Origin of the sequence: Paenibacillus brevis, from assembly GCF_018919145.1 — a bacterium.
GTDB classification, from domain to species: domain Bacteria; phylum Bacillota; class Bacilli; order Paenibacillales; family Paenibacillaceae; genus Fontibacillus; species Fontibacillus brevis.
In genome coordinates this window covers 1-57,376 of the sequence record NZ_JAHLQJ010000015.1, presented here as the reverse complement: position 1 = coordinate 57,376, position 57,376 = coordinate 1, and the positions used below count along the sequence as shown (strand labels likewise).

The 57,376-nt window shown below is 50.5% G+C and carries 55 protein-coding genes and 1 riboswitch (1 of these 56 cut by a window edge); of the genes, 18 read left to right on the top strand and 37 right to left on the bottom strand.

The window, feature by feature from the left end:
• The 5 genes from KQJ23_RS17090 to KQJ23_RS17070 form a co-directional block, all read right to left on the bottom strand.
• Positions 1–1,053, bottom strand: the 5' portion of a protein-coding gene (locus KQJ23_RS17090; protein ID WP_216480126.1) for an MDR family MFS transporter. It extends 438 nt beyond the left edge of the window; only the first 1,053 of its 1,491 coding nucleotides appear in the window; the start codon lies at positions 1,051–1,053; its stop codon lies off the left edge, out of view.
• Between the two features lie 87 nt (positions 1,054–1,140).
• Positions 1,141–2,682 carry an ABC transporter ATP-binding protein gene (locus tag KQJ23_RS17085; RefSeq protein ID WP_216480125.1) on the bottom strand — a complete coding sequence of 514 codons (1,542 nt, stop codon included), beginning with the start codon at positions 2,680–2,682 and terminating at the stop codon, positions 1,141–1,143.
• 3 nt (positions 2,683–2,685) lie between these two features.
• Positions 2,686–3,303, bottom strand: coding sequence for an ECF transporter S component (locus KQJ23_RS17080; protein WP_216480124.1), 618 nt, complete (start codon positions 3,301–3,303; stop codon positions 2,686–2,688).
• A gap of 92 nt (positions 3,304–3,395) precedes the next feature.
• Positions 3,396–4,133, bottom strand: a complete 738-nt coding sequence (locus KQJ23_RS17075; RefSeq protein ID WP_216480123.1) for an energy-coupling factor transporter transmembrane component T family protein — start codon at positions 4,131–4,133, stop codon at positions 3,396–3,398.
• Positions 4,134–4,160: 27 nt separating this feature from the next.
• Complete coding sequence (locus KQJ23_RS17070; RefSeq protein WP_216480122.1) at positions 4,161–4,739, bottom strand: GNAT family N-acetyltransferase; 579 nt, start codon at positions 4,737–4,739, stop codon at positions 4,161–4,163.
• Positions 4,740–4,942: 203 nt separating this feature from the next.
• Between KQJ23_RS17070 and KQJ23_RS17065 the strand changes: the two genes are divergently transcribed.
• Positions 4,943–5,653 carry a copper amine oxidase N-terminal domain-containing protein gene (locus tag KQJ23_RS17065; RefSeq protein ID WP_216480121.1) on the top strand — a complete coding sequence of 237 codons (711 nt, stop codon included), beginning with the start codon at positions 4,943–4,945 and terminating at the stop codon, positions 5,651–5,653.
• 240 nt (positions 5,654–5,893) lie between these two features.
• Complete coding sequence (locus tag KQJ23_RS17060) at positions 5,894–6,874, top strand: alpha/beta hydrolase (protein WP_216480120.1); 981 nt, start codon at positions 5,894–5,896, stop codon at positions 6,872–6,874.
• A 1-nt stretch (position 6,875) separates the two neighbouring features.
• On the opposite strand, the gene KQJ23_RS17055 is transcribed toward KQJ23_RS17060, so the two are convergent.
• Positions 6,876–7,091 carry an aspartyl-phosphate phosphatase Spo0E family protein gene (locus KQJ23_RS17055; RefSeq protein ID WP_216480119.1) on the bottom strand — a complete coding sequence of 72 codons (216 nt, stop codon included), beginning with the start codon at positions 7,089–7,091 and terminating at the stop codon, positions 6,876–6,878.
• Positions 7,092–7,256: 165 nt separating this feature from the next.
• Complete coding sequence (locus KQJ23_RS17050; RefSeq protein WP_212940108.1) at positions 7,257–7,544, bottom strand: hypothetical protein; 288 nt, start codon at positions 7,542–7,544, stop codon at positions 7,257–7,259.
• A gap of 141 nt (positions 7,545–7,685) precedes the next feature.
• On the opposite strand from KQJ23_RS17050, the gene KQJ23_RS17045 reads away from it, so the two are divergent.
• Complete coding sequence (locus KQJ23_RS17045) at positions 7,686–8,186, top strand: GAF domain-containing protein (protein ID WP_216480118.1); 501 nt, start codon at positions 7,686–7,688, stop codon at positions 8,184–8,186.
• A gap of 153 nt (positions 8,187–8,339) precedes the next feature.
• Positions 8,340–8,561, top strand: coding sequence for a hypothetical protein (locus KQJ23_RS17040; protein WP_216480117.1), 222 nt, complete (start codon positions 8,340–8,342; stop codon positions 8,559–8,561).
• Between the two features lie 191 nt (positions 8,562–8,752).
• Here KQJ23_RS17040 and KQJ23_RS17035 read toward each other — a convergent pair whose 3' ends face one another.
• Positions 8,753–10,774, bottom strand: coding sequence for an endonuclease MutS2 (locus KQJ23_RS17035; RefSeq protein WP_216480116.1), 2,022 nt, complete (start codon positions 10,772–10,774; stop codon positions 8,753–8,755).
• Positions 10,775–11,327: 553 nt separating this feature from the next.
• On the opposite strand from KQJ23_RS17035, the gene KQJ23_RS17030 reads away from it, so the two are divergent.
• Positions 11,328–13,208: an LTA synthase family protein gene (locus KQJ23_RS17030; RefSeq protein ID WP_346779421.1), complete on the top strand. Its 1,881-nt coding sequence runs from the start codon at positions 11,328–11,330 to the stop codon at positions 13,206–13,208.
• A gap of 101 nt (positions 13,209–13,309) precedes the next feature.
• Here KQJ23_RS17030 and KQJ23_RS17025 read toward each other — a convergent pair whose 3' ends face one another.
• A complete protein-coding gene (locus KQJ23_RS17025) occupies positions 13,310–14,722 on the bottom strand; it encodes an MATE family efflux transporter (RefSeq protein WP_430522312.1) in 1,413 nt (470 codons plus the stop codon).
• A 164-nt stretch (positions 14,723–14,886) separates the two neighbouring features.
• On the opposite strand from KQJ23_RS17025, the gene KQJ23_RS17020 reads away from it, so the two are divergent.
• From KQJ23_RS17020 to KQJ23_RS17005, 4 genes are all read left to right on the top strand, one after another.
• Positions 14,887–15,786, top strand: coding sequence for an AraC family transcriptional regulator (locus KQJ23_RS17020; RefSeq protein WP_249529852.1), 900 nt, complete (start codon positions 14,887–14,889; stop codon positions 15,784–15,786).
• A 116-nt stretch (positions 15,787–15,902) separates the two neighbouring features.
• Positions 15,903–16,772 (top strand): DegV family protein, encoded by an 870-nt coding sequence (locus KQJ23_RS17015; protein WP_216480115.1) that lies wholly within the window; start codon positions 15,903–15,905, stop codon positions 16,770–16,772.
• A gap of 165 nt (positions 16,773–16,937) precedes the next feature.
• Positions 16,938–17,360, top strand: coding sequence for a hypothetical protein (locus KQJ23_RS17010; RefSeq protein WP_216480114.1), 423 nt, complete (start codon positions 16,938–16,940; stop codon positions 17,358–17,360).
• A 58-nt stretch (positions 17,361–17,418) separates the two neighbouring features.
• Positions 17,419–18,126 carry an AIM24 family protein gene (locus KQJ23_RS17005; protein ID WP_216480113.1) on the top strand — a complete coding sequence of 236 codons (708 nt, stop codon included), beginning with the start codon at positions 17,419–17,421 and terminating at the stop codon, positions 18,124–18,126.
• 158 nt (positions 18,127–18,284) lie between these two features.
• Here the strand turns inward: KQJ23_RS17005 and KQJ23_RS17000 are convergent, their stop codons facing one another.
• The 4 genes from KQJ23_RS17000 to KQJ23_RS16985 all read right to left on the bottom strand — a co-directional run bounded on the left by KQJ23_RS17000 (position 18,285) and on the right by KQJ23_RS16985 (position 22,489).
• Positions 18,285–19,442 (bottom strand): phosphodiester glycosidase family protein, encoded by a 1,158-nt coding sequence (locus tag KQJ23_RS17000; RefSeq protein WP_216480112.1) that lies wholly within the window; start codon positions 19,440–19,442, stop codon positions 18,285–18,287.
• A 114-nt stretch (positions 19,443–19,556) separates the two neighbouring features.
• Positions 19,557–19,871 (bottom strand): rhodanese-like domain-containing protein, encoded by a 315-nt coding sequence (locus KQJ23_RS16995; protein ID WP_430522311.1) that lies wholly within the window; start codon positions 19,869–19,871, stop codon positions 19,557–19,559.
• Positions 19,872–19,975: 104 nt separating this feature from the next.
• Positions 19,976–21,154 (bottom strand): glycoside hydrolase family 130 protein, encoded by a 1,179-nt coding sequence (locus KQJ23_RS16990; RefSeq protein WP_216480110.1) that lies wholly within the window; start codon positions 21,152–21,154, stop codon positions 19,976–19,978.
• A gap of 150 nt (positions 21,155–21,304) precedes the next feature.
• A complete protein-coding gene (locus KQJ23_RS16985; protein WP_216480109.1) occupies positions 21,305–22,489 on the bottom strand; it encodes an AGE family epimerase/isomerase in 1,185 nt (394 codons plus the stop codon).
• Between the two features lie 157 nt (positions 22,490–22,646).
• On the opposite strand from KQJ23_RS16985, the gene KQJ23_RS16980 reads away from it, so the two are divergent.
• Complete coding sequence (locus KQJ23_RS16980) at positions 22,647–23,720, top strand: LacI family DNA-binding transcriptional regulator (RefSeq protein WP_216480108.1); 1,074 nt, start codon at positions 22,647–22,649, stop codon at positions 23,718–23,720.
• Between the two features lie 61 nt (positions 23,721–23,781).
• On the opposite strand, the gene KQJ23_RS16975 is transcribed toward KQJ23_RS16980, so the two are convergent.
• The 15 genes from KQJ23_RS16975 to KQJ23_RS16905 form a co-directional block, all read right to left on the bottom strand.
• A complete protein-coding gene (locus KQJ23_RS16975; RefSeq protein ID WP_216480107.1) occupies positions 23,782–24,273 on the bottom strand; it encodes a low molecular weight protein-tyrosine-phosphatase in 492 nt (163 codons plus the stop codon).
• The gene (locus tag KQJ23_RS16970) at positions 24,273–25,499 is read right to left on the bottom strand and encodes a TraB/GumN family protein (RefSeq protein WP_216480106.1); all 1,227 of its coding nucleotides are present in this window, start codon (positions 25,497–25,499) and stop codon (positions 24,273–24,275) included. The genes KQJ23_RS16975 and KQJ23_RS16970 overlap by 1 nt, the downstream gene beginning before the upstream one ends.
• Positions 25,500–25,525: 26 nt before the next feature.
• Entirely contained in the window at positions 25,526–26,815 is a 1,290-nt protein-coding gene (locus KQJ23_RS16965; RefSeq protein ID WP_216480105.1) for an ABC transporter permease, read from the bottom strand.
• The gene (locus KQJ23_RS16960) at positions 26,808–27,716 is read right to left on the bottom strand and encodes an ABC transporter ATP-binding protein (RefSeq protein ID WP_216480104.1); all 909 of its coding nucleotides are present in this window, start codon (positions 27,714–27,716) and stop codon (positions 26,808–26,810) included. The genes KQJ23_RS16965 and KQJ23_RS16960 overlap by 8 nt, the downstream gene beginning before the upstream one ends.
• A 15-nt stretch (positions 27,717–27,731) precedes the next feature.
• Positions 27,732–28,664, bottom strand: coding sequence for an ATP-binding cassette domain-containing protein (locus tag KQJ23_RS16955; RefSeq protein WP_249529851.1), 933 nt, complete (start codon positions 28,662–28,664; stop codon positions 27,732–27,734).
• The gene (locus KQJ23_RS16950; protein WP_216480103.1) at positions 28,661–29,074 is read right to left on the bottom strand and encodes a GntR family transcriptional regulator; all 414 of its coding nucleotides are present in this window, start codon (positions 29,072–29,074) and stop codon (positions 28,661–28,663) included. The genes KQJ23_RS16955 and KQJ23_RS16950 overlap by 4 nt, the downstream gene beginning before the upstream one ends.
• Positions 29,075–29,115: 41 nt before the next feature.
• Positions 29,116–29,829, bottom strand: a complete 714-nt coding sequence (locus KQJ23_RS16945) for a hypothetical protein (protein WP_216480102.1) — start codon at positions 29,827–29,829, stop codon at positions 29,116–29,118.
• Between the two features lie 398 nt (positions 29,830–30,227).
• Positions 30,228–30,701: a DUF420 domain-containing protein gene (locus KQJ23_RS16940; RefSeq protein ID WP_216480101.1), complete on the bottom strand. Its 474-nt coding sequence runs from the start codon at positions 30,699–30,701 to the stop codon at positions 30,228–30,230.
• A gap of 13 nt (positions 30,702–30,714) precedes the next feature.
• Positions 30,715–31,626, bottom strand: a complete 912-nt coding sequence (ctaG, locus tag KQJ23_RS16935; RefSeq protein WP_216480100.1) for a cytochrome c oxidase assembly factor CtaG — start codon at positions 31,624–31,626, stop codon at positions 30,715–30,717.
• 99 nt (positions 31,627–31,725) lie between these two features.
• Entirely contained in the window at positions 31,726–32,046 is a 321-nt protein-coding gene (locus KQJ23_RS16930) for a cytochrome C oxidase subunit IV family protein (RefSeq protein ID WP_216480099.1), read from the bottom strand.
• Positions 32,047–32,051: 5 nt separating this feature from the next.
• Complete coding sequence (locus KQJ23_RS16925) at positions 32,052–32,678, bottom strand: cytochrome (ubi)quinol oxidase subunit III (protein WP_216480098.1); 627 nt, start codon at positions 32,676–32,678, stop codon at positions 32,052–32,054.
• The gene (ctaD, locus tag KQJ23_RS16920; RefSeq protein WP_216480097.1) at positions 32,675–34,585 is read right to left on the bottom strand and encodes a cytochrome c oxidase subunit I; all 1,911 of its coding nucleotides are present in this window, start codon (positions 34,583–34,585) and stop codon (positions 32,675–32,677) included. Before ctaD ends, KQJ23_RS16925 begins: the two co-directional genes overlap by 4 nt.
• Positions 34,586–34,638: 53 nt before the next feature.
• Complete coding sequence (gene coxB / locus KQJ23_RS16915; RefSeq protein ID WP_216480096.1) at positions 34,639–35,697, bottom strand: cytochrome c oxidase subunit II; 1,059 nt, start codon at positions 35,695–35,697, stop codon at positions 34,639–34,641.
• 500 nt (positions 35,698–36,197) lie between these two features.
• Entirely contained in the window at positions 36,198–36,947 is a 750-nt protein-coding gene (map, locus tag KQJ23_RS16910; RefSeq protein ID WP_216480095.1) for a type I methionyl aminopeptidase, read from the bottom strand.
• A 136-nt stretch (positions 36,948–37,083) separates the two neighbouring features.
• On the bottom strand, positions 37,084–37,272 hold the full coding sequence (locus tag KQJ23_RS16905; RefSeq protein ID WP_044480239.1) for a hypothetical protein: 189 nt from the start codon (positions 37,270–37,272) through the stop codon (positions 37,084–37,086).
• Between the two features lie 355 nt (positions 37,273–37,627).
• On the opposite strand from KQJ23_RS16905, the gene KQJ23_RS16900 reads away from it, so the two are divergent.
• Both KQJ23_RS16900 and KQJ23_RS16895 read left to right on the top strand, forming a co-directional pair.
• Positions 37,628–38,581 carry a serine hydrolase domain-containing protein gene (locus KQJ23_RS16900; protein WP_216480094.1) on the top strand — a complete coding sequence of 318 codons (954 nt, stop codon included), beginning with the start codon at positions 37,628–37,630 and terminating at the stop codon, positions 38,579–38,581.
• Positions 38,582–38,942: 361 nt separating this feature from the next.
• Entirely contained in the window at positions 38,943–39,281 is a 339-nt protein-coding gene (locus KQJ23_RS16895) for a DUF4870 domain-containing protein (protein WP_216480093.1), read from the top strand.
• Positions 39,282–39,287: 6 nt separating this feature from the next.
• On the opposite strand, the gene KQJ23_RS16890 is transcribed toward KQJ23_RS16895, so the two are convergent.
• The 4 genes from KQJ23_RS16890 to KQJ23_RS16875 form a co-directional block, all read right to left on the bottom strand.
• Positions 39,288–40,652: a nucleobase:cation symporter-2 family protein gene (locus KQJ23_RS16890; protein WP_216480092.1), complete on the bottom strand. Its 1,365-nt coding sequence runs from the start codon at positions 40,650–40,652 to the stop codon at positions 39,288–39,290.
• A gap of 73 nt (positions 40,653–40,725) precedes the next feature.
• A complete protein-coding gene (locus KQJ23_RS16885) occupies positions 40,726–41,313 on the bottom strand; it encodes a xanthine phosphoribosyltransferase (protein WP_216480091.1) in 588 nt (195 codons plus the stop codon).
• A gap of 162 nt (positions 41,314–41,475) precedes the next feature.
• Positions 41,476–41,575, bottom strand: a riboswitch (purine riboswitch).
• 63 nt (positions 41,576–41,638) lie between these two features.
• The gene (locus KQJ23_RS16880) at positions 41,639–41,944 is read right to left on the bottom strand and encodes a hypothetical protein (protein ID WP_216480090.1); all 306 of its coding nucleotides are present in this window, start codon (positions 41,942–41,944) and stop codon (positions 41,639–41,641) included.
• 136 nt (positions 41,945–42,080) lie between these two features.
• The gene (locus KQJ23_RS16875; RefSeq protein WP_216480089.1) at positions 42,081–42,887 is read right to left on the bottom strand and encodes a zinc ribbon domain-containing protein; all 807 of its coding nucleotides are present in this window, start codon (positions 42,885–42,887) and stop codon (positions 42,081–42,083) included.
• A 167-nt stretch (positions 42,888–43,054) separates the two neighbouring features.
• Here KQJ23_RS16875 and KQJ23_RS16870 point away from each other — a divergent pair, with 167 nt between their 5' ends.
• Positions 43,055–43,429, top strand: coding sequence for a hypothetical protein (locus KQJ23_RS16870; protein ID WP_216480088.1), 375 nt, complete (start codon positions 43,055–43,057; stop codon positions 43,427–43,429).
• Between the two features lie 335 nt (positions 43,430–43,764).
• Here KQJ23_RS16870 and KQJ23_RS16865 read toward each other — a convergent pair whose 3' ends face one another.
• On the bottom strand, positions 43,765–44,283 hold the full coding sequence (locus KQJ23_RS16865; RefSeq protein WP_216480087.1) for a hypothetical protein: 519 nt from the start codon (positions 44,281–44,283) through the stop codon (positions 43,765–43,767).
• Here KQJ23_RS16865 and KQJ23_RS16860 point away from each other — a divergent pair.
• Complete coding sequence (locus KQJ23_RS16860) at positions 44,276–44,674, top strand: hypothetical protein (RefSeq protein ID WP_216480086.1); 399 nt, start codon at positions 44,276–44,278, stop codon at positions 44,672–44,674. The two genes, KQJ23_RS16865 and KQJ23_RS16860, sit on opposite strands and share 8 nt — an antisense overlap.
• On the opposite strand, the gene KQJ23_RS16855 is transcribed toward KQJ23_RS16860, so the two are convergent.
• From KQJ23_RS16855 to KQJ23_RS16840, 4 genes are all read right to left on the bottom strand, one after another.
• Entirely contained in the window at positions 44,631–47,783 is a 3,153-nt protein-coding gene (locus tag KQJ23_RS16855) for a DEAD/DEAH box helicase (protein ID WP_216480085.1), read from the bottom strand. The two genes, KQJ23_RS16860 and KQJ23_RS16855, sit on opposite strands and share 44 nt — an antisense overlap.
• Before the next feature lie 164 nt (positions 47,784–47,947).
• The gene (locus KQJ23_RS16850; RefSeq protein WP_216480084.1) at positions 47,948–48,325 is read right to left on the bottom strand and encodes a RidA family protein; all 378 of its coding nucleotides are present in this window, start codon (positions 48,323–48,325) and stop codon (positions 47,948–47,950) included.
• A 127-nt stretch (positions 48,326–48,452) separates the two neighbouring features.
• On the bottom strand, positions 48,453–49,973 hold the full coding sequence (locus KQJ23_RS16845) for an ATP-binding protein (protein ID WP_346779420.1): 1,521 nt from the start codon (positions 49,971–49,973) through the stop codon (positions 48,453–48,455).
• A gap of 43 nt (positions 49,974–50,016) precedes the next feature.
• Positions 50,017–51,498, bottom strand: coding sequence for an HD-GYP domain-containing protein (locus KQJ23_RS16840; protein WP_249529850.1), 1,482 nt, complete (start codon positions 51,496–51,498; stop codon positions 50,017–50,019).
• A 537-nt stretch (positions 51,499–52,035) separates the two neighbouring features.
• Here KQJ23_RS16840 and KQJ23_RS16835 point away from each other — a divergent pair.
• The 4 genes from KQJ23_RS16835 to KQJ23_RS16820 all read left to right on the top strand — a co-directional run bounded on the left by KQJ23_RS16835 (position 52,036) and on the right by KQJ23_RS16820 (position 56,650).
• The gene (locus KQJ23_RS16835; RefSeq protein WP_216480082.1) at positions 52,036–52,941 is read left to right on the top strand and encodes an FMN-binding protein; all 906 of its coding nucleotides are present in this window, start codon (positions 52,036–52,038) and stop codon (positions 52,939–52,941) included.
• Between the two features lie 62 nt (positions 52,942–53,003).
• Complete coding sequence (locus tag KQJ23_RS16830; RefSeq protein ID WP_216480081.1) at positions 53,004–54,878, top strand: FAD-dependent oxidoreductase; 1,875 nt, start codon at positions 53,004–53,006, stop codon at positions 54,876–54,878.
• A gap of 136 nt (positions 54,879–55,014) precedes the next feature.
• Positions 55,015–55,470 (top strand): hypothetical protein, encoded by a 456-nt coding sequence (locus KQJ23_RS16825; RefSeq protein ID WP_216480080.1) that lies wholly within the window; start codon positions 55,015–55,017, stop codon positions 55,468–55,470.
• 196 nt (positions 55,471–55,666) lie between these two features.
• Positions 55,667–56,650 (top strand): polyprenyl synthetase family protein, encoded by a 984-nt coding sequence (locus KQJ23_RS16820; protein ID WP_216480079.1) that lies wholly within the window; start codon positions 55,667–55,669, stop codon positions 56,648–56,650.
• The last annotated feature ends 726 nt before the right edge of the window (positions 56,651–57,376 follow it).

Sequence of the window (57,376 nt, the reverse complement as noted above, 5' to 3'; positions counted from 1 at the left end):
GTGCTCGTTCATAAACGCCATACCAAGCGCAGCCAAAGCGATTATGGCCATACCGATGAGCGAGGTCAACCGCGAGCCTCGGGAGATAATCCACCGAGCACCCAACACCGATCCCAGCATCCAGCTCAGCGACATCGGTGCGAGTACAAGACCGGATATGGTTGCATTTTTACCGAGAACCCCTTGAACCCATAAGGGTAAATATGAAGTCAGTCCAATCAGCAGTGCACTGGCAAGCAGGCTGGCGAGGTTGGAATAGGCAATGTCTCGAATCCGGAACAATTTCAGGGGAACCATCGGCTCCTCAGCCTTGCGCTCCACGATAAAGAACAGCACCAGCGAAATCAGTGCAACTGCGAATATACCGATCAGCAGCGGCGAATTCCAGGCTAGTTGCTGCCCTCCCATTGCCAGGCCGAAGAGTAGTGCGGTTACACCAACAGTAAAGGTTATAGCACCGGGAATATCGATGTTTACTTTGCGCTTTTCTACACGCTCGGTAAAATGCTTCATTATAAATAGAAGAGACAGCAAACCGAACGGAATATTGAACCCGAACACCCACCGCCAGTTAAGCGAGTCCACGAAATACCCGCCAAGCAAAGGTCCGACGAGCGAGGATATCCCCCATACCGAACTGATCCAGCCCTGGACCTTGGCCCGCTCCTCAATCGAGTAGATATCCCCGATAATCGTGAACGTCACCGGTGTCAGTGCTCCTGCTCCGATCCCCTGCACAGCCCGGAACAAAATCAACTGTTCCATGCCCTGCGACAGACCGGATAACAGCGATCCGGCAAGAAATAATACCGATCCAATGATAAATACCGGCTTCCTTCCAAATAAGTCACTTATCTTCCCAAATATCGGCGTAGCCACAGCCATCGTCAGCAAGTAGGCTGTGAAAACCCAGCTTAACAGCTCCACACCGCCGAGGTCGCCTACAATTCTGGGTCCGGCAGGCCCAATAACCGTGCCTTCAATCGCAGCCAAAAAAGTGGACAATAGTAGGCCGATTAAGATGTATTTTCTTTGCAATCCTGAATATTTCATGCTATTAACTTCCTTTCCGCGCACTCCGGCTCAAAGTAACCATTATAGCGAATGCGGATGGAATTGGGAAGTATAAAGCATGGCGGATTAGGTACGGTTGAGCCGCCCGTTCTCCAGATGCCAGCGGATTGTGTATTCCCCGGCAAAAAATTCAGGCTCATGGGTAATCATCAGGATCGAGGTCCCCTCCTGAACAGCTTTTCTGCATAAGGCTGACAGCCTTCCCGCTCCAAGATAGTCCGCTCCGGCCGTGGGCTCGTCAAGGATGATTAGTTTCTTGCCCGTCATGAAGACAGAGGCCGCACTGAGCAGACGCTTCTTTCCGCCGCTTAGCAGGTAAGGAGAGGCATCCTGTTCCAAAGACAGCCCCAACAGTTGAAGAACCTCCTCCGCCCGCTGTATGACCTGCTTAGGCAGATCATCCTTTGCCCGGAGCCGCAATTGACAGCGCGGTTCATATAGCAATTCCTCCATGACGTTAGCTGTGACAAACTGCTGCTCTGGCTGCTGGAACACATAGCCGATCTCCTCGGCGAGCTTGTACAAGGATATCCCTGCAATATCATGCCCCTGCCAAAAGATGCTGCCCGGCGGCAGCGGGAGCAGGCCCAGCAGCAGGCGGGACAAGGTAGTCTTGCCTGAGCCGTTGTCGCCGGTAAGCAGATGCCACTCCCCGGGCTGGAGCTTCAGCGAGACGTCTTCCAGTACGGCCGGAGCATTACGGCCGTACTGGAAGGTTAAGCCGCTGATCTCCAGCAGCGGCGCCGCAGGCGGCTCCATATTGGGGGAGCCGCCGCCAGTCGCGCGGACTCGCAGCTCCGCAGGGAGCAGGCCGAGCTGCCTTAGCAGCGGCCGCTCTTCGCGCAGCAGCGCGTCGCTTGATCCGTCCTGGACGAGGTGTCCGTCCTCGTCCAGGACGATCAGCCGCGTAGCGGCCAGGGCGAGCTCGTCGAGCCGCCCTGTAACCACAAGCAGCGTCCGGCCCTGCCGGTGCAGACGCTGCAGCAGCTCTTGCAGCCGCTTCCTTCCGGCTGCATCCAGGTTCGACGCCGCCTCGTCCAGGACGAGGATCGGCGTCTCCAGCGCCAGCACGGACGCGATCGCCGTCCGCTGGCGCCCGCCGCCGGACAGCTCTGCGATGCTGTCCCGGCGGCGCTCCTCCAGCCCCGCCGCTTCCAGTGCGGCGGCGACCTGCCGCCGGATCAGCTCCGGCGGCAAGCAAAGATTCTCCGGCCCGAAGGCCACCTCGTCCTCTACTCTTCCCAAGACCAGCTGCGCGTCCGGGTCCTGAAAGACGAGGCCGATGGTCCGGGCCGTATCCGCGATCTTGGCATCGGCAGGATCGATGCCGTTCACCATAACCTCGCCGGTTCTCAATCCGCCGCCGGCCCGGGGCAAGTCCCCAACCAGTATCCTGGCTAATGTAGACTTGCCGCAACCACTTGGCCCCGCAATGGTGACCCATTCTCCTGGCTTCAAAGAAAATGTAATTTCATCAAGCACAGGCTTACTGTCTGCCTTATAGCGATAACCTACCCGCTCAAGCCTGAGCGCTTCCTCTGCCGCAGATTCAGATTCCACCGTATTTAGCTCCTCCTGAAGAAGCTTGTCCTTCGCACCTATTTTCATTGCCTATCCTTCCAACGTAGATTTTGCAGCGGCAAAGCGGCGTAATAAACCGCTCTTGACCAGAGCGTCCCCAACTAGCTTCGAGAGAATCCCGGACAGAACAATTCCGCTTACGATTCGTACAACCAAGGCCAAGGCAAGTATATCTCCGCCCCACTTCACATAGCCGAACATTCTAACAGCGAAGAAGAACCAGATCGGCACCAAGGCCCCGCCTGCCAGCATCATTTGAGCCATTCCCCATTTGCGGTAACGGAATACCGCGAATACAGCTTCCGCAACCACCATATAACAAGCAGCTGCCGCAAAGGCGGATGGAATCCCGTATGCCGAGCCCATAAATGACTGGACTACCGCTCCGATTCCGAAGGTAATAACGGCTGTACCCGGTTTGCGAATCAGGTAGCAGGCAAGCATTCCATAGAGCATGTACAGTCCTGTGATCGTGGATGTAGCAATAGGCCCGCCGAGGCCGTTCAATAATTGATTCACCGGTGAAATGTACATCGTCAGCACTCCGTTGGCCGCAGCCAACATCGCCATCATGACGATCTCCGCCGTAGTAAATGCGGAAAACCGGATTCTGTCTCTTATACTCTTCTTCGTTTCTTCTGCACTCATTATTCTCATCTCTCCCGTTTCTAATTGTCAACCTAATTAAAGAATATAAGTTGACAATTAGAATGCGTCAAGACTTTTCTTTTTTCAATCTGCTAAAACATCATCATCACTGACGCAAATATCAAACTTGTAAGCATAATGACATATCCCGATCGTTCTATCCGAACTTCTCTCAGGTAGGTACGGCTTGAATAAGCGCCAAAGCCCTTGGCCTCCATTGCTCCTGCAGTCTGCTCCACACGGCGGATGGCTCCCGAGAATACAGCAACCAGGCTCTCCCGTCGAAGCATCGCCCGCTCCCGAAGTCCGCGGGGAGCCCGTCCAAACCGAAGCTTTCTAGCCTGGGCTTGAATTCGCCCTTCCTTCTCCAGCAGCGGCAGGAAGGCCAGAGCCATCGATACACCATAGACCAATCGATAGGGAAGCTTCAGCCGATTCGCCATGATAACAACGAAATCCTGCGGATCGGTCGACCAAATATAAATAACTGAAGATAAGAACATGCAAAACATACGGAGCGAAATTGCCGCCGCATACGACACCGCCCCGGCAGAAATTGAAAGTCCGGGAAACAGCTGAGCTCCTTCCCCCGGTACACTGATTGCTGTAATCACAAATAACGGGAGTGCAAAGAGAATAATATACCCCATCCGGCCCAACAGCTTCAGCCAACCAATACCTGCTCCATACCGCGCCAGAACCAGCAGTAGTGTCAGCAGCAACAGCAACGGAGCCGGAGTATCCCAATACATCGCCAGCAAGGCGACAGAAAACAAGGCAACGAGCTTGGAGAGGGGGTCCAGCTTATGTAGATTCAATCCTGTATTCATTTCTCTGCCCGCCTTTCACAGGTAGCTTCAATGTGATTTTTTGGTACTTAATTCATAGTCTCTTTTGAGCAAAGAATACATCAATAAGTCCGTAAAGCCTCTCTCTGTCCTCTGATACTCTCGAAGCAAGCCCTCTTCCTGAAAGCCCAGGGTCCGGAGCAGTGACCGCGAGGGAATATTCTCAGGAACCGCCAAAGCCTCAATTCGATTTAACCCCATCGTATGATAGCCAAAGGACAGCAGCATATGCAGTGCCTCGGTCATATAGCCCTTCCGCCAATATTGCCGGCCGAGATCATATCCGATTTCTCCCCGGTAAGCGCCGGCAAGCTCCCACACATTAAAGCCGCAGCTTCCAATCAGTATCCCGGAGGATTTCAGTTCAATTCCCCAGCGTATCGTATCCTCGCTTTCAGACAGCCCATTTAACAAATGGATCAGCTGCCACACATCCTCTTGACCTTCAAAAGGAGGCAAATTCATGTGTTTGACAACCTCCGGATCGCTCCAGTAGCTGAACAGTACCGGCGCATCCTTCCGTCCCATCCTGCGGAGTCTAAGTCTATGGCTCTCCAGGACAGGAATATGTCCGCCGCATTTGTACATGCTTCTCCCCCCCTTATCAAATGATGGTATCCCAATTATATAAACATACAAGCCTTCTTCTCGTCAAAACAGACGAATACAAAAAATATTTTTTTAAATTTTTATTAAAAATTTGTTGAAATAACTCCTAAAAGCAATTGACACCGCCTCTTTAGTGGTTTAAATGTATAAAGGAATCTATTCCAAATTAAGGAGGGAAATTGATGAAGAAAAAAGTCGTTATAGGATTAATGTTAGGTACACTGACGCTTGGGTTTGGATCAGGAGCGCTTGCGGCAACAGGGTTAGAGCCCATTAAAGCGTATCTGAACAGCAAGATTTCTCTGAGAATGAATGGGGAAACCGTGACCGTTAAAGATGCCAACGGCAAGACTGTGTTGCCTATTACCTATGATGGAACAACCTATTTGCCTATTCGAGGACTTGGCACATTGCTGGGAACAGAGATTACGTATGACCACACAACCTCTTCGGTGATCATTGGCGGAAGCAGTGGTTCCGCACCTTCACCGACAGCGGACAGGTTGACGCTAAGCTCTTTGGCGGAAACCGTACTGGGTACCTCTGCATGGCATACCAAAGACCCCAGGGATACATCCTATGACGGCGAAGATTACAAAGATGTTTACCTGAACACCGACACCGTGAAGCAGGGAAAGAGCTTCCAGATCATGACTTCAAACAAATATTCAACGCTGCATCTTGAACTGGCAACGCTTAATGGTTCGCAGGAAATCACAATTATAGATCATAACAATACAATCTTGAAATCACTTACCGTTGCACCGAGTAATGGACTGGTTTCTGTCGATGTAGATGTAGCCGATACAGACTTTATATTTGTGGAGATCGTTGACGCAGATCCAGGGTCTTCCTTATTTGTCCCTTTGACCACATCGTATTTGGTTAAATAGAAGACATTATAGAATAAACGGCATCAAACGATTTAGTAAAAGAACCCTGTACTTTTCAAAGTACAGGGTTTCTTCGTATGTTCACTGCTGTTCACCGTGCCTCCGCTGCGATTCAGAGTCTGATCCATTTCCGCACTAGACTCCCTTTGAAATGTAAATACACCAAATTCTGATTTTCTTAGACAAAAAACGGGGATACTACATATAGCTACAGCATCAGCAGGAAGGAGTGGATATCCGATGATTTACTTGCTAGCCGCCGGATTATGTGTCTCCGTTATACTAATTATCGGCAGTCATTATGGATTCCGACTGATTACTCAGATGAAGCACCAGAGCAGCGAGGGCATTTTCGACTATCTTGAGCATTGCGGCGTGTACAGCAGAGAGAAATTCAAGAGACTGGAGAAAAAAGAGGTGCAGACCACCTCGGTAGACGGGCTGAAGCTAGGCGGTTATTTGGTTGAACCCTATCAGAAAGGGAAGCGGTGGGTAATCCTTGTCCATGGTTATACCGTTTCGCTCTATGTTTCTACACAGTATATTGAGCTGTTTCAGAGGGAGGGCTTCAATCTCCTTCTGATCGACCAGCGGAGACACGGGAAAAGCGAGGGAAAATACACAACCTACGGATACATGGAGAAGCATGATATCGCTGCTTGGGTAGCGTGGATTGTTGATCACTACGGAGAGGATTGCTCTATCGGGCTGCACGGTCAATCTCTTGGCGGCGGTACAGTACTGGAGTACCTTGCCATGGCTGACCATCATGTGAAGTTTGCTGTTGCAGACTGCCCCTATTCAGACCTGACAAAGCTCCTCCGCCATCAGATGAGCGTCTTGAACAAGCTCCCTGCCTTTCCGCTGCTTGGCTTGATTAATCGCCGGATGCATCGCAGTGCCGGATTCCGGATGGAACAGGTCAGTCCCTTGAAGGCCGTACAGAACAGTTCGCTTCCCGTTCTGTTTATTCATGGAACCGAGGACAATTATGTTCCGACCTATATGAGCGAAGAACTCTATGAAGCCAAGCCCGAGCCAAGAAGCCTGTTGCTTGTAAAAGGAGCGGTGCACGGAAATGCCTATGCTGTAGATCCGGTGCGCTATACTAAAGAGGTTCGGCAGTTGATTCAGCTTGCTCTGGAGCCGGAAGCAGAGGACAGCCCAGAGCTATCCGGCATTTCCGTATCCAATCAGCTTTCTGCCCTTCCGAGCGGATAACTCACTGCCCTACCATTTCATGCTGAGCCATGACGATATACGTATCCAGACGCTGGCTCAGCTCGATCACAATATCGCTGCAGAATCCGTTATGTTCTGCAGCGTGAACAAGCTGTGCACGGAGCTGCTCGATCATATCCGACAGCTCGTTGCTTATTTTGGCTTTGGTGACTGGCGGCTTTCTTTTGCCTGTATTCGTAAAGTACGAGACTGTCATAGGATCACCTTCTCTTAGTCTTACAGTCATTGTATCGCATGATGCAAAAAAACATATTATACAATTTACATGAAATATGGTTTTTTTTGACGATTGGTGTAGAAAAAATGCCTGGTATCCACTTTCAAGTGTTGGCCAGGCATTTTGCGATATAAATCAAACCATTCAGTCTCCTTGAGGCGTCTGGTTAACCGTCTTGCACAAATGATCCAGCACGCCCCGAATTTCCTTCATTTCTTCCATACCGGCCCCGGTGATGGAATAGTTATCCTCGTACGAGGTAAGAAAATTCGCGTCTGTCAGCTGCTCCAGTTCCTGCTTGACCTCCCGTTCTCCTACCTTGTAGCCTTGTGATTCGAGAAGAGCCAATGTACCGCTGACCGTGAGCTTCTCCAGCGTAGCTTGGTTCAGCATATGAATACGAATGAACAAATTTTGCACGTCGGCACGCATGCATGTTCCCCCTTCCCTTTCCGGCTTCAATGCTTCGACCTTACGCTACAAAATTACCCTTGAAAAAGTTTGGGGAAACAGCCAAGAGAGCCCAAATAGCGTTATAATAGGAGTTGTATACAAAGGAGGGTTCATTCGATTATGTTTCACACCGGCACTTATGAAGGTACGCGCGAGGAGCGGGAGCAAGCCGCCTTATCCCAGCTTCACGCATTAATTGAAGGGGAGAGCAGCACGACCGCCAATCTGGCCAATGCTTCCGCTCTCCTCAACTTTTATTTAGAGGATATTAACTGGGTCGGCTTCTATTTGTTCGACGGAACAGAGCTTGTGCTTGGCCCGTTCCAGGGGCTTCCTGCCTGCATCCGGATTCCGCTCGGCAAAGGCGTCTGCGGTACGAGCGCAGCACGCAAGGAGACGCTGCGGATCGAAGATGTCCACGCCTTCCCCGGCCATATAGCCTGCGATGCCGCTTCAAACAGCGAAATCGTCATTCCGCTTGTGAAAGACGGGCAGCTTCTCGGCGTCCTTGATATCGACAGTCCGCTAAAGGGCCGCTTTAGCGCTGAGGATGAAGTCTTCCTGGAGCGGTTTACCGACCGTTTGACGGAGTCTTTGCAATCTCCGCTGACATTGTTCTAGCTCCTAGAAGCAAAGTTTGGGTGCCCCTGTGTCCAGAAGTAAAGTCATGGATGATCAGGGACACCTTCTGGAGTGAGAATTCACCCTGAGAGGTACCTTTCACCTTGAGGTGCAGAAAAAGGCGTGCAATTAGCATTAAATTTGTAAGCACGGGTGCCGTATTCGATTTTAATGCTGAAAGGCATTAAAATTGCTAACGTGGGTGATCGCACGACATTTTTAATGCTGAAAGGCACTAAAATTGCTAACGCGGGTGATCGCACGACATTTTTAATGCTGAAAGGCACTAAAATTGCTAACGTGGGTGATCGCACGACAATTTTAATGCTGAAAGGCACTAAATTCTCCAACGTCGGCATTCATGCAGCAAATTAAGCGCGTTGTATCGGGCAAACAAGACCAAGGAGCTGAGCGAGAATTGACCGCTTAGCTCCTTAGTCTTGTTATAATACTATTCCATTTTGTTTCTATGGGTATTTCAAGTTTTCTTTAGAACATCCCATTCTTTTCTCCATCCCCGAGGAAAACCTGTGATGTAAACCAAACCGCTTATCCCGCTCAGCTCATTACTCTCCCGGCTTGCGGATAATCTCCATCCCTTCGACATGGCGTTTTCCCATAAGATGCCTCTTTTTTCGATTCTCCTTCGTATCGAAAATGATATCCATATCATAATCCTCCGGATACAGTGCCTCCTTCTTCAGATAAGGCTTCAGCCGCTTCCAGTTCATCTTCATGCGCTGCCGCTGAACCATAATCCCCACCATTCCGCGATGATCCTCTGCTTCGGTCACGATTCCGATCTTTCCCAAGGCTGGAATCTGTACCGCATCCCCCACTTCAAAGACCGGTCTGGCGGTTTCATGAACAGAAGGGTGAAACTCCTGATCCGTTTGCTCTTGCTCACGGTCTTGCACAGGCTCTTCCTCTTGCTCCTCCTCTTGCTCCTCCACTCTGTCGTGCTGAAGATTGTTGTTCTCTTCTAAGTTCGCGTCCATGTCCCCGGTATCCGTCTCTGTCTCCATATCCATGAGTATCGTGCTATGCGAAGAATTGCTATGAACGGGCGTTACAACCAGCTCACGGGAACGAGTGATAATTCCCTCCGGAATTCCCAGCTTGCAGGCAATATCGATCGCATAGCTCTGGCCGGCCAGCCCGATTGTCAGCCGGTACAGCGGCCTGAGCGTCTCCGCATCAAATTCCATACGGGCATTCTCAAAGCCTGACGCACGGGATGCAAAGGTCTTCAGCTCATTAAAATGGGTCGTTACCAGAACGGTAGAGCCTTTACGTCTGAACTCTTCAAGAATAGCAACCGATAAGGCAATGCCCTCACCGGGATCGGTTCCCGCGGCGAGCTCATCAATGAGTAACAGGCTGCCCGGTCCTGCCTCCTGAAGCATCGCCGCCAAGCTGTGAATTTGAGCCGAGAAGGTGCTCAGCGATTGCTCGAGATTCTGCCCGTCGCCGATTACCGCCATGACCTCTCGATAAACTGAGAAGCGACTGCCCGGCAGAACCGGGACCAGCAGACCGGATTGCACCATCAGTGCAAGCAATCCCAAAGTCTTCAGAACAACCGTCTTTCCGCCGGTATTCGGTCCGGTGATAATGAGCGCTTTATAGTGCTTCCCAATGGAGAGATCCAGCGGAACCATGACATCGAGAAGCTTTGGATGCCTTGCCCCGCGCAGTACCGCCTCTCCGGAATCATTCAGAATGACCGGCACCGCATCCATGGATGCGGCATACCTCGCTTTAGCAAAGATAAAGTCACACAGGCTTGTAATCTCAATATTACGCTTAATCGTATCTGCCTCCTGCTCTACCAGCTCCGTCAGCATTCCGAGAACCTTTGCTTCCTCTCGCGCTTCCTCTCCAAGCAGAACCTCCAACTCTCCTTGAAGCGCAGCGATTTCATCGGGCTCAATGAATACGGTCTGTCCGCTCGTAGACTGGTCGAGCATCCTTCCCTTTACCTGCTTGTAGAATTCCCGCTTGATCGGAACAACATATCTTCCCCCCCGTTGACTGATAATGTTCTCTTGAAGAATGGAGGCATAGCGCGACATGAAGCCCTGAATCTTCTTGCTGATCTTCTCCTTCGCCATCTCCATTCTGCGTCTTACCTTCTCAAGCTCCCTGCTCGCTTCATTGGTTACCTCTCCATGCCGGATACATCGATTAATCTCTTGTCTAAGGGCAGGCAAATCGCGAAGAGAAGCCGCGTGAATACCGATCTGCCAAGCGGCCTCCCCCTTGGACTCAATATATTTCCTCAAATGTCCGCAGCTCTGAAGAAAAACCTGTACAGCGGTCAGATCCTGTTCTGAAAAAAGGTAGCCTGTGCCGAGGAGCGAAGCAACCACTTCGATGCCTTCGAGCGAGGGAAGTGGAACACTCGAACCCCGCTCCACGAGAAGCAGCGCCTCGGCGGTCTCTTGCATTTCTCGCTCGATCCTCCTTCTGTCGCTCATAGGAGCAAGCTTAGCAATTCTGTCCCGACCGGCGTAAGTGACCGCGAAGGCCATCAAATCCTGCTTCATACTCTCATACTCAAGCATGTGTAACGTAAATTTCTCCATTCGTATTCCCTCCTAAGGGTATAAAAATAGGGCAAAAGACAGCACGAATGCCATCCTTTGCCCTTGTGTCTCCTGTATATGCTTCATTCCGGACGCTTACAGCAACAAAAAAAGCCGTGCTGGAAACAGCACGGCTTCGGATATCGGTCCGATTAAGCATACAGCGATCAAGCGCTATCGATGCTTTGCGTGTGTTCTTAACTAATCACAGAACCGAAATTGGGTAATTCAAAATAAGGCTGCTTGGTTCCTTTTCAAAAAAAGAAGCCATGCCTCGCCATTTGCTCCAAAATCAGCTCGTATGAAATTACTTAGTTAAGAACGCTCACCGTCATCAATAGCTCTCCCTATCACTTAGGATACATTGAATTTACCAAATATTGAGACCACATGTCAATAACCCCGCAGGATCATGGTATAGCATAGTTTTTCTTGGAATAACTTGCTAAATATGTGATTTGGTTTATTTTATTCTTGGTTTGATTTCATGTATTATATGAGAAGTGTTTACTTAGAGTTTACGTAGAGATAAAACGAAAGGAAGGGACATACTGTGATTGCAGCAAATCGAACCTGGCTTGGAAATACGAAGCCCTTTGTCTTTTTCACAATAATTATGATTTTAAAAACCTATCTTACCTGGATCTCCATCTTTGACGGAGTACCGCCATGGGGACCGCTGCTGAGAGAACTGCCCTTCATCTGGGTGCTCTTCTGCCTGATCGAAATGTTCTCGTCCAAGCGTAAGATCGGAATTTATGTGGCTGTTAATTTAACGGTGACCGCCATCTTTTTCGCAGCAATTATGTACCATAAATACTATGGCGTCATTGTCACCTTTCACGCCCTCCAGCAGGTCAACCAGGTAACCGCCGTCAAGAACAGTGTATTTTCTCTGCTGGCTCCTTATTATTTGCTGATCTTTCTGGATATCATTGTTCTCTCCTTCTGGCTGTTCCGTAAGAAACGGGCGGAGAAGCTGAGAGCCTTCTTTAATCTGAAAAAGCTTAATAAAGGCTTTATTGCAGTTGTGTTTGCAGCTTCCCTGGCACTTTGTCTATTTAATGTATGGCCGAACCGGGCTAGCATGAACGAGATCAAGCAGGCCGAACAAATGGGCATTCTGAATTATGAAACCTATGCGATCGTATCCTCAACGAAGCAAGAGGATCTTGTAGACAAGAATCAGATTACTCAGGCGAAAATCGATAAGCTTAAGGCAAGCACACCGGCTATCGATGTGAAGTATGCAGGAGCCGGTCAGGGCAAGAACCTGATCATTATCCAAATGGAGTCCTTTCAAAATTTCCTGATCAACTTGAAAATCGACGGTCAGGAGATTACGCCGGTCATGAATTCACTGGCGAAAGACAATTTGTATTTCAAGCACTTCTACCAGATGGTTGGGCAGGGAAATACATCCGATGCTGAATTCGTGGTGAACACCTCATTCTATATTCCATATAATGAGGCGGCAACCCAGAACTACCCTGACAAGGATCTTCCAAGTTTACCGAAGCTGATGAAATCAGCCGGGTATGATACGGCGACCTTCCATACCAATGTCGTTGATTTCTGGAACCGCGGCGCGCTCTATGAAGCATTGGGATTTGACCGTTATTACGATCAGGAGTTCTTCGGTGATGAAGACACGGTTTTCTTCGGCCCTTCTGACGAGGTCTTGTATAAAAAGACGGCTGAGGAACTGAACAAGATGCAGGATACAGGCACACCGTTCTATTCCCATGTCATTTCCATGACGGCGCATCATCCATTTACGCTGCCGCATGAGAAGGATTTGATTGAAATGCCTGAACGCTACCAGGACAACATGGTCGGTGATTATATTCGTGCCCAGAACTATGCGGATCATGCGCTTGGGGAATTCATTCAAGATTTGAAAGACCGCGGGATTTGGGATAACAGCGTAGTCATTATTTATGGGGATCATCTTGGCCTGCCGATGTACTCCCTTGATAAACACGGTCTGGAGCTGATGAAAGAGATCTACGGTCGGGATTACGGCTATATCGACATGATCAACATCCCGCTTATCGTCTCGATTCCAGGAGCAGAGCCTGCCGAACTGGATCATGTTGGCGGTCAGGTCGACATTCTTCCTACCGTAGCCAACATTTTGGGATTATCGCTGGATCAGCATCTGCATTTCGGCCAGGATATCCTGAATCATGCATATAACCTGCTTCCACAGCGCTATTATTTGCCTTCCGGTTCCTTCCTGAACAATAAAGCACTGTTCATGCCAGGAATCTGGTATGAGGATGGTACGCAATATCCGTTCACCGAGGAGGCTGTCAGTCAGGCTCTCACAACCGAGAACGAATATAACAAAGCGCTTGAACTGCTCCGAATGTCTGACAGCTACGTGCAGCAGCTGCCGGATCGGGTCAAGGAAGAAGATATCACAGAATAAAGTATGAGCGAAAAAGCGGACAAACAACAAAGTTGGACGGAAAACCTTGCGTTTTCTCGTCCAACTTTTTATTTTGGGGACTATAGGTCTGCCCTGTTTTTTTAGATCGCAGGGCTTGGAACACACTCCGATTTACAAGCATCATCACTTTCATATTCCCGCTGCAAATCTGCTTCCTTCAGCCGAAGGCATTTGCGCTGTCTCCAGCGGAAATACGATAATACACCGCGAATATATTCATCACTAATCATACTGAGATAAATCGCCACAATTCCAAATCCGAACCAGACGCCGAACAGATAAGAACATCCGGTCGCGACCACCCACATGAAGATGAGGGAAATATTCATGGTATAGCGGGTATCTCCGACGGCATTCAAGGAGTTCCCGATCGCCATATTCACCATTTTACCCGGTTGAAGCAGCAGATTGAGCCATAAAAGAACCGTGCAAAGGCTTAAAATATCCTGATCCTGGGTAAACAGCTTCATAATATGCTCTCCGAACAATACAAGCAGAAAAGCATTCACGATAACTAAGGGGAGTCCAACCTTAAGCACCCTGAAGACAGCGCTGTATGCCTCCTTGGTCTTTCCCGCTCCGAACAAATGCGCAATCTGGATCTGCACAGCCAAAGCCAGCGAGAAGCCGAGCAGGAAGCAGAAGGATTCTAATGTATTCATGTAGGTCCTCGCTGTCAGTTCGGTCGTCCCGAGAATCGAGAGAAATGAAAAGATCGCCAATTGGGAAAATACCCAGCTAGCCGAGTTAACCCCCAACGGCCAGCCGATCTTGAGTATTTCTTTGAACAGCAGCCGATCGAAGACGGAGAAGTCGCGCGGCAAGATTTTCCGGACAAAGGATCCAAGGAAAATGAACAGCAGCACGAGCGTCGCCAGCAAGCGGCAGACCACAGTCGAAATGGCAACACCTGTCAGTCCCAGCTTGGGCAATCCCAGCTCTCCGAATATAAAACCATAGTTCAGGATGATATGAAGCACGTTCATCCCAATGGCTGTCATCATCGGCCCTTTTGTATTGCCGGTATTCCGAATCGCCGTGCTGAGGACCGCCATCATCGCTGTCAGGATCATGCCTCCGCCAACAATAGAGATATAAACCTCTGCCAATGGAAGCAATTCTGTCGGCAGCTGCAGCATTGCTGCAATTTGACGCGGCGCGACAATTAATATAAGGCTGAGAAAAAGACCGATTGCCGCGGTCACGTTAAAAGCGATGATCGCCACGGTACGCGCTTCCTCTTCCTTGCGGGAACCGATTTTCTGGGCTATAACAATCCCTGCCCCGCTGGCAACCGTAGCAAACAACGTCATAAGCGCATTAAACAGCTGATTGGAGAAGCCGACTACCGCTACTGCGTTATCAGAAATCCGGCTGACCATGAGCGTATCGACGGCCCCCAGCAAAAATTGCAAAAATTGTTCAATAAAAATCGGCCATGCAAGCATCCATAGGGAAAATTTGTTACCCTTTCCTTCTTGATGTTCCATCATAATTTCAACCTCCTGTGAAAACGGTAAGACATTCCCTGCCGTATCTCTCTTATCTTATTAGCATGAATCACATTATAGATTGAAAAATGTTTTTATTGTATCATTGAATCAACTCAATCTTTCAATATTCCAACCTCATCACGGCATGAATGGAGTTGTAAACGTTGTCAAATATTATTGAATTCACCGCCCCCCCGCTGCCTCATTTCATTATGAGCGGTTTGGCTGCTCTTCCCCCGGGAGGCAAGCATCCCAGCCGGAAAAATATCGGGGCGTTCGACCTGCTTGTCGTGCGGAAAGGAACCCTGTTCGTCGGTGAAGAAGGCAAGGATTATGTCATCTCTGAGGGCCATGCGCTCATCCTTCGCCCTGACTGTCATCACTATGCCTATGAAGGCTGTCCGGACGAATCGGCGCATTACTGGCTCCATTTTCAATTGCTCGGAGACTGGAAGGTCCTTAATGAATACCCGGCTGCCGGGCAGGGGATGAATGAGCATGAGTCCAAGGGCTTCATTTCGCTCCATCCCTTCGAGGTTACGCCTTATTCGGTCTTTCTTCCTCAATTCACCAAGCTGATTCAGCCGCAAAAAATGTTCGATACCCTCCATGAGCTGGACTCATTGAACCAAAGCACGCATATGTCCAGTGCCAGGCTAAAGCAGCAGGCCTTGTTCCAGGAAATCATTATGCTTCTATCCGCTTCCCTGGAGGCGAAGAATAGCTCCCCCCAATCCGCTTGCGCCGAGAAGGCCGCAATATATCTAAGAGCGCATTATCGCGAGCCTTTCTCGGCCTCACGGCTTGGGGAGGCCATCAACTTTCATCCGGTGTATATCGCCCGTTGTATGCAGAGCGTGTTCGGATGCTCTCCTTCCGCTTATCTGCTCCGGCTTCGAATTGATCAAGCCAAGCTGCTGCTACTGCAGACGGATTGGCCGGTGGAACGGATTGCGGAGGAGGTCGGCTTCAATCAAGCGGCCTACTTCACATCCAGCTTCACCCGGGTCGAGGGTCTGGCTCCGCGCAAGTATCGGCAGCGCTTCAGTTGGAACAGGGGTTAGCAGGCAGGCAACGGCGTTAAGCAGCCATGCAGACTTTTTTGCGTAAGCCGCCCTCCTTGCACTATAATCAAAGTTACAGGACTTTATATCTAATATTCATTACTGGGGGAGAAGCGTTGACACAAGTCAAAATATTTGCCGACAGCATATCGGATGTTCCGGAAAGCTGGATGGAAGAGTACGATATCGGAATTATTCCGCTCTATGTAGTATTTAGCGGGAAAGCCTATAAGGACAGACATGAGATAACTACGGATGATATTTACCGCCGTGTAGATGAGACCGGGGAGCTACCGCATACAACTGCTCCTTCTCCGGCTGACTTTATCAGCGCTTTTACTCCTTATATCGATAAAGGCGACACCATTGTATTCATTAGCATGTCATCAAAACTATCCTCAACCTATCAGAATGCGCTGATTGCTGCAGACGACTTCCCTGCCGGCAGCATCTTCGTCGTTGACTCCCTGAATGTCTCCGGCGGAATCGCCTTGCTGGCACGTAAAGCTGCCGAGGCAGTACGTGAGGGCAAAACTGCCGAGCAAGTCGTAACCATGCTTGAGGAGCTTCGCGAACGGGTTGAAATCGAAGTGCTTGTCGACAGCCTGGACTATCTTCATCGGGGCGGCAGAGTATCCAATGTCCAGCACATGCTGGGCAGCCTGCTCAAGATTCGTCCGGTACTCCGCATTAAAGAAGGCATGGTTATTTCTGCCGATAAATATCGCGGCAAGAAGGAAAAGGCCGTGGAGCGGATGCTTCATCATTTCACCGAAAATATTCATAAGGTCGACCGCGAGTTGATTATCGTAGCTCAGACACTGGCGGAACGAGCTGCCGATTATATCAAGTCGACCTTGCTCGAGAAGACGGACACAAAGGAAGTTGCCATTATTGAAGGCGGCTGCGCAATCTCTTGTCATTGCGGCCCGCGAACAGTAGCGATTATGTATTTGCGCCGACCAGGCTGCCAAATGTACGCTTGACCAAGCTTTGTCGAAATGCCGTTCTGTCCGATGCCGTTGCATCCCGCAGAGCGGCTTTTTTTCATATGACTTATGTCCGTGTAATGATAGAGTAAGGAAACTTTATGGATGTTCCATTCGTATTGTAGGGTAAAATCATCGAGACATGTGATGGAGGTGGCGGGAATGCAATTTCAACGATGGTGCCGGAGAGCCCTACTGCTGTTTGTCACTGCGGTTGCGGCATGCAGCAGTCTGTACATTCCTGCTGCACCGCATGCCCAGGGCGGTTTTTTTAGCGATATGTATCAAGGAATCAAGGATATTACAGAACTGCCGAGTGAAGTAAATGAACTGAAGGAGAGCTATCGGCAGACACAGGACAAGCTTGAAGAGGCGAACGCCACCCTGGAGGCTTACCGGCAGCAGAACGAGGCTTTGCTTGAGCAAAACCGGGAGCTGACGGAATCCGTCGCTGCGTTAACGATGGCTCAGCAGGTCCGGGAGAATCAGTCGCGCAAGCTGCGGATAATGATCCTTACAGGGGTGCTGCTCATTGCAGGTTATTTTGTGGTGCTGCGATTGATCCGGGTGCTGCTCAGACGCTAGCCCATCCAGCTGTACAGTAAGCCGATCAAGAGCCTGGCATGAAGGGATAGATCCATATATGAATATCGAAAATCAACATCACCCGGGCGGAGGCTATGGCGGACAAGCCATCAGGTTCTTTCTGGACGAAGGTGAGCAGCTTCATATTCTGCACCCTGCCCAGGTGATCGCATACCGCGGCGCTACGGCAAACCGGGTAGACAAGCTGATGAATATCAAGGGGATGTACCGCAAACGGAAGCTGGTTCGGGCGGATTTCACCGGCCCCTGCGAGTTAGCAGCCTCCCTTCCTCCCGGCATTAGTCTAAAAGCTATTTCCCTTAGCGGAGGCAGCGACCTGCTATACGATTTCCGTCATTTATTCTTCTATACAGATCATATATCTATGGAATCACGTATCCTGAGCATCAAAAATATGATGATCACCCGGGATGCTGTAAAAATGAAATTTTCAGGTGAAGGCCAAATCGGCATTCTGACCCAAGGCCAGGTGCTGGAGCTGGAACTGCACCCTGTTGAGCCGCTATATGTAGAGGCAGGCTGCGTGGTTGCCTACCCCGAATCCGCGCGGATGGAACTGGCTGTGTACGGCAATCATCTGGCCAGCCAGCACATGCGCTACCAGTGGAAAATTACGGGTCAAGGCTCTGTGCTCGTACAAGCCACTGGAGGCAGCCGTCTCCAGCAGGAGCTGGAGAGCGGCGATGGAATCGTAAAGCGGTTCCTGCGGGAAGTGATTCCCTTTGGGGGCGTAATTATTAAGTAGCGCAAACTTATTTGCGAGCTGGGGAATGCTCAGGTGAGCCAAACGGGAGAATAGTTGAACAGAAACAGGCACGTTAAAGGGGCAACGTGTGAAGAATTGCCCCCCCCCCCCCCGCACGCAGAATCATTAATCCGGCTTTAAGCATTATTTTGGTATAATCACTTTTTGCCGGCATCGATATCCTGGGGACGCAGTCCCTCCCAAATGTTCGGAATCTCCACCTGGTCCGGATCTTCAAAGACAAGAAAGGCCGTCGGTAAATACCGTTCTCCGTATTCAGATGACGGCTTATTGGCGATCTCTCCGCCTTCCGTGACCAGCACGGTCGAGGAACCGCCATCCAGATTGGCAGCAATCACCGCTCCATGGTCCAGCATGATCTGCTGAACATCGTAAAGACTAGCCCCGATGCTATAGCCGGGCTGGCGTCCATCGATTACGACGAAGAGAATCGCGCCGTCTTCCCGCTGTCCCATTGCCGTTCTTGGAGCAATCCCCCAGCCTTCCTTCTGGCTCTTGATCTGTCCCTTGCCATTCACAATAATACGGGGCTGGAAGGTGACTGCCTCCTGAATACCCAGCTCGGACAGCTCGGTTAACGTATATTTGCCGGCGATCATCTTGCCCTTCTTATCGATTCCGACAATTTGGGTCGCATCGCTGGCTCCGATTCCATTATAGTAAAGCTTCCCTTGGGAAATGACGACTCCGATCGGCTTGAAACCGTTGCCCTTCCAATTGGGGTCCGCAAAGCCGCCGCCATTGACCCCGGCAACCGCCCCGGTGCGAGCCACCATGCTGGATACCTTCTCCCCCTTGCCAGTCTTGGCCGGAACGCCTAACCGGATCTTGGTCGGATCATTGACCGTCAGAACATACCCATGGTAGCCTGTACCGGAAACTTCTTCAATTTCAATTAAGGGTTTCTCCTTATCGGATTCCTGCTCCTCCCCGCCATTTGGAAGGTTAATCGTATGCGTATCTTCCTCGGTTCCCATGGCATCAAATTGAGCCTGATAGGCGGCAACACGCTTTTCCAGTTCGGCTTGTCCGATGATATATTTAGCCCAATGACGGTGCTGTGTCGTGATCAGCGTATCTGCCATCAGATAACGCATACTGTTACCTGACGGAGTTAGAAATAGCCAAAGTGTGGCTAACACTCCAATAACCATAAAGGTCACAATCAAACGGCCGATGAACCGCAAAAATACACCTTTCTTTTTCCGGCGCGGCTTTCGCGTTGACTTCTTTTTTTGCTGCCCCTGATTCTTGCGTACCGTAGTACGGCTGGGCAATGATGATGGAGTAGGCATGCTTGATCTCCTTATCTTGCTTAATCACTTGCTCTTCATGTTAACGACTTAAGCCCGAGAAAAGTTTCGCAAAAAAAATACACCCGCCTCAATTCATTGAGACAGGTGTGTGTGTTATTCGATCTCGCCTTCCCAAACCATCATTCCGCCCATGACATTAACGGCTCTGAAGCCCTGCTCCTCCAGCCATTCACAGGCCAGCGCGCTTCTTCCCCCGCTATGACAGATAACGAACCACTCTTCCTGCGGATCCAGTTCGTCCATTCTATGTGGAAGCTGCCCTAATGGAATATGCTTTGCACTCGGGATATGACCCTGGAACCATTCATGAGGCTCCCGCACGTCAACAATATGCAGGCCCGCTCCCCGCGCCAGCCGCTCACTCAGCTCTTGGGCAGATATTTCTTCAAAAGGTAAACCATTATGCACCGCAATCATCTCCTTCGTGAGAGTACCTCTGGTGCATAAGCATAGGGGAAGCACCGCAGCTTGTCAAATGGCTGCTCCGACTCTGAATCTTCCGTTTCTCTTCTTTAGCCCAGAATCTTCCGATTCCGGTCTACCAGCTCGATTCGCTGTTGTACGCAAGCGTAAGAACGAAGCGGGTCCTCCGGCGTGTTCTGCACATAGTCAAGCAGACGGTCAACCGTAGTGGTAGCCACATGGCAACGCGTGTCAGAGGATGCATAATACAAGTAGACATCCCCATTTTCTCTGGCGATCAAACCGTTAATGAACACAACGTTCGAGACATCGCCGATTCTTTCTTCTCCTTCCGGAGCAATCAGATGGCCGGCCGGAGCATGCAGCAGCTTCGAAGGATCCTGCAGGTCGGTCAGGAAGGCATATACGACATAGCGCAGGCCGGCCGCTGTGTTTCTTACGCCATGCGCAATATGAAGCCACCCCTTCTCCGTCTTGATCGGAGCCGGTCCCTGACCGTTCTTCGCTTCTTTGATCGTATGATAATAACGGCGGTCTATAATCGTCTCGCTCTCAATAACAGCACGATGCATACTGTCGGACAGCCCCCATCCGATTCCTCCGCCGGAACCGGCATCGATGAATCCGTCCTGCGGGCGGGTATAGAATGCATACTTCCCGTCTACGAATTCAGGATGAAGCACCACATTGCGTTGCTGGGCCGAGCTCGTCTTCAGATCCGGGAGCCGCTCCCATGTCTTCAAATCCTTTGTACGAGCTATGCCGGCCTGGGCCACAGCACTCGACAAATCCCCTGGAGCCGCATCAGGATCTTTTCTTTCTGTGCAAAACACCCCATAGATCCAGCCGTCTTCATGCTTGGTCAGACGCATATCATATACGTTTGTGTCTTCCTCTTCGGTCTCCGGCATCACGACCGGATGATCCCACAAACAGAAACCGTCAACCCCGCTATCACTCTCGGCAACGGCAAAAAACGACTTCCGGTCCACACCTTCCATACGCGCAACCAGATAGAACTTTCCGTTAAGCTCAATAGCCCCCGGATTAAAGGCCGCATTGACACCGATCCGTTCCATAAAATACGGGTTCGTCTCAGGATTATAGTCATAACGCCATATGAGCGGAGCATGGGCATGGGTCAATACAGGATTCACATACCGCTCATAGATACCATTCTCGGAGAACAAAGCTTCATTTTTGCGGGAAATTAAAGCCTCATAGCGCTCCTCGATTTGTTTCTTGCGCTGTTCGAACAAGGTACTCATCTGATATGCACAGCCCTTCCATAAATTTAATACAATTAATAATTTACCCCTTTAAATAAGCGATCAAAAGCTACCCCTTCAGCACCGAGAAGGAAGGCCCGGATGAATTCAAGATTCGATGCCGAGTCACTTGAAGATTTTGCTTCGTGATCAGAGGTTAATGCGTTCGATAATTTCAAAACAAGCCCGGCCATTATGATAAGGACATTTCCATTCATTAACCTTTGGATCAGTGGGGTCCGGGTTACCTGCACGGTCTGTCTTCCAATACCACTCCCCATGAACCGGATCGACAATATGCTTGCGGGTGAATTCCCAGCATCTCGTAGCTGCCTTTAGATAGCGTTCTTCTTTGGTCATTTGCCAGGCATTCACAAATCCTACGATTGCTTCTGCCTGCCCCCACCAGTGCTTATCCGTATCGAAGACACCTGTGGCATCGCCTTCCCACATAATCGCCCCATCATCATCCATGCCTTCCTCCAACACGGCATCCGCCATCCGCAGCGCTGCCTTCCGGGTCCGCTCAAGCAGTTCAGCGTCTCCGTAGAGCTCTGCTGCCTCCATGAGCAGCCAGCTTCCTTCAATATCATGGCCATAAGAGACATGGCGGGACTTCAAGCTCCAGTCCTCATCGAAGTACAAATGAAAATGCCCGCTCTCTTCATCGATGATCCGGTCGAGCATATCTCCTATTAACCTCCCGAATTGCTCCTCCAGCTTAGGAGTTCTGGCAATGCGGAAATAGTTCGTGTAGGCCTCCAGAACATGGAGGTGGGTATTCATCGATTTCTTATCATTCTGATCATGGATGCCAAGGCGCATATCCCCTTCATCCGTCCAATCTCTTGCATAGGCTTCAACATACCCTCCGTGAACCGGATCGAAGCCTTTCTCAACTACTTCGAATACTTCTTCGGCAAGAGGAAGGAGATCATTACGTCCACTGGCAAGGATAAATTCGGATAGCGCATAAAGATAAAATGCCAGTCCATAGATCTGCTTTTTGGTCTGCAGGGGATACCCGCTATAATCGACCATCCAGAAATACCCTGGATACTCCGGGTCTCGGAAGTAAGCTTCCAGATAATGCAGCGCCCGTTCTGCCATTTCCCTATATTCCGGCTTCGGTTCATGTCGATAAGCACGCGCGAAGGTCCAGAGAATCCGGGCATTCAGCACCAGGCCCTTCGGGGCGTCCGGCACTACTGTCATATCGCTGTTTATCTGTCCGACAAATCCTCCATGCTTAATATCAATAGAATGCTCTAACCAAAAACCAAGAATATCATGCAGCTCTTTGTTCATTTCCTGCTTAAGCTGTAATAGTTCCAATTCTTATCACCTCTATTTTGTCAGCTAACAATCACAATTGTAAACTAACAAAATAACAAGTTCAACTTGTTTCGCTAACAAAGTGCCTTGTAAACCTAATAGTAATCCGATAGTATAGATTTCGATACCTGCAGGAGAAAAAGGGGCCTTATAAGAGATGAAAAAAGTGACCATGCAGCAAATTGCCGATGTGCTTGGACTTTCCAAATATGCTGTTTCAAAAGCGTTAGCCGGTAAAGAGGGGGTCTCCCCTCAAACCCGCGAAAAAATAATTGATACCGCCACCCGGCTTGGATATTTCAAGCAACAGCGCACCGTCAGAGGTCATGAGGAGAAAAGCGGGCCCAGTACAACAGCGCAAGAGGTATGGGGACGGGATAAGCAGACTGTTGCCGTGTTGATGCCCAATATTAGACTGCAGACGATGGACTCAACCTTCTGGAGCATGATTGTATACGGAATCGGCAACGCTCTCTCCCGCCGCGGACTCGGCATGCTCATCCTGACCGAGCAGACTCCTGAGGGATTTGAGCGGCTGCTGAAGCCGGACAGCCTGCTCGGCGTCATCGGTGTCGGAGAAGTGACGACATCCATGCTGCTGGAGATCAAGCGGCTGGGGCTTCCCTTCGTCCTAACGGATCATGAGGACCCTCTCGTCCCATCCGATACGGTTTTCGCCTCCAATATCGACAGCATGTCGATGATTACCGGACATCTCTGGGCGTTAGGGCACCGTTCCTTCTGGTTTCTGGGAGAAATGCGCTACTCGCGAAGCTTCACAGACCGATGGATTGGTTTTCGCAAAGCCCTGGAGGACAACGGTCTTGATATCCGCCCGGCAAACAACCGGTTAGCTTTATCCAGCACGGATCACAGCGCCAATTTCGCACTGCTGCAGGAGAAGATAAGCGAATATACCGATAACGGAGAACCGCTTCCGACCGCCTGGGTCTGTGCCAATGACGAGATTGCCCTTGCCGCATTAGAAGCGCTTCAAGCAAGCGGCATGTCTGTGCCGGATGTCATATCGGTTACCGGCTTCGACAATATTGAGGAATCCGGGCGTGCCGCTATTCCGCTGACTACCGTTAATGTAGACAAGGAGCAGCTGGGAGAACGTGCGGTTTCCGCTCTGCTGGACCGGATTAGCGAGCCTGACAGACCCTTCGAGAAGATCAACCTGGCATGCGATCTGGTCGTAAGGTCATCGACGGGAAGTCCTAACAAATAAAGGCCGGACGAGGAGTTTATCTCCAGTCCGGCCTTCGGCATGCTATGGATACTAATTTACATTACAGTCCCTTATCCCGCCGAATCAGTTCCAGCAAGGCACCGCACCCTGCAGTAAGCAGGTCATAAACCTCTTCAAAGTTCCCTGTATAATACGGATCAGGAACGTCCTTAAACAGAGATTCCGGCACAAGGTCCAACAGCTTGATAATCCGGGCATCTGCCCGGGAGGCCAGCGTACGGAGATTCTGTTCATTTTGATCATCCATAGCGACAATGTAGTCAAACCGGGTAAAGTCATCCCCGGCAACCTGCCTTGCCTTCTGGCCTTCATACGAGATTCCGTACTGGTCAAGGATACGCCGTGTTCCTTCATGAGGGGGCTTGCCTGTATGCCAATTGCCGGTTCCTGCCGAATCAATCGTAATGTGCTCCTGCAATTGCGCCTCTATCACCCGGTGGCGGAAGATCGCTTCCGCCATCGGAGAACGGCAGATGTTGCCCAGACAAACAAACAGGACACCGACTCTCTTTTCATGATCTATCCTTTTCATTATTTCCGCACCACCGTGTAACCCTTGTCTTCAAGCAGTTTAATGATTCCGTGTTCTCCCAAATAGTGAGCTGCGCCAACTACGATCATATACTCTTCTTTCTTACCGCTCTTCAGGTAGCCGTCGATTTTCTCGGCCATTCCAAGATTCCGGTCAATCAGCATGGCTTGATTGTATTCTTCATCGTCAGAGAAGCTGTTAGTCAGCTCCAGAAGCTGCTCATCATTTCCTGTCTTCCACATTTCAGCCATCGCATTCACACTATCTTCCACCACATCGATATTGTCAAGCGTTGCGTTCAGGTTTTTCTCCTGCAGTTCTTTAGAAAAATTATTGAACATCCTCAGTTGAGACTCGTAAGACTCCAGCTCGATGATCGGCAGTTGACGCTCAAGCGCCTTCTGGATAAAATACAGATCCACCCCTGCAGACGCTTCATATCCGGTCGCCGCTGATTTCAACGATGCAAGTGTAGAATCCACAACCCACGGCTTATAAGCATCGAGGATATCGGGCTCCAAGCCGTTTTGCTTCAGGACTTCACCCAGCTTGGCATATGTCTCGGCGGAAATATGATTCTTTAGGGTTGATCCATCCTGATACGTTCCCATGCTCAGAATCAAATTCTGCTGCGCTTCATCCGCTGCTTTGCTGATATCGATCTCTACGCCCAAATAGTCCGCTTCTGTAAAAGCTTCTTCAAATTCATCGCGCAGCGGATAAAAGCTGTCATCTGCGATGTGCATGGAGCCTACCAGATATACCGTCGTGCCGTTGTTTTCAACTTCCCATAGGAAGCCACGTCCTCCGGTCTGAGAGGCAGTTTCAGGCGCCGCTGCCTTGGATGCCAGCTGGACCGTACGTGTCGCCTGATCCCAGCTGACTTCATAGCCGGCAACATCCCCGATGATGCGAATCGGCGCATAGGTTACGCCATGAATGCGCTCCAGCTTACTTTCCAGCGTAATCGTCCGGCCTTCCACCACCACAGTAATTGTATCATCCGCGGTTCTGGCAAGCTTCGCATTCAACGCCTCCAGCGTAGTGCGCAAAGGCACCAGCGTTGTTCCTTCCTGGGCAACCGGTGCGGTCTCAGCCGCATATTCGATGGCTTGGCCATTCACTTTAATCCATGGTTGTTGCGGCGCTGCTGCCGCCGGGACAGCCGATGCAAGCAGACCGGTGGAAAGAGCAAGCGATAACAGCATATATTTCCAATTTTTCATAGGTCGGATTCTCCTCTACTCCTGAATTAGATTTTATAAGCGCGCATTGCTTTACGCAGCTCTTTCATGGTTGGGCGCTTGCCGTAGAGCAGCACGCCCGTACGATAGATCTTCGCGGCAAGCCAGCCAAAGAACAGGATCGAGACTGCCAGAATGACGAGGGAAACCGCAATTTCCCAGACCGGGGTATCCCCTAGGCCCACCCGTACAATCATGGAGACCGGCGAGAAGAACGGAATAAAGTTGCTGATCTTGAGCAGCAGCGAATTGGGCGCGCTCAAGCTGAAGATGCCGATGTAGAAAGCAGCCAGCGACAACATAGTGATCGGCATAATTGCCTGACCCAATTCCTCCGTCCGGCTTACCAGCGATCCGATGGCAGCAAACAGCGTTGCATACAACAGATAGCCCAGCACAAAGTAAATCAGGCCCAGTACAAGCACTGTCAAATTGACATCGGCTAGATTTAGATTCAGACTTGCGAGAACCGGCCGATTGTGCGGAAGCGACATGTTAATACCGATTACGCCCGCAAAGATGAAGATTTGCAGCAGTCCAATGTACAGCATGCCGATAATTTTGCCAAACATCTGCGTCAGCGGAGAGACGCTGGTAATTAATATTTCCATGATTCGGGAGCTCTTCTCGGCGGTTACCTCTGCCGCAATCATATTCCCGGTCATCATAATAATCATGAAGAACAGAATGACCAGCCCGTACACAACAATGTAATTAATCGGCGCAGGGCCGCGCTCCGTCTCTGCTTCATTTGCGGACGCATTTGCTCCCGAAGCATCCAGCTTAACCGGATCGATAAATACCGGAGCTGTCAGGGCAGCCAGCTGCTCCTCGCTCAGCGTCCCCTTCGTAATAACCTCTGCCTTTACACTCTGAAGAGCGGCCTGGAGCGAGCTGTTCACACTTTGAGGAATGCTGTCTTTATTCGAAATGTAGGAAACCGTTGGAAATGCGGATTGCCCATTCTGATTGAATTTTAGATACCCGTCAATATTCCCGGCTTTAAGCTCCGCACGAAGAGTTTCTTCATTCTCTCCCTCGAACTTGTGCAAGGTGAATCCGAATTCCCCTTGCTTCTGAAGATAGGCTTCCAGCGAAGCAACGATCTCGGGCTGGCTACCTTCCATTACTCCGACACTCGCGGGCCCCTGCTCCCCGCCTGAAAATTTATCTATAAAATAGGGAATATTCATACCGATCGACACAAGCAGGACCAGCACCAGCGTTGTAATGAGAAATGACTTGGTCTTGATCTTGTTCACAAAAGTAAACCGGATCACTGTATTTAATTTACTCATTCGACTCACCTACTTCCTTAATAAAGATCTGATTGAGCGTCGGTTCCTTAATTTCAAAGCGTTCAACCTCGCCCTGCTCCATCGCCGTCTTCAAAATTAGTTTTGCGGCAGATACATCCGAAATGGAGATATCATATCCCCGTTCCTGGCGGCTGACCTTCTTTACACCCGGAATCCGGTCAAGCCCTTGAACCTCTCCCGAGGTATAGAGCAGCACCTCTTCACGCGGATACTTCTTTTTGATCTCCCGCAAGTCTCCTTGAAGCACAGTGCGGGAACGGTCCAAAATCGTAATATTACGGCACAGCTCCTCAACATGCTCCATCCGGTGTGTCGAGAACAGAATGCTCGTTCCTTGATCGCGAAGCTCCTTGACGGTTGCCTTAAGCAGCTCCACATTAACCGGGTCCAGGCCGCTGAAGGCCTCATCCATAATAACAATCTGCGGCTTGTGCACCACGGCAGCGACAAAGCCCATCTTCTGCTGATTCCCCTTGGAGAGCTCCTCAATCTTCTTATCGTAATAATCCGGCACCTCAAAGCGCTCGAGCCAATATTTCAGACTCTTATCGGCTTCCGCGGCGGACATGCCCCGTAGACGCGCAAGATAAATAATCTGCTCACTAACCTTCACCTTAGGATAGAGTCCGCGCTCTTCCGGCAGATAGCCCATCTGCGACTGCAGTTCCGGCCCGTAAGGCTTTCCATTGTATAGAATTCGTCCGCTATCCGGATAGATCAGACCGAGCACCATCCGCATGGTTGTCGTCTTACCTGCTCCGTTAGCACCCAGCAATCCGTAAATTTCGCCTTCTTCAACCTGCAGCGTAATTTGATCCACCGCTCTTTTCTCTCCAAATTCCTTTACAACCTGTTCCAGTTCCAGTCTCTTTCCCACCATAATCCGCCTCCATTCCTAGTTTGAATCGATTAATCCATCAGGTTCGTTTCCCTGCATCCATAGCTCAAGTATCTCTTCCAGTTCCAACGCGCGGCTCTTGATAAGCTGCGTATTTCCGTCTGATGATTCTATTCTTTTCTCCAGCTCCGCCTCGCCCTTCAATACCATGCGCAATATGGAGGGGCCGTCCGGCTCGCATTTGACCACACCATTCATCCCAGTCAAGAAGCTGCCTTCCGCCCCGCGAACCCAATACTCCTTCCAGCTTCCGAGAAGCGCATCCTTTTCAACCATGCCTCGCAGCTCTCCTCGCTGAACAAGAACAACGAAATCCGCAAGCCGCTTGATCTCCTCAACAATGTGCGTGGACAAGACAATGGTCGAGGCGTCCTCATCCAGACTTCTTCTCAACTCCTCGATCATATCCTTCCAGGCAAATGGATCAAGTCCGGCCGAAGGCTCGTCGAGCAGCATCAGCTTTGGCCTTGCAGCCATCACAGCTGCGATTTCGAATTTACGGCGTTCCCCCTTGGACATTCGGTTCAGCTTCTCTTTACGGGGCACCTGAAATCGGTCCATCAGTCTTTCATACCGCTGCCAGTCCCAGGCAGGATACCAGTGCGATCTGAACCTTGCCGCCTGGTCGGCGGTCATAATATGCTCTTCGGCGGCGGGGTGCTCAGGAACATAGCCCATTTGCTGGCGAATCTCCAACGGAATTTGGCCTTCGAACCCTCTGCCATACCATCGCACACTGCCTGTATCCGGAATCAGTGTCTGCAGCATCATGTTCAGCAATGTTGTCTTACCGGATCCATTAGGGCCGACTAATGCAACTACGTAGCCCTGGGGAATCTTGAGCTGAAACGGTCCAATCTGTCCCCGGGTGCCCTTTTTCACCGCATTCATAAGCTCGACTGCCGCTACTCCGCTATCCAGTTTCATCATTCCTGCACCTCCCCTTTCCCTGCATCCTTATATTTAATCTGTAAAATATCCAGAAACAGCTTCTTCAGCTCCTGGCTGCTGTACTGCACGGAAATCCCTGTATCTACCGCCGCCTCGACCGCCTTCTGAACTACCGCACGTTTATATTCATCACGCTCGCCAGCCGCCACATTTGCCACGAAGGTCCCTGTGCCCTGCTTGGTCCGCAGCAATCCTTCATTTTCAAGATCCTGATACACTCTTCGCACCGTGATGACACTGCAGTTCAGACTGCTTGCGAACTCCCGGATGGAAGGAAGCAGCGTTCCCTCCTCAAGCTGTCCGCTTACGATAAGCGACTTCAATTGAGTCTCAATCTGATGATAAAGCGGCTCCGCACTATTCTCATTAATCTGAATCGGAATCCACACCTTCCGTTCACCTCCAACTCAAGATCGTACTGGACGCTCCTTTATCCCCTAAGACTTCTTCGGCTCAACTTGCGGATAGCAAGAGTAGAGAAGCCTGCAAGCAGAAGTCCGCCTCCCAGCAGCGTTCCCCACATCAAAGATGACAGCATTCCGTGCTCTCTGCTCATTTGCATCGAATATTCAGTCAAACCGAAACCAGATATTGCGGATATCGCAGCAGCAAGTCCGAACAGCAGGACGAGCAAAATCGTAATCCACATATAAGTCCGGCCGCTGGTGGTGAATTCGAAGAAAATGAAGATTCCATTTACCGCGATCGCATAACCTAACCAAGCCAATATAAATGCGGCATACTGAAGCCCGTTCATATTCATATCAAAAATCAACCGGATGGCAGTGAACAGGAATACACCATTAAAAAGGAAGGCAGCAATCATATGAAGAAATCTGCTCTTCATCACCGTTTCAACCGGAATCGGCAGTGTACGATAATAGAACAACATTCTTGTATAGGTGTCATCCTTGATGTAGTTGAATGAGCGCCTAGAGAATAGAATTCCAGCCAACGGAAGAACAGTCAGCATGAGGAAATCGATCACTGGATTCAGGTGATCCTCTTGCTCCGAGCGGCCATACATCATCAGGCCGATCATCGCTCCCGCATACGCCATGAAGAGCGGCCCCCAGATCAGATACACCCTATCGGTGCTAAGCTCTTTCTTGATAATCACCCATGCATCCCGCCACTTGTTCAAGCGTCATCACCTTTCCCGTCTTGCGCAGGTTTTCGCTGCGAAATCACTGTGCTTACTGTTTATATCTTTATACACAGTATAATCTCTGGATTTATGTACGTCAACCCTAATCCTGGGAAAAACACAACTGCTCATTTGACGCTCATACATAGCAAAAAGGCTCCAAAGTCCGCCTTGCATGACTTCAGAGCCCTTTTGCTGAGAAAAACATCATCATAAGTTAAACCCCTGCCTGTATACTGAGGGCAACGTGTGAAGTGTTCTTACGATCGCTGTTGTTCACGGATTTCTCTGATTGAACTAAGCCATCATAGGGTGGAAATCCGCTCTCAAAGGCGAACGCTTTCGCTTCTTTCAGAACATTTCACACTTATGCCCTTTCTACTTGGCTGCTCTATTTAACTTATATTCAATCCAAAGATAGCTTCCCATACAGGCCGGGTATGGCCGCCTGGATAGAGCAGGTACAGCAGCACGTATACTGCTATCCCGGTAATTGCAGTAGCAAACCAGATGAGCGAAGTGATCTTGCCCCATTTCCGATGCTTGGCATACTTTTCTTTAAAGCCCAGCACCAGAGTTGTAATGCCGAAGACTGCCGCTACACTCGCCAGCACAATATGGAAGATGAGAAATACGCGATAATAAACTTCCAGATCCTCCGGGCCTCCCCATGACGTATTGCCGATAAATACGGTGCGCGACATGTAGATGATAAAAAAGAGGATGGCCGCGATCGCCGCAGCAATCATTGTCTTCTTATGGGCTTCCCGTTTCCCCTTGATAATCAATGCCCAACCGATGGCAACCAGCACGGCGCTTATGGCAATAAATCCTGTACTAATCGTAGGGAATATAAAATACCAATCCATGAATATCCTCCAATCACGTAAGATTCACCTTCGCTTCGTCCCCGGAAAGCTCGTCATCTTCCCGATTCTCCTGCTTGTACCAGTTGTAGAACACATAGGCCAGCATCGATGCAAAGATAATCTCCTGAATAAACTTCATTATAATGCCTCCAACCTGCTGGTCAATAGCAGGCTCCAAATAACCGAAGAATTCAGGGCCCCCGAAGCGGGATAGCAGCATTCCCGGATCACCGGACACACAATATCCCATCGCTTGAGCCCAGACTGCCGGATCACTATAAGTCGCATAGAGCGGGTCAGGCGCAAAAATAATCAGACCGCAAGCTGGAGTAAGCAGCACCATGTTCAGAAAAATAAAGCCCATTTGCTTCAGACCATGCACTTCCGAACGATCCGGCAGAGGCTTGACCAGCGTCCACCACATCAGAATAGCCGCGATAAACAGAACCGCATAGTAAAGACGGTGAATAGCGAAATGGAGCATGACATAATCATGAATGGCAGGGAAATGATAAAGCGAGAACAGACCGTTAAATACCACAGCCGCCACGATCGGATGCGTCAGAAAGCGCAGACGTGACAACGGACTGCGGGACAGCCGCTCCGCAAGCTTCTGCCAAATCCAATCCGGCAGCCCCAGCATCAGAAGCGGAGGAGCAATCAGATACGATAGCGCCATACTAACCATGTGGAAGCTGAACATGATATGTCCCAGCAGCTCCACAGGGCCTCCCTGAGCAGCATAAAGCACAGTCATGCCCACTATAAACAGGGCCTTTCGTCCAGCTGTCACCGGCTTTCCCTTGTGCAAGCGATCATGGACAGGACCAGTCAATACGAGATAAGCCGCTGTAATCAATAACATAATCGCCAGAAAGACAGGACTCCAAATTTCTTCCCACTTAAAATAGGCTAATCCGAACACCACATATCCCCCTTGCACTGCCAATCAATTGTCCAAATTGTGAACACGGCTCTAACAAGACGAAAGAGGCGGCTTATTCCAAGCCCGCCTCTCCTTATTTTACCACCACATCCAGTATAGCGCCGCTATAATGGCCAATCCGGCGACAAAAAAACCTCCGGCCATGAACAGAATCGGGATCATATGTCCCTTATCCTTCATATGCATCCAGTAGCCGAGCTGGACCAGCACCTGCAGAATGGCCATCACCAGCAGCAGAATGACCGTAAATGCGGTATTCACGCCTCCCGCTGCAACCGCTGCAAAAGCGATCAAGGTCAGGATGATCGAAAAGATGAACGCAATCACATGCTTCTGCGGCCCTTCCTGGCGATGCCGATGCTTCACCGCCCCGTCTTCGTTCAGATCATGGGTGCTCATACCCGTCAGACCACCTTTCCAAGCAAATAGACAACCGTGAAAATAAAGACCCATACCACATCTATAAAGTGCCAGTACATGGCGGATACATAGATTTTAGGAGCCGTAACGACCGTAAGCCCCTTCCTCATCAGTTGTCCGATCAGGATCGAAATCCACAGAATCCCGAACAGCACGTGTGCTCCGTGGAATCCAACCAGCGTATAGAAGGCCGAACTGAATGCACTGGTCGTCATCCCGTAATCATCATGAACGATATACTCATAAAATTCGTAAATTTCAAGCAGAAGGAATGCCAGACCGAGAACAACCGTCACTCCAAGCCAGGTAGCCAGTGACTTCCGGTTGCCGCGATGCATTGCCTGAATAGCGAACACGCTCGTCAAGCTGCTGACCAGCAGGATGAAGGTGGCTGCCGCCGTGATTGGCAAGCTGAACAACTCCGCTGCAGAAGGGCCGTCTGCAACCTGATCCCGCAAGGTCAGGAAGGTGGCAAACAGCGTTCCGAACAACACCGCTTCCCCGCCGAGGAACAACCAGAAACCGAGAACCTTGTTGCGTCCTTCCAGCGTCGCCTTCTCCGGTTCATGGGGAAGCGTATCACTCACTTGCTGTGCATGTGGCGTTGTCATGCCTGAACCCCCCCATCCTTCAATTCTTCCTCTTCAATATGCCAGCCGTGATCATCGTACAACGATCTTAGCAGCATGCAGAGAAATGTCATCCCAAGACCAATAGCAACTACAATGTATTTATTAAACATAAAGTTCAGGAGGCTATTTCCAAAGTCATCATTCGTGAACATAAAGCCCAGCCCGGCAATGAATAATCCCACGGACATGAGGAATGGCAATATTGTAGGTGAAGGCATATGAATCGGGCCTACAGGCTCTGCAGGTGTCATCTCTTGATGTCCTGCCATCTTCTCTTTCCAGAACGCATCAATCCCCCGAACCAGCGGAATCTGCTTGAAGTTGTACTCCGGAGGCGGAGACGGAATAGCCCATTCCAGCGTCCGGCCATCCTCCCATACATCCCCGGCAACTCCCTTCTTCTCCCGGAAGGACAGAATGATGTTGGCCAGGAAGATCAGCGTGCCCACACCCATCAAAAATGCGCCAATAGTACTGATCAGGTTCATCAGATCAAAGCCCTGATTCGGCAAATAAGTAAATACGCGGCGCTGCATCCCGATAAGTCCCAGGAAGTGCTGTACGAAGAAGGTCATATGGAAGCCGATAATAAAGGTCCAGAACTCCCATTTGCCCAATCGTTCGCTTAGAACGCGCCCGAACATTTTAGGCCACCAGTAATGCAGACCGGCGAACAGGCCAAGCACCAGACCGCCGACAATCACGTAATGGAAATGCGCTACGACAAAATACGTGTCATGGTACTGATAATCTGCAGGCGCCGAGGCAAGCATCACCCCTGTAACCCCGCCCATAACAAAGGTCGGTATGAAGCCGGAGGCAAATAAATTCGCTGTGGTGAACGTAATTTGTCCTCCCCACATCGTAAATAACCAGTTGAAGATTTTGATACCGGTCGGAACCGCGATAAGCATCGTTGCAATCGAGAACAAGGCGTTGGCAATCGGCCCCATCCCTGTCGTGAACATATGGTGGGCCCATACCATAAAGCCGAGGAAGGCAATCAGAATGGTCGCAAACACCATGGAGCTGTATCCGAACAAGCGCTTCCGCGAGAAGGTACTGACCACCTCGGAGATCACGCCGAACGCCGGGAGAATCAATATGTACACCTCAGGGTGGCCAAAGATCCAGAAGATATGCTGCCACAGCACCGGGTTGCCCCCGAGTTCAACATTGAAGAAATTCGCGCCAAGAATCCGATCGAAGGTTAACAATACGAGCCCGACGGTAATCGCCGGAAAAGCAAACAAAATCATGGCCGAGGTTACGAAGGTCGTCCACGTAAACATCGGCATCCGCATAAAAGACATGCCTGGCGCCCGCATCGTAATAATCGTCGCCAAGAAGTTAATCCCGCCGATCAGCGTCCCTAAGCCAGCGATCTGCAAGCCGATGGTATAGAAATCCACACCATGAGTGGCGCTGAACTGCGAAGATGACAATGGCGTATAAGAAGTCCAGCCTGCATCCGGGGCTCCGCCCATGACCCAGCTCAGATTCAGCAGCAAGCCGCCAAACAGAAACGTCCAGAAGCCCAGCGAGTTCAGAAAAGGAAAAGCTACGTCCCGCGCACCAATCTGCAAAGGAATTACCGCGTTCATCAAAGCAAAGATCACCGGCATCACGCCCAGAAAAATCATCGTTGTGCCGTGCATTGTAATTAGTTCGTTGAATTGCTGGGCCGTTACGAAATCATTCATCGGCTTGGCGAGCTGAACCCGGATCAGCAGGGCTTCAATACCGCCGATTCCGAAGAAGAATCCACCTGCCAGCAAATACAATACCGCTATCTTTTTGTGGTCGACTGTTGTAATCCAATCCATCAATCCCTTGTACCGCTTGACACTATGAGCGTGAGCCAAGGCTGTGTACCCCCTTATCATTGCTGCGGCATCACACCGCGCCAGTCAGTGAACTCGAAGAATCACCCGGTCTTTTATTCATACGATAGCTTGTAGTCGGCCAGATATTTGGCGATCGCTTCGATTTCCGCATCCGTCAGCCCCAGATCCTCCTTGGGATCCGGCATCCGGTTACCCGGCTTCCACTTCTGAGGGTCCTTGAGCCAAGCCTCCATATTCTCCTGGACAGGCCGGGTATCAACCGCATTGCCTGAGCCTTCGGCATTCAGAAGAATACTTGCTACCGTCTCTCTGCTGCCTATTCCCGTTAAATTCGGCCCGATCGGACCTCCCTGATCACCAACGGCATGGCATGACAGACATTGCGTCCGGAAGACTTCGGCTACCGCCGGATCCTCCGGTAATACAGCAGGCGCTTTCATAGATTCTACCCAAGCATTGAACGACTCTTCACTGACCGATTTAACCTTAAATTCCATAAAGGCATGGGATTGTCCGCACAGCTCTGCGCACTTCCCGAGATAGACGCCCTCCTGCTCCGCTTCAATCCAGGCTTTATTCACGGTGCCGTCTGTATTGGTATCCGTTTTTCCTGCCAGCGAAGGCACCCAGAAGGAATGCAGCACGTCTGCCGTCTTAAGCTCCAGTGCAATCTTCTTGCCTGTAGGTATAATCATGTCTTGCGCTGTAGTTATTCCATAATCCGGATAAGAGAACTCCCACCAGAATAGATGGGCCGTCACTTGAACCCTTACAGCGTTCTTATCATTCCAGTAGTCCTCTCCAAAGGCGAAGATCTTCTGAACCGTGAACACACCAAGGATCAGTACCAGTACAAGCGGAATCGCCGTCCAGACGACCTCCAGCTTGAAATTGCCTTCAACTTGCTTGGGAACTTCCTGTTGTCCTGGCTTGCGCCGGAAGCGGATCCAGACATAGGCCGCAATCGCAAACACAACGAGCATTACTACAACCATGATTGATATGGACAATTTAATCAGATCGAATTGGCCTTGTGCCACGGTTCCTTGCGGTCTGAGCACCGACAGATCCTCCCGTCCGCATGCGGACAACAAGAGAGACATCGCGAGCAGAGGCAATAGACGCTTGATACCCTTCCACGGTTTCATCATTGATCAACCCCACTTTTCCGTTTAGTTACCAGTTTATGTACAGGCTTAAGCATAAAAAACGGATTCATGTATCACGGATTTTATCCCCTGTCAATTACAGTAATCACCTATTAAATATATGATTGAACCCATGTTTTGTCAATGTTCACAACTTAATTCACAAATTGTTCAAATATCAAAAATTCCGCTTAAAACAAGGGTTTGCGAACGTTTTCACATATTATTTATTCTTCAAAAACGACGTTTGAACCCGCCCGCTCTCTTCCTTTTTCAGCTTCTTTTTTAGAATATTCATTTTTGACATTTATCAAAACTTTATGGATAAAAGACGGAGACCCGTACGCCTGTATTCCTGATGCTGGAATATTATCAGCGGGGAACTTGGATGCTAAAAAACAAAAAACCAAGCCTATCCCTCTACAGGGCTCAGGCTTGGTTTTAAATAAGAGATTATCAGTCTAGATTAAGCGCACGTACAATTATCAGTTCAACTTATCTAGTCAGCAAGTCAAGATAACGGGGCCTTCCTCCGTGATAGCTAGCGTGTGCTCGTAATGAGCTCCCAGGCTTCCGTCTGCAGAACGGATCGTCCAGCCATCCTGATCCCAGAATACCGCTCCGGTGTCTCCCAGCGTCAGGATCGGCTCGATGGTTATAACCATTCCCGCCTGCAGCTTCGGACCTGAACGAGGGCGCCCAAAGTTCGGAACATCCGGCGGTTCATGCATATTGCGCCCGATTCCATGACCGATAAGCGGCTTTACAATGCCAACTCCGGCCTTGCGGGCGACTTCCTGAACCGCGTAGCCGATATCCCCTACCCGGTTCCCGCTGCGCGCCGCTTCAATGCCGGCTGCAAGAGCCCTCTCCGTTACCTGCAGCAGTCTCTCCGCCTCCTGAGATACATTTCCGACCCGATAGGACCAGGCCGAATCCGCCATCCAGCCGTTCTTATTCACGACAATATCAATGGTGACGATATCCCCCTCCTGAAGCGGAACGGTCCCCGGAAACCCGTGACATACTACTTCATTCACAGAGGCGCAGATCGCAAAAGGGAATCCTCTATAACCCTTCTGAGCCGGGGTCGCCCCGCGGCTTGCCAGATAGACCTCAACCAGTCTGTCAATCTCCGCCGTCGTTACTCCCGGCTTGATCATCTTGGCAATTTCCTTATGGCAGTCAGCCAAAATGGCTCCGGCCATTCTTATACGCTCAATTTCTTCCTTCGACTTCAGCTGAATCTTCAAATTGCTAGCCCCTTTCATGATGACTGTTCGGCTCTGTGGCTATTATATGCCGCATACCAAGAAAAAACGCCCGAGCGATCTGCCAGGCGTTCGTTATTAACAGCTATTATGTGAATTCTGTTTATATGCAATCTCCTCAGGAGACCGAAGAGTCGAGCTTATCGAGCTCCATTTCAACCAGATGAGTCAATTCCTCCTCATACCCACCTGTAATCCGGTACTTGCGGACATACTCCTTCACAAATTTCTTAGGATCCTTCGGCTTGAATATTCGCGTCATTTCCCGCAAACTTTCTTTCACCTCATTGTGACCTTTCGTTGCCATACCATATTCCCTCCCAGAACGATTCTAGTTCAATGCTCCGATTTCGAGAATGCCGAAAAGCTAGTATGTCGTGAAGTTAGATGTTGCTGATGCCTCTTTTCAGCGGGTGCATGACACTATACATACCCTCACCCGTTCTCGATGAATCAGGCATGATCAAATCAAGCGTCCTTGCAGCTGTATGCCGGTCTTAGAGAATCATCCATGCGGAAAAAGACCTCTACCTCCTATATTGTAACATATTCATCTCCCCGGTACAGCTTTCTTCCAAAATCAATCATCCTTTTAATTTTATTCCTTGTTACTTATATCGGTCTGTGCGGGTAAAAATACAAGTAAAAACCTAGGAGGCTTTATGACTTTCACAACACCAATTGACCCTGCCTTCCACGCTGCCGACCAGGCAATCCGTACTCAATATCCCGGAATCCGCAGCTTCCTTCTGGCCCAGCACGAGCAGATGCGGCATGAGCAATACTTTCAGCAATCTCATCCAGAAGTACTCCATGATCTCAGATCGGCAACAAAAAGCGTCCTCTCCCTTCTGCTCGGCATCGCTCAGTTTCAAGAGCTCTTGCCAGAACTGGGCAAGCCGGTATGGGACGATGTGAAGGAATATGCTCCTAGCAGGCCTGATTCCTATTGGCCCGAGATGACGCTGGGACAGCTCCTTTCCATGACGGGCGGGCTGTATTGGCAGACCGGCCCCAAGCTCGGCGAACGATTCATTCACCGCTTACACCGCAGCAAGAATTGGACCGGCTTTGTCCTGCGGCTGCCTGTCGTACCGGAGCAGCGCGGACATTTTCAATACTGCAGCGCCTATTCCCATCTCCTTGCTTGCCTGTTGTCCAAATGGAGCGGTACTCCTGTCAGAGATTATGCAGACCGTTACCTGTTCAGTCCGCTCGAGATTAAAGATTACCATTGGGAGACCTCGCCGGACGGCGGCGTCTGCGGGCATGTCGGCCTCTATATGAAGGCAATCGACATGATGAAGCTTGGCCAGCTTTGTCTCGCGGGAGGCTCCTTCCAAGGGATCCGACTGCTTCATGAAGAATGGCTGCACGAATCGATGACACCGCGTGGAGAGTCATTTTCTGAATACGGACAATACGGCTATCATTGGTGGATCAGTGAATTCCGCGGTCTCCGGTACGCTTATGCTCATGGTCATGGCGGCCAGCAAATTTATGTACTCCCCGAGCTGGAAGCTGTAGCGGTATTCACCTCCGCCTGCAATATCAAGCGCTGTAAAAATCCAAAGCGGCTGATGGAGGAGCAGATATTGCCAGTCCTGCTTGCTTGACCGGGAATTGGTTCCGAATAAGCAAAAGCGCGGACGCTGCCCTTTGCCAAGGTGCTGCGCGCCCGCGTTTCAATCCGGTTCTGCCCGTCCCGGTTATGACATAGTATGAAAATATAAGTTAATTGTTCAAAAAAACCAACTTTTCAGCACCGAGAAGGTTGCGAGAACCCGAAGAAGAAGGATCGGAGTGTAGGCAAAACCTACAGGAGTGAAATGCCTCCAAAAGGAAGCATTCCTCGTAAGCATCCGCTCGGCATTCTAGGGTGAACGCAAGATTCGATGTCGAATCAACCACTTGAAATACTTCGTGATCAAAAGTCGGCTTTTTGAACTACCTCTATAACGGAAAGCAGGTGCCTGTATGTCTCCATTCCGCTCTTCAACCGGACTTTATGAGAATGTCGCAGCCTTTCTCTGTTACTTGTTCGCTTTCGTAGGAGGCGTTATCTTCCTTCTGATCGAGCGCAGAAGCCGCTTCGTCCTGTTTCACGCCCTGCAATCGGTCATCCTTTTTGCAGGATTGATGGTATTCCATGCCGCCGCAGGCTTCCTGCCGATCATCGGCGTCGTTGTCGGGCTGCTTCTCTCCCTGCTGAGCCTTGTACTCTGGATTGTCCTTATGCTGGCTGCTCTTCAGGGCAAATGGCTCAAGCTCCCCTGGATCGGCGAGTTCGCCGAGAAACAGTTGAACCGAATGTAAAGACAGCTAAGCTGTAAGTTCTGCTGCTGCCGGTTCTTCCTCTTCCACGGAGCGGGTCGCTTTAGTACTCTCTCCGCGCAAGCCGTTAAAGAGCAGATTCATGACAATGGCCGTAAAGCTCCCGGCTACGATGCCGTTGTCCACCAGAATCCGCAGCCAAGCCGGCAATGCGTCAAAAATCTGGGGAACAACAGTCACGCCAAGGCCCATACCTACCGAGCAAGCAATGATGAGCAGGTTCTCATGACGGTTCAAGTCCACTTGGTCTCCAAGCATCCGAATACCCGAGGAGAGCACCAGACCAAATAAGGCAATCATCGCTCCGCCCAAGACGGAGGTAGGAACAAGCTGTGTTAATGCTGCAATTTTAGGAACAAAGCCAATGAGAATAAGCAGGCTTCCCGCTACAACGATAACATCACGGGTTTTGACACGGCTCATTTGGACGAGCCCGACATTTTGCGAATAGGTCGTATAAGGGAAGGAATTGAACACGCCGCCCAACATAATGGCCAGTCCTTCCGCACGGTAGCCGCGTTCAAGGTCCCTGGAGGTGATATCCTTATCTACGATTTTGCCCAGGGCCATGAACACACCCGTGGATTCCGCTACACTCACGATCGCTACAAGAATCATTGTCAAAATTGCCGAAGCATGGAAAGTCGGCTTTCCGAAGTAGAAGGGTTCAATCATATGGAACCAGCCGGCTTCCTTTAACGGTGTCAGGTCAACCAGACCCATGAAGCCGGCCACGATTGTCCCCGCGAGCAAGCCCAATAGCACGGAGATTGAACGAAGAAATCCGGTGGCAAACCGGTTCATCAGAATGACGAAGATCAGCACTCCGAAGCCGAGCATCAGATTGGCAGGACTTCCGAAATTCGGGTCAGCCGTGTTGCCGCCGCCCAGATCAGTAAGAGCTACCGGAATAAGCGTAACGCCAATAATCGTGACGACCGAGCCGGTTACAACCGGCGGGAACAAAGCGATCAGCTTGCCGAACAAGCCTGAGAACAGGAAGACAAACAAGCCTGAAGCAATGATCGCTCCGTAAATGGCGCTCACGCCCATTCCATCTTCAAGGCCGATCGCGATCATCGGAGATACCGCTTGAAATGCACACCCCAGCATAACCGGCAGACCGATCCCGAAGTAGCGGTTCCCGAAAACTTGAAGCAGCGTTGCGATCCCGCAGGCAAGCAGGTCAATGGCGATCAGATACGTCAAATCCTGATGTGATAGTCCCAAAGCCCCGCCTACAATCAACGGTACGATGACCGCGCCGGCATACATGGCCAGTACATGCTGCAAGCCTAGTGAAAAAGTCTTAAACGGATGCCGGTTTCTTTGAAAGATTGCCTCGCGTTCCATGTGAATCCATTCCTCCCATATGGTTACCCTCTAATTTTCCAAGTTATCTCTCTGTGTAGAGCTATAGATCGACTTATTCCCCGTGCACCTCTTCAACAAAGCTGACGGTCCCATTCTCGAGCGAAGCAATACGTACCAGCGAATCAACCCGGTATCCTGCTTTTTGCAGCAGTCCTGCACCGGGCTGGAAAGACTTCTCGATCACAATCCCGATCCCCGCAACGCTTGCGCCAGCTTGTTCCGCAATTCGGGCCAAACCGAACGCCGCCTCGCCATTCGCCAGAAAATCATCGATAATCAGAATTCGGTCGCCTTCCTGTAAAAACTTTTTGGACACAGTAATCTCGTTACTCTCACGCTTGGTGAACGAATACACCTTCTCCACGTAGATGTTGTCCTTGAGCGTTAGCGACTTATGCTTTCTTGCGAAAATCATGGGCACGCCGAGCTCCATCGCCGTCATAATCGCCGGAGCGATTCCAGACGATTCGATCGTTAAGATCCGGGTAATCCCCTCGTCTTGAAATCTCCGGGCGAACTCTCTTCCGATTTCCTTCATCAACAGCGGGTCCATCTGGTGGTTAAGAAAAGAATCCACCTTCAGCACCTGGTCCCCCAGCACGATCCCCTCTGTCATTACCTTGTCTCTAAGCAGCTTCATGTCTCTCTCCCCCTGTGAATTCCATTCGGACATGCATCTCCGGACACAAAAAAATCCGTCTCCCGGCCGGGAAACGGATTGAAATTGCGGAAAACCAGACACGCTTAAACCCAAAAGAAGCCCAGCCCGCTCAAAGAACAGGCTGACTTCCCTTAGTTTGAATACATATCATGGTTTTCCCGTAGTCCAATCATTCCGGTGATCGGGTAGAAACATGCAGGCCCATTCCTGCACATATACGAGAAAAATGCCGAACTCAAAAGCAATGTTAGAAGTATAACGCACAACCTAATAGAAAATAAAGAGGAATTTTTGTGCAGTTCCGTTAGAGCGGACGCGATTCACCCGGAAGCAGGTGAGTTAACAGGGATTTCAGCTCCTGATCCTCTTTATAAGTCTTCTCCCCGGTATCCAGTCTGCGAATCCGGATCAGGCTGTAAGCAGCTCCGGCCTCGGCCGGTTTAAAAATCAACTGCTCGCGGTCCTCTATTCTCAGCTTGAAGCCCATCGACTGAAACATATCCAGAAAGTCGCGCTCTGCAGGCCTATCCCCTTCGTTCAAGAAAATCAAACCTCTTAATTCCTTGCTTTCATGAGGATATACAACCTCAAAGTGTACAATGCATTCCAATGTTGCCAGCTCCTTCCGTAATCGTTGCTGCAAGTATTCATAATCAGATTAGACCAGTCGCAACCAATATACTATTTACTACGGATGAGTTCACGAAGGACGAGCTGGACTTTGCAACATTTTAGTGAACGATGCTCTAAATCTGCTCGGAGCCGCAATGCGGGCACCACTTGGTTCCTTTCACCAGCTCAACGGAACAGACTTGACATTGCACAACTGGAATTGCCGTCTCCAGAGGATCCGAAGACTTCTCTCTGGCATTAGCCACCTCCTGCCACGAGCGGATTCGCTGATCCATCTCCTCCTGACGTCTCCGCTCCCGCTCAAGCTCCTCCTGGCGTCTTTGCTCCCGTTCAGGCTCCTGCTGCCTGCGCGCCTCATATTCCTCATCTTCCGGGTAGTCCGTTTGAGGTTCCGGCTCTACCTCGAGGGAAGCCATCGCCTCTTCACGCGAAGCGGAAGGAATCAGGAAATCCAAGGGATCGGCTGGCAGAACAGGAAGATGCTCCGGCTCTGATCCCTTGTCCCTGGCCGGAAGCGTCTCCTCGGCTTGTGTCGGATTCTCTCTGACAGGCGCCGCCGCTTTGGGTCTATGCAGCTTATGTCCGCAATATTGGCAATACAGCCCATCCTCGGCAACCGTTCTGCCGCACGCGCCGCACAGCCGCTCATTTTTCAACTCAGCAATCTTGGCACGGATCTCATCCCGTTCTTCAACAAGAAGATCACATGTCTTCGCCAGCTCCAGCATTTCTTTCTCTGCCTCTGACATATCCTTTTGACGGTAACCGTCATAGAAGACTTCACCCATTTTTTGATGGTACAGTCCCATCTCACGTTCAATGGTCGTTATTTGTGTGTTCAACCGCCCGATTTCCACGGCATTTTGCGCTCGGTCGGATACCTTTCCCGCCCCGTCTTTTATACGCTGAAAAAAATTCATGACAGTAGTCCTCCATTTCTGACGGTGTGAATTTGGTTCGATTATAACAGCTATCATACCACTTTTGGAATCCCGGTGAAAATCCGACTTGATTCACATTCGACAAGTGCGTGTAAACAAAAAATAGGGCTTCTCTGCCACGCTCTGTCACGGAAAGGAAGATGCATATGGAATATGAAAAGCAGACTTACTATGTATCTGTCGCCCATCGTCTTATTCAGGAGTCCCCTAATGATTCCGCCGAATTCGAAGTACTGCTGGATGAAGAAGAATTATCGTTGCTGCAGGACAAGCTGAATGCTTTAACAGCCGAAGACGACTATACGTTCCGGCGCGCGCCGGTTCCCTATAAATCGGCAGACCATGATGATGCTCCGGAGCAGTTCAACAAGCAGCTCTCCGAGCTGTATGTGCTTCTCTACCGCTCCGGAACGGCCAAAACCCGCACCATGCTCATGGAGTCGGGTATTCTCAGCCGGCTGGGCAATACGGATTATCACCATCCCGGCTATGGCGAGCATGGGTCGCCGCTGAATAAATAATACGAAGGGACTATTCAATTAGATTTCCCAATAAAAGACGGGCGAGAAAACTCAAGGTTTTCCGCCCAACTTTTGTTCATTCGCATATATGGGCGGCACTTGTTTCGCCTTTCGCCGCATAGAGTGCCCGCGCCAGTAATTTTAATGCTTTTTGGCATTTGTTTTGTGCGCAGAAGTTCATTCTGCTCATTTCCTCATTGCACAAAGGCATTTTTCCGCACCACACGGTGTAGCTCAAGTTGAAGAGGGTGTCCCCCAACCAACCACCTTGGCCTTTCGGGACACCCTCGACACAGCAACGGACGCCCGGGGGATAACCAGGCGTCCGTTGTGCTCTACCGCCGGATCTTGCCGTTTGGCGATCCGGCTGGTCCTGGGGGCGGGCCGGCGGCGAGCTCAGCCGCCCGCTCCCTCACGCGGGCGGCGACCAGCTCCAGCCCCTTCGCCGCCCCGGACACGCCCGGCAGCAGCGCTGCCCATGGGGCCGCATCCGATCCGGGCTCGCGGTCCAGCCGCGGTTCTGCGGCAGAGGCGGAGCCAGGAGGAGTCCTATGCCGGAACTCCTCCTGCAGTCCTGCCGCCACATCGTGGAACCGCGGCCCGGGCAAGTGCAGATGCCCTTGCCCGGCCATGTCCGCGAGCCACTCGGCGAGGTGCGGCCCCTCCCCGCGCGCGCTGCGCTGCGGGGCGTCCGGCCCTCCCGCGTAAGCGCGGAGGGCTGCCTCTGGCTCGGGCAGCGGCTGTGCGGCTGCCCAGCAGGCCAGCGCAGCGTCGGCCAGCGCCTCCGGCGCCCAGCCGACGAGCGCGAGCCGCAGGCCGGCGTCCGCGGCCCAGGCGGCTTCGCCGATGGCCATGGCCTCAGGCAAATGGCCGCAAGCGGCTTCGCCGCAGGAGCACGCCGCCACAGGAGCACCGGCGGCTGCCCAATCTCCCTCCGCCGCCATGCGCCATGGCGGCGATGCTGGCAGCAGGTCGCCAAGCGCGCCTGCGCCTTCCTCAAGCAGCCGCGCCAGCATCAGCGGCTGCCGGCTCAAATGCTGCGGGAGCTCCAGCCGCTCCCGCATTGCGGTGCTGCACGCCCGGAGCAGCACATGCGCTCCTTCCTTCCCGTCACCACCTCCGGGAAGCACGACCCTCAGCCCTTCCGGCAGCAGTTCCACTCGGGCTTCGCCTGCTTCTCCGCCGCGTTCTTGTCTCCGCTTCATTTCCGGTCCACCTCCAGATAGCCGCCGGTCTGGAGCATAATCAGATCGGCAAGCTCTCGATTGGACATCTCGGTAAGCCATTGCTCGCCCGCGCCGACAACCTGCTCTGAGAGCGCCTTTTTCCGTTCGATCAGCTCGTCGATCCTCTCTTCCAGCGTACCTTGTGTAATCAACTTATGAACCTCGACATTTTTCTGTTGTCCAATTCGAAATACCCGATCTGTAGCCTGATTCTCCACGGCCGGATTCCACCATCGGTCATAATGAATCACATGGTTGGCCCGGGTCAGGTTGAGACCGACACCGCCAGCCTTAAGCGATAGCACAAAAATCGGCGCTGCCGTTCCTTTTTGAAACGCCTCCACCAGCTCATCCCGCTCTCTTCGCGGCATGCCCCCGTGCAGGAAGCCAGGATGCTCGCCATATCGCTCGGCCAGCCGATCCTTCAACAGTTCCCCCATTTGCACATATTGGGTGAAGATCAGCGCCGCCTCTCCATTATCCATAATTAAATCAAGCAGCTCATATAGCCGATCCAGCTTCCCGGATCGCTCGCCGTTCGCTCGCCCCCTGCTCGGCACAAGCAGCGGATGGTCGCAGATTTGCTTCAGCCGGGTCAAGGAGGACAGTACATGCCCCTTCCGGGCAATTCCGGTCATCCCGTCAAGCGAGGAGATCAGCTCCTGAGTGACGGCCTCATACAGGGTCGCCTGCTCCACCGTCAGTGAACAGTAAGATTTGATCTCGATTTTCTCCGGCAAATCCTTGCGGATATCCGGATCGCTCTTCAATCTGCGCATCAGAAAAGGAGCAACCAGCTTCCTCAGCTTCTCCAACTCTCCTCCTGGCGAATCTGCAGCACTTCCGTAACGGGCACGGAACGAGGCATGGGTCCCCAAGTATCCCGGATTCAAGAACTGGAAGATGGACCACAGCTCACTGAGCCGATTCTCCACCGGTGTACCGGTCATTGCGATCCGCTGCGGCGCCTGAAGCTTCATGACGCTTTGCGCCTGCTTCGTGCCAAAGTTCTTAATATATTGAGCCTCATCAAGAACAATCGTCTTCCATTCCATATCTCGCAGATCCTTTGCATCCCGGCCGGCCAGCTGGTAAGTCGTCAGCACAATATCGCTGCCGCGGCAAGCCTTTATGAATGTTTCCTCATGAAGACGATCTCCGCCGTGGTGAATATACAACCGAAGTCCCGGAGCAAACCTGGTGATCTCCCGCTGCCAGTTCCCTAGCAGAGAGGTCGGACAGATGATTAGACTCGGCTCTGTAGCTTCCCGCTGACCATCCAGCAATTCTGTAATGACCTGAACCGTCTTCCCCAGTCCCATATCATCGGCAAGCAGCGCGCCGAAGCCCAGCTCGCGCATGGCGGCCAGCCATTGGAACCCCCGTTCCTGGTACGGCCTCAACGTGCCGTTCAAGGATTTGGGGATGGGACGGGGACTTGAAGCGTGAAGCACCCCGCCTTCCAGGAAGGCGGCCAGCAGCCCTTCGGCCTCGACATGCTCCACCTGCATTCCTTCAGGCAGATACGATTCAGTGCCCGCTGCAAGAGCCATGAACTCACGGAAGCTCATCTCCCCTTGCTCCTGCTTCTTGAGGAATTTCAGCACCTGCCGAAGCTCCTTGATATCAATCTCGATCCACTCTCCGCGGAACCATACCAGAGGGGACTTCGAGGCGACAAGCTTCGCAAGCTCCTCTCTGCTTAATGGTTCTCCATCTAGAAGCGCTTCTATTTCAAACGAGATTAGCTGTTGAACACCCAACCCTTGCGGCTCTCTCCACGAGCCAGGATCCGCTCCATCCGCAGAAGCCGGGGCAGTCTTCCAGTTAAGCGCCTTGATTTTTACCCCTGCCGCCCTGCGCCCCTCTCCGGTCCAGCGGGACGGCATCTGCACGGTTACCCCGTGCTTCCTGAGCGGCGCGACAGAACGGCGCAGAAATTGATACACATCCTCCGGCTTCAGCGTGAGCGCTTCCGGACGCGGTGACATCAGAAGCTCTTCAAGCTCCCGGCTATACTCGGCAGCCTTAGCAAGCCGGATCAGCAAGCCCCGCTGTATGTTCTTATATCTTCGGCCGCGCAACTCTATATCCGGCTCGGGATAACTCCAGATGAGGCTGGCTGGCAGCAGGACGGCAGGATCTTCAACGCCTTCTCCCCAGCAGGAAAGCCTCCAGCGAAGAAGCGATCTGTTCTCCGCTAATTCATCCCCATGCGCTGTAAGCGGCTCGATTCTCAGACATAATCGAATAGAGCCCATCTCGATCCCGTCGTCGTGATCCGCCTCGATCCCTTCCGGGCCACGGTGCCTGCCTTGCACGCGCTCAATTTCCGCGGTTAACTGCTCAATCTCGGCAGTGCTTCCTTGGATGTCCGGCGGTATAGAAGCGCTGAGCAGATGGTTCCACCACAATTCGGCAAGCGGTGAATAGCCCCTGCTGTATCCTGATCTTGCCGGATTCAGCTTTCTGCCAAGATCGTCCACCGCCAGCCGGGTCTCCCGATCAATCATCGCGGTAAGAAAGGAGAGCAGCACGGCGGCTTGCCGCTCCTCCAGTGAGCCCTCCTCGGCAGGCTGTACTGCAGCCAAGGCGATTGGCGGCATCGATGCGGCCAGACTATGAAATCTGTCCAGATCGTTCCCCTTAAGCTCCGGTCCCCATTCGGCCGCAGCCGACGACTGGTTGGTGCGTCGGCGTCCAAGCGCGCTCACACCTGCCTTGATACCCGGCGCAACCCTGCCTTTAGCCAGCAGGCTGCGAGCAAATTGCGCTGCGATGCTCCAATATTCAAATTCTCCGCCGGGTTGAATCCCCTTGGATCTATAATAGCTCCCATCCCAATTCAGCAAGAGCTGCCAGGTTTCCGTGACAGGCAGCGCCACACCCTCCAGTGTCCTGCCGATCAGTCCTCTACGTTCACCAGCCCCCGACCATTTCCGACCGCCATGAACCGGATATCTGACCTCGGCAAGCCGTAAGGCGGCGTGCTGAAACGGACGCAGTCCTTGGACAGGCTCCAGCGATCGGATCGCAGCCGTCCATGCATCCACCTTTACTTCCGATATTTCACCAGAGAAGCAGAACATCACTTCTCCGAGCCAAATTCCATATAGATGTTGATTCATGTTGATCTCCTGTCATGCAAGCATGCTTCAAATTATGAAAAACCGCAATAATTACTATCTTATACGAAACCGTGCCGATATAAAACTGCATTTGCGTGCAAATCAAAAGGAGCGTCCTGCCTTTTAAGGCCGGAACGCTCCCGGAAGTCCCCATCTATTTCGTCCTATTTTGTCGCTATAACCTCAATCTCTACAAGCCCATCCTTCGGCAGCCTTGCTACCTGCACCGCGCTTCTGGCCGGATAGGGCTGTGAGAAGAACCCGCCGTAGATCTCGTTCACCTTGGCAAAGTCATTCATATCTGCCAAGAAAACCGTTGTCTTGACTACATGCTCAAGACCCAAACCGGCTTCCGACAAAATCTCCTTCACATTGTTCAACGCCTGAGTGGTTTGTGCCTCAACGCCTTCAGCCAGTTGTCCCGTCTCGGGGATAAGCCCCAGTTGCCCTGAAGCAAAGAGCAGATCACCGATCTGCACAGCTTGAGAATACGGGCCAATCGCCCCCGGTGCCTGTGTCGTAGATATTACTTGCTTGCCCATCGTTATCTCTCCTTCTCTTCTTGTTATCTATTGTAGCTATATAAAAGTTGAACCTAATGATCAACTTATATAAGAGGTTGTTCATAAAAGCCATCTTTTGATCTTACTGATAAGTGCTCGTCCAGACCTAATCCGCGCCCTCAGGAGCTTCGTTCTCCTCATCAGATATGTCTTCCTTGATCTCATTCTGTATTAGCGGAAGATAAAGATGGAATATGCTGCCCGCCCCTTCGCGGCTATCCACCTGGATGAAGCCTCCCATTAAACGGGCCAAATCTTTGCTGATGGGCAACCCCAAGCCTGTACCCCCATATTTCCGGCTAATTGAGCCGTCCGCCTGCCGAAACATCTCAAAGATTGCTTCATGCTTGTCCCGCGGTATTCCTATTCCGGTATCTGCCACAGAAAACACAATCCATTCCCCTGGCGTCGAGCGGGCTGAGCTATCCTTATGAATCATCAGATCCACTCGGCCCTGATGTGTGAACTTGAAGGCATTGGATAGCAGGTTACGCAAAATCTGGCACAGCCGCTGAACATCCGATTGAATCGTATACGGAAGCTCCGGCATCACCGTAACCTCAAATTCAATTCCTTTTTGCTCGGCATCATGCTCGAATTGCAGTTCCATCAGTTGAACAACTTCCGCAAGAACGACTTCTTCCTGGATGACCTCCAGCCTGCCTGCCTCTACCTTGCTCAAATCCAGAATATCATTGATCAACTGCAGCAGTTCTCTTCCCGACCTATAAATGATATTACCATAATTCGGGGTATCCTTCTCCTGCGTTTCGTCTTCATGCTCCTCTTCGTTCTCTGAAATAATCTCGGCTAAATTAATGATGCTGTTAAGCGGAGTCCGGAGTTCATGAGACATATTGGCCAGAAATTCCGACTTGTACTGGGAGGCTTGTGCCAGCTGGCGGGCCCGCTCTTCTAAAGAAAGCTTCGCCTGCCGCAGTTCCTCTGTCTGTCGGGTCATCACTTCATTTGTTCGCAGCAGCTCCAGTGTCCGTCTCTGATCCAATTGAAAGTCCAGCAATATCAGGGCAAACATACAGCTAAACAGCAAAGTGATCGGCAATGTGGAGGGCATAATCGTAAGGATATACTGCTCGAAAGGAATCACTCCAAAGATGGCAATGTTGAACACATTGATGACATTCAGCGCCAAAATCGTCACAATCCCCCGCGTGCTCTGCTTGAACTGTCTCTTGTTCATCCAGGTAATCATAAATGCGCACAAGATGCCCAGAATAACAAAATTGAGCATACCTGCAATCGCAGCCTCGCTGATCCCAAAGGTTAATCTGCTTAAGCCGATCCCGAAAGAAATAATCATCACGACCATAGGCTTTGCATATACAATCGCAGCAATAATCAGCGGGACAAGCCGAAGATCAAAAATAACATCGCCCTTCAACTGGAATCCGAATTTCATGCAAATCCAGCCTGCGAAGATAAACCAAAGGACAGATAAGATATAGTTGATCTTGCCAGGTATTTTTACAAGAACGTACTTATACAGAATATTGGCCAAGTATGCCATCGTAATCAGCAGCGCCATGTTAAGCAAAAAGATTTTGCCAAAGCCCATATAGTCCCTCCGCGGTATGTTGGGTGTATTTTCCGTTCCGTAATTCTTCATTCATTTTAACATAACCGCGGTATTTTTCATTCAGACTTTAACCCTACTTCTCTTCATATAACAATGGTTTCTGCGGTGCCGATTCCGCCAGCATTCTTCGGTAGTCTTCCGTAAACAAACGGGAGAAATACGGATCCCATTGGGTACCGCCTCCCTCCTCCAAAATCGCAATTGCCTTCTCTTCATCCATTCCCTTACGATATGGACGATCCGAGATCATCGCGTCAAAGGCATCCGCAACGGCAATAATTCTGCCGAACAAAGGGATGTCTTCTCCAGAGAGGCTGTCAGGATAGCCGGCTCCATCATACCGCTCATGGTGCGAGCGTACCCCCGGCAGGAAGGAAGCCATGGCGTCCGCCGGCTCAATCTGCTTCAGAATGGCTTCGCCAAGCACAGGATGCTGTTTAATCTGATCCCACTCTTCCTCCGTCAATCGTCCTTCTTTTAAGAGAACAGCGTCCTTGATGCCTATTTTTCCGATATCATGCAGCAATGCCGACTTCCGCAAATCCTGAATTTCTCCCTCCGGAAGATTCGCCAGCTTGCCGATTCTCACCGCATATTCCGCAACCCGTTCGGAGTGCCCTGCCGTATAGGGATCACGGGCATCCAGTGCCGCTGCCAGGGTGGAGAAGTAGCTCTCCAGAAGCTGGTTATTCCGTTCAGCCTGACTCTTCAAGCCCCGCATCATATGATTGAAGCCGGATACGAGCCTGGAAAATTCATCGGAGAAAAGATCGCTGACATCCGACCGCAGATAACCGTTCTTTACTTCGGCCATTTTTTCGTAAAAGAGCTGAATCGGCATAATCGTATCCCGAGTCATCAATCTCGAGCCAATAAATGCAAAGGCTACTCCCACGCACAGGATAGCAGCTGCCCCTCTCCAAAAATAATCATTAACAAAAAAGGCGCCTCCGTACCGATACTCAATCGCCATGCTATAGAGCAGCAACGGGACTGCGACAATGACAAACAGGCTCCATCTGAGCTTGCTCTTGATCGAGATCAGCACCCGCCCATGAAGCGACAGTTCCTTATCGTAGAGAACATAAGACCAGTTATTCAACTCCAGCAGTACCGGATGGATACTGTTCGAGGTCATATAAAACTCAACAAGAGCATGCATGCCGGTAACTAGAATTGCTGCAATGGCTGTTAGGAATACTTGATAGTAATTGATTGTGAGCTGGCCGATGTGGGTAAACCAAAGGCATAATGCGGTGGACGGCAGCAAATATCCGATTAAATGAGGCCCCATAATCCGTTTAGCAACCAGCGACGGAAGACGGTGGGTTCGAGTGTATACACTTTGAAGGAAGCCGAAGCTTTCGATATTGTTGAGGAAGCAGTTGCGAATCGGGCGGAGTTGAATGTGATAGACGCTCCAGCCGAGTACGACCATGACAACCGCTGAAAAAAGATGAATTCCTATATATAGAAGACGTTCTTCAGCCGGAATCTGAAGCGGCGATATCATAAGGAGAGCGATTGCCGCCGTTCCTGCCATTAACATCCCCATACAGTAATTAAATATCAAGCTTGAAATAAACTTCCTATATATGGTCAACGCCGTAGTCATCCTTCCATGAAGTTCCGCATTTTCATATTTTCATCATTTTCTCTTCCATCTTTATCGGCATGCGGACAGGAAGATTATAGTTTTTGTTTTCATGCAAAAATATTAATTTGCTTAAACTTTCATATGCGTATAAAATAAACTCTGGGTTTTCAGAATTTTATTGAAAATAGCAAGTTTAAATAAAAAATAAGTTAAAATTTTAAAAATAAAATTAAAATTTTAGGGAATGGATAAAGGCTCAAACCCGCTACCCGTCTGAATTTCAGCCTTTTTCGACAATATTTAAAATCACACCCCAAGTGATCTATTTCACATTATCACCTATTTTTATATGCTAAAATTCCATCGAACAATGGTTTTGGGACTCCCGTTGAAACCGGAAGACCTTGTCCTGTAACGATTTTCATTCTTCCCGTCGTTATTAAAATGTCTGCACATTTTAATATATATATTTTATCTAACTGGAGGTCATTTAACATGAAAAAAGCATCTATCCTACTCTGCACCGCCCTGTTGATTGGCGTTCTTGCCGGCTGCGGCTCCAACAACAGTAAAGACAATGCAGCCCCTGCAAACAACGCAGCAACAGAAGCACCAGCAACAAACAGCACTAATAGCGAAAATACCGCTGCCGAGCAAGGTCAATACCAAGACGGCGTTTACTATGCCATCGGTGAAGCGGACGCAAACTCCGGCTGGCAATATTATGTTACATTGAAGGTTGACGGCGGCAAAATTACAGAAGCAAACTGGAACGGCATCAACGCTACTGTTGGTCCTGACAAGGTTTCCTACTCCGAATCCGGCAAGTACGGCATGAAAGCCGGCGGCGCTCAATCTGAATGGCACGAGCAAGCAGCACTTGTTGAACAATATCTGCTTGAAAAGCAAGATCCTAAGGACATTACTTTGGGTGAAGACGGCAAGACCGACGCAATCTCCGGTGTATCTGTACACGTAAATGAGTTCTTCGACCTGGCTGACAAGGCTCTTGCAGCTGGACCAGTTGAATTGGGCGTATACAATGACGGTCACTACCATGCTGAAGGCGCTGAATTCGACGCAAAGTCCGGCTGGAAAGAAACTGCTGACGTTGTTATCGCTGCAGGCAAGATCATTCACGTTAACTTCAGTGGTGTAAACGCAGCTGGCGAAGACAAGAAACAAAACTCCATCGATGGAAAATACGGTATGAAAGCTGGCGGCGCATCGTCCGAATGGCATGAGCAAGCAGCAGTGGCTGAAGCTAACCTTGTAGAATCTCAAGATCCTACTGCTCTTACATTTGGCGAAGATGGCAAGACAGATGCTCTGAGCGGCGTATCGATCTCCCTGCAAAGTTACTTCGATCTTGTATCAAAAGCGCTTGAAGGTGCAAAATAAGTTTAAATAGAAAGTATATATAAACTCTCAGTCCCACCACCCTATTTAAGAAGGTGAATCTTTTGAAGAAAATTGTCGTTCTTGGCGGAGGCTACGGCGGTGTCGTTACTTCCAAACACCTCGCCAAATTATTCAAAAAGGATAAGGATGTTTCGATCCAACTGATCGACCGCAATCCTTACCACACGCTCCTGACGGAGCTGCATGAAGTCGCGGCTAACCGCGCTCCTGAAGATTCGGTTAAAATCGAGCTTAAAAAGATTTTTGCCGGTCAAAAGGTTGACGTTGTTCTGGATTCTATCGATAATATCGATTTTGCATCCAAAGAGCTTCGTTCCGCTAAAGCAACCTACAAATATGACTACCTGGTTATCGGTACGGGCTGTAAGCCGACTTTCTTCGGGATTCCGGGTGCAGAAGAGCACTCTTTGACGCTCTGGTCCTATGAGGATGCAGTTCGTCTCAAGGAGCAAATCCGCGACAAGTTCGGCAAGGCTGCGAAAGAAACCGATCCGGTAAAACGCTCGAAGATGCTTTCCTTCGTTGTTGTAGGCGCCGGCTTTACGGGTGTCGAGCTGGTTGGCGAAATGGCTGAATTCCGCGATGAACTGTGCAAGGAATTCTATATCGATCCTAGCGAGGTTCGCCTTGTTGTAGCGGATATGGCTCCAAAAATTCTGCCGATCCTGCCCGACAAGTTGATTGAGAAGGCCGCCAAGCGCCTGAACAAAATGAATGTCGAAATCGTTACTAGCGCAAAAATCACCGGTGTTACGCCGTCTGGCGTCGTACTCGGCGACAAATCGCTGGAAGCTGACACGGTTGTATGGACAGCAGGTGTTGAAGGCTCCGATCTCGTTGGCAAGCTGGATGTTAAGCAAGAAGGCCGCAAACGGATCGTAACGAACGACAAGCTCCAAAGTGTAGACCATGACGATGTATACATCGTTGGCGATAACATCTTCTTTATTCCTGAAGGCGAGACCCGTCCGGTTCCACAAATGGTTGAAAATGCCGAGCAAGCTGGCCCGCTTATTGCGCACAATATCTATGCTGATGTTCATAACAAGCCTAAGAAGCCATACAAACCTGGCTTCCACGGCACCATGGTATGTATCGGCAGCCGTTATGGCGTAGCTAATGTCGGCCTTCCGAACAAAATGTTCATGCTGACCGGATTTATGGCCATGTTCTCCAAGCATTTGATCAACATGTATTACCTGTTCACCGTAGCAGGCTTCCATAAGATGTGGACCTACATGATGCATGAGTTCTTCCATGTGAACAACCGCAGAAGCTTCGTCGGCGGACATTTTGCCAAGCGTTCCCCGAACTTCTGGCTGCTGCCGCTGCGCATCTTCGTTGGTTACAAATGGTTGGAAGAAGGGATCGATAAGCTTCCTAAGATCTTGAAGGATCCTTCGAATATCTTCCTGATTCCTCCTTCACCACATGCTGACGTCGTGACTGCAGCGAGTCAGGCAGCTGAAGAAGTCAAGACGACTGTTGACGCTTCCTCCGCAGCATCGGCTGTAGAGAGCGCTTCGACTTCCGTAACGGCTCTGCCTGTTCCTGGATTCGTGAAGAGTGTTGTGAACTGGTTCATGGACATCTTCTTCTATACTTCAGACGGCGGTTATACCGCTCTGGCAACTGTATTCCAATTCTTCATGGTATTCATGGAAATCGCAGTCGGTGTGATGATCATTGTTGGTCTGTTCACAGCGGTATCGTCTGCAATTACAGTCGCACTCGGCGTCATGATCTGGTCCTCCAGCATGGCCTCGACAGAAATGCTTTGGTATATGACTGCAGGCGTCGCGTTGATCGGCGGATCCGGCAGTGCGTTCGGACTTGACTACTATGTTCTTCCTTGGCTCAAAAAACAATGGAAGAAGATCCCTCTCGTTCGAAGATGGTATTTGTACACAGACTGACGCATTATCCTAGTCCAGCATAGAGTTTCTTATTTCATAATTTCATTAGAGTAATGCACGCCCGCGTGCATTACTCTAATTTTTACTACTTTTCATCTTTACTTGCCCGGCAATACGCCTCAAGGAGTGTGCCATCATGAATAAATATGAGCTGATCCAAGACGCATTTCAAACGTTGCATAGAGAAATTTCACCCGATACGGGAATTCAACTGAATATGCCTTGTGAAGAAGCGGAAGAGATGGCGAATCTGCTGTTTGAGTATGACCTTCCCGCGCTCCGTTCCACCCGGCTATTGTCCATTTACATCGCAATCAAGCTCGCCCTGCTTCGCCATTCGGATTTCAGTGATTCCCAAAACGGAGAGATTCTGACCCGCAAGGTGCTGGACGGCGACTACCTATACAGCTTCTATGTGCAGCTCTGTCTGCAATGGAACGAATATGACCTGCTGGCTCATCTCGCCCCGGTTATTAAGCAGATTCAAATACGAAGAATCGAAGGCTCCTCCTACCATGACGTATTACTTCAATGCTGGGAGCTGTTTCTCGAGCTGGAAAAAGGATCTGTCCGTAAAAGCCGTGCTATGTAGGACCTATATAAGTTGAACTAAAGAAGCTACGTAGAAAAGAGCAGATTTCTCCTTAGCCTTATAGGGCTTTAGTTAAGTCAGAGAGATCTGCGAATTGCAGCGATCACAAGAACATTTCACCTATTGCCTCCAATGTACAATCTTTAGTTCAACTTATATGGTAGTGTTTATTAACATTCATCGGGAGAGGATCCATATGACAAGACTGGATGAGGAATTAGGGATCTCGCTTCGCTCCGTTGATCGTGCAATCGAGAATATGGTTAGATTCGATAAGGATATCCCCCGCTCTTCCCCGCTTGCCCAGCATATTCTTCAATTAATTCATTCCGGCGGCAAAAGAGTTCGCCCGCTCATGGTTATCGTAGGCTCCCGTTTCGGACCTTCTAAGGATGAGAAAAAGACAATGAGGCTAGCGGCAGCCGCTGAATTTATCCACGCAGCTTCTCTGATTCACGATGATATTATCGATGATTCTCCGCTTCGGCGAGGCGAGCCTGCGTTGCACGTTAAGCTGGGCGTTCATGAGGCGCTGCATGTCGGTAATTATATGTCGGCGCGGGTTGTAGAGCTGATCTCCGAATATTCTGCGGAACGAGAGCGTTTTGCCTACGATCTGTCTTCCCTCGTTACCACACAGCTATGCTTGGGCGAATACCAGCAATTATCTCATTTATACGATTACGACGTTCATATTGAGGAGTATCTGGAGAAATCCCGGAACAAAACTGCACAGCTGATGGCTTCTTGCCTGAAAATAGGAGCATTGGCCGGTGGTGCCGAGGAGAATACCGCGGATTTGCTCTACTCCTTCGGAGAGAAGCTGGGCATCGCCTTTCAGATTCGCGATGATATCCTGGACTTTACCCAATCTGCCCAGAAGCTTGGAAAGCCTGCGGGAAGTGATCTTCGCAAAGGGCAGGTGACCTTGCCGGTGCTATTCGCGTTAGAAGTAGATGAGCTTGCTCCGCGGATACAGTCTATCGGTCCCGATACTCCGCCAGAGCGAGTCGATGCCGTTGTTGCTTCCATTCAGCAATCCGACGCGCTCCGCCAAAGCGAGCTTGTGAGCGAGCAATATCTGGATGAAGCCCGGGAGTTGATTCGTCAATTAGAATCCTATCCCGCCCACCAGGATTTGAATGTTCTATTGAATTACTTCAGCGGCCGCGATAACTGAATGACACAAAGGGCTATCCCCAAGACTTGATCTACGGGATAGTTAGCAGGTTGAACCGCAGTTAGGCACGTAGGGAGGGCAGTCGTGTGAAATAATCCTACAATCGCTGTTGTTCGCGGATTTCTATGATTGGACTAAGTTCTAACAAAGGGGAAATCCGCTCACAAAGGCGACCGCTTACGCTTTTTCAGATTCATTTCACACTCTTGCCCTAACTATCGCGCTTATCGGCTTCAACTGAAATGCAGTTTGCACATGGCTGTGCCATAAGCTGCGCTGCAAAAAGCTTGCCGCCTGTGGCGACTATCCCCGCAAAAAGTAGCGTACGCAATTCCAGGCGCCCAGTCCCAATGGCCTGGGCGCCTGGAATTGAGCTCGCTCGCACGTTGTTCTGGCCTTGGGAGTAACTGCGTTATCCGACTGGCATTCCAGTCTTGGTCTGAACTTTACTCGTCCTGCTTGATCAGCCTCATTACGGTTGCGCTCCAATGAAATTACTTACCTTAAAATCTTCATTCGACGCACGAACCCACTTTTAGTGAAAAAACTTACCTTAGGTCGCCAGTAACTAGTTAAACCCAAGGAATAGCCGACTTTAAGCGAAAGAATTTCACTATTTTCGTATTTCCACCATTTCACCTAAATTTAGAGTAACTTTTTTCACTGCTATGAACGTTTTTTGTCAATCCCCTATTCCTTTGCCTTTTAACCAAAGGTTTATATCCA

What these genes read in the sequence shown, in the direction of transcription:
- KQJ23_RS16965 (WP_216480105.1), bottom strand. Translation starts at nt 26,815, where the DNA reads ATGAGTAAATTAAATACAGTGATCCGGTTTACTTTTGTGAACAAGATC.
- KQJ23_RS16905 (WP_044480239.1), bottom strand. Translation starts at nt 37,272, where the DNA reads ATGGCAACGAAAGGTCACAATGAGGTGAAAGAAAGTTTGCGGGAAATG.
- KQJ23_RS17075 (WP_216480123.1), bottom strand. Translation starts at nt 4,133, where the DNA reads ATGAATACAGGATTGAATCTACATAAGCTGGACCCCCTCTCCAAGCTC.
- KQJ23_RS16885 (WP_216480091.1), bottom strand. Translation starts at nt 41,313, where the DNA reads ATGAAGCTGCTTAGAGACAAGGTAATGACAGAGGGGATCGTGCTGGGG.
- KQJ23_RS17000 (WP_216480112.1), bottom strand. Translation starts at nt 19,442, where the DNA reads ATGCCTACTCCATCATCATTGCCCAGCCGTACTACGGTACGCAAGAAT.
- KQJ23_RS17035 (WP_216480116.1), bottom strand. Translation starts at nt 10,774, where the DNA reads ATGGAGAAATTTACGTTACACATGCTTGAGTATGAGAGTATGAAGCAG.
- KQJ23_RS16820 (WP_216480079.1), top strand. Translation starts at nt 55,667, where the DNA reads ATGACAAGACTGGATGAGGAATTAGGGATCTCGCTTCGCTCCGTTGAT.
- KQJ23_RS17010 (WP_216480114.1), top strand. Translation starts at nt 16,938, where the DNA reads ATGCAATTTCAACGATGGTGCCGGAGAGCCCTACTGCTGTTTGTCACT.
- KQJ23_RS16925 (WP_216480098.1), bottom strand. Translation starts at nt 32,678, where the DNA reads ATGACAACGCCACATGCACAGCAAGTGAGTGATACGCTTCCCCATGAA.
- KQJ23_RS16975 (WP_216480107.1), bottom strand. Translation starts at nt 24,273, where the DNA reads ATGAAAAGGATAGATCATGAAAAGAGAGTCGGTGTCCTGTTTGTTTGT.
- KQJ23_RS16895 (WP_216480093.1), top strand. Translation starts at nt 38,943, where the DNA reads ATGTCTCCATTCCGCTCTTCAACCGGACTTTATGAGAATGTCGCAGCC.
- KQJ23_RS16960 (WP_216480104.1), bottom strand. Translation starts at nt 27,716, where the DNA reads ATGGTGGGAAAGAGACTGGAACTGGAACAGGTTGTAAAGGAATTTGGA.
- ctaD (WP_216480097.1), bottom strand. Translation starts at nt 34,585, where the DNA reads ATGATAAGGGGGTACACAGCCTTGGCTCACGCTCATAGTGTCAAGCGG.
- KQJ23_RS17025 (WP_430522312.1), bottom strand. Translation starts at nt 14,722, where the DNA reads ATGATGGAACATCAAGAAGGAAAGGGTAACAAATTTTCCCTATGGATG.
- KQJ23_RS17080 (WP_216480124.1), bottom strand. Translation starts at nt 3,303, where the DNA reads ATGAGTGCAGAAGAAACGAAGAAGAGTATAAGAGACAGAATCCGGTTT.
- KQJ23_RS17065 (WP_216480121.1), top strand. Translation starts at nt 4,943, where the DNA reads ATGAAGAAAAAAGTCGTTATAGGATTAATGTTAGGTACACTGACGCTT.
- KQJ23_RS16835 (WP_216480082.1), top strand. Translation starts at nt 52,036, where the DNA reads ATGAAAAAAGCATCTATCCTACTCTGCACCGCCCTGTTGATTGGCGTT.
- KQJ23_RS17045 (WP_216480118.1), top strand. Translation starts at nt 7,686, where the DNA reads ATGTTTCACACCGGCACTTATGAAGGTACGCGCGAGGAGCGGGAGCAA.
- KQJ23_RS16990 (WP_216480110.1), bottom strand. Translation starts at nt 21,154, where the DNA reads ATGAGTACCTTGTTCGAACAGCGCAAGAAACAAATCGAGGAGCGCTAT.
- KQJ23_RS16940 (WP_216480101.1), bottom strand. Translation starts at nt 30,701, where the DNA reads ATGGATTGGTATTTTATATTCCCTACGATTAGTACAGGATTTATTGCC.
- KQJ23_RS16850 (WP_216480084.1), bottom strand. Translation starts at nt 48,325, where the DNA reads ATGGGCAAGCAAGTAATATCTACGACACAGGCACCGGGGGCGATTGGC.
- KQJ23_RS16845 (WP_346779420.1), bottom strand. Translation starts at nt 49,973, where the DNA reads ATGAAGAATTACGGAACGGAAAATACACCCAACATACCGCGGAGGGAC.
- KQJ23_RS16900 (WP_216480094.1), top strand. Translation starts at nt 37,628, where the DNA reads ATGACTTTCACAACACCAATTGACCCTGCCTTCCACGCTGCCGACCAG.
- KQJ23_RS16870 (WP_216480088.1), top strand. Translation starts at nt 43,055, where the DNA reads ATGGAATATGAAAAGCAGACTTACTATGTATCTGTCGCCCATCGTCTT.
- KQJ23_RS17085 (WP_216480125.1), bottom strand. Translation starts at nt 2,682, where the DNA reads ATGAAAATAGGTGCGAAGGACAAGCTTCTTCAGGAGGAGCTAAATACG.
- KQJ23_RS17005 (WP_216480113.1), top strand. Translation starts at nt 17,419, where the DNA reads ATGAATATCGAAAATCAACATCACCCGGGCGGAGGCTATGGCGGACAA.
- KQJ23_RS16970 (WP_216480106.1), bottom strand. Translation starts at nt 25,499, where the DNA reads ATGAAAAATTGGAAATATATGCTGTTATCGCTTGCTCTTTCCACCGGT.
- KQJ23_RS16890 (WP_216480092.1), bottom strand. Translation starts at nt 40,652, where the DNA reads ATGGAACGCGAGGCAATCTTTCAAAGAAACCGGCATCCGTTTAAGACT.
- KQJ23_RS16955 (WP_249529851.1), bottom strand. Translation starts at nt 28,664, where the DNA reads ATGATGAAACTGGATAGCGGAGTAGCGGCAGTCGAGCTTATGAATGCG.
- coxB (WP_216480096.1), bottom strand. Translation starts at nt 35,697, where the DNA reads ATGATGAAACCGTGGAAGGGTATCAAGCGTCTATTGCCTCTGCTCGCG.
- KQJ23_RS16860 (WP_216480086.1), top strand. Translation starts at nt 44,276, where the DNA reads ATGGCCATGGCCTCAGGCAAATGGCCGCAAGCGGCTTCGCCGCAGGAG.
- KQJ23_RS16825 (WP_216480080.1), top strand. Translation starts at nt 55,015, where the DNA reads ATGAATAAATATGAGCTGATCCAAGACGCATTTCAAACGTTGCATAGA.
- KQJ23_RS16875 (WP_216480089.1), bottom strand. Translation starts at nt 42,887, where the DNA reads ATGAATTTTTTTCAGCGTATAAAAGACGGGGCGGGAAAGGTATCCGAC.
- KQJ23_RS16980 (WP_216480108.1), top strand. Translation starts at nt 22,647, where the DNA reads ATGAAAAAAGTGACCATGCAGCAAATTGCCGATGTGCTTGGACTTTCC.
- KQJ23_RS17060 (WP_216480120.1), top strand. Translation starts at nt 5,894, where the DNA reads ATGATTTACTTGCTAGCCGCCGGATTATGTGTCTCCGTTATACTAATT.
- KQJ23_RS17050 (WP_212940108.1), bottom strand. Translation starts at nt 7,544, where the DNA reads ATGCGTGCCGACGTGCAAAATTTGTTCATTCGTATTCATATGCTGAAC.
- KQJ23_RS17070 (WP_216480122.1), bottom strand. Translation starts at nt 4,739, where the DNA reads ATGTACAAATGCGGCGGACATATTCCTGTCCTGGAGAGCCATAGACTT.
- KQJ23_RS16840 (WP_249529850.1), bottom strand. Translation starts at nt 51,498, where the DNA reads ATGGGGATGTTAATGGCAGGAACGGCGGCAATCGCTCTCCTTATGATA.
- KQJ23_RS16855 (WP_216480085.1), bottom strand. Translation starts at nt 47,783, where the DNA reads ATGAATCAACATCTATATGGAATTTGGCTCGGAGAAGTGATGTTCTGC.
- KQJ23_RS16930 (WP_216480099.1), bottom strand. Translation starts at nt 32,046, where the DNA reads ATGAGCACCCATGATCTGAACGAAGACGGGGCGGTGAAGCATCGGCAT.
- KQJ23_RS16865 (WP_216480087.1), bottom strand. Translation starts at nt 44,283, where the DNA reads ATGGCCATCGGCGAAGCCGCCTGGGCCGCGGACGCCGGCCTGCGGCTC.
- KQJ23_RS17055 (WP_216480119.1), bottom strand. Translation starts at nt 7,091, where the DNA reads ATGACAGTCTCGTACTTTACGAATACAGGCAAAAGAAAGCCGCCAGTC.